Source organism: Phycicoccus sp. Soil748, assembly GCF_001428025.1.
GTDB lineage: Bacteria > Actinomycetota > Actinomycetes > Actinomycetales > Dermatophilaceae > Pedococcus.
In genome coordinates, this window is the sequence record NZ_LMSC01000012.1 from 226,071 (window position 1) to 281,609 (window position 55,539).

Consider the following 55,539-nt stretch of genomic DNA (forward strand, 5'->3'; position numbering starts at 1 on the left):
GGCAAGATGCGCAAGCTCAACAAGGACGAGGTCGGCAAGCTCTACACCGCAGCCGGACTCTAGAGCGGCGGGTCACGGCGCGTCGGTAGCCTTCGCCTCGTGACCCCACGCGTCAGGATCGTCGGCACCGGCCTCATCGGCACGAGCCTGGGCATCGCCCTGTCCCGCGCCGGGTATGCCGTGGTGCTCACCGACCCGTCGCCCACCGCGACCGCGCTGGCGCGGGACCTCGGGGCCGGGGCGGTCGCCTCCCCGGACGACGCGGCACCAGACGTCGTCGTGGTCGCCGCACCGCCCGACGTGGCGGGGCAGGTGGTCGCCGACGAGCTCGAGCGGTGGTCCTCGGCGGTGGTCACCGACGTCGCCTCCGTCAAGGTGGCCGTCCTCGACCAGGTGCGGGCCCTGGGGGGCGACCTCACGCGGTACGTAGGGTCGCACCCCATGGCCGGCCGCGAGCGGTCCGGCGCTGTCGCGGCCAGGGGAGACCTGTTCGACGGCCGGGCCTGGGTCGTGGTGCCGGGCGACGCGTCCTCGCCGTTTGCCGTCGAGACCGTCCGCGCACTCGCCCTGGCCGCTGGCGGCACGGTGAGCGTGATGAGCCCGGCAGACCACGACGCCGCGGTGGCGGCGGTGTCCCACGTGCCCCAGCTCGCTGCCTCACTGGTCGCCGGTCGCCTGCGTGACCTGTCCGACCCAGCCGTGGCGCTGTCCGGGCAGGGCATCCGTGACGTCACCCGCATCGCGGCCAGCGACCCGCAGCTGTGGACCCAGATCCTGGCCGGCAACGCCGGGGCGGTCCGGGAGGTCCTCGCGCACGTGCACGACGAGCTCGGCGAGGTCATCGCCGCGCTGGACACCCTGACCGGCGGCGACGGGGTGGGCGCCCGGGAGGTGCTGGCGAGGGTCGTCGCCCAGGGGAACGCCGGCCACGCGAGGATCCCGGGCAAGCACGGTGCCGCGCCCACGGCGTACTCGACCGTGGTGGTGCTCGTGCCCGACCAGCCGGGACAGCTGGCCCGGCTGCTGCACGACGTGGGCGACGCCGGGGTCAACCTCGAGGACCTGCACCTCGAGCACGGGCTGGGGCAGCCGTTCGGCCTCGCGGAGGTCTCGGTGCTTCCCGCGGTGGCCTCCCGGCTCGCCGACGAGCTGCAGGCCCGCGGCTGGCGCCTGCACGCCTGACCGGCCGCCGGCCGAGGCGCGTCGCGGGGCAGGGCGGTCCCCGCGGACGGGCGTCGCGCCGGTCGCACGCCTGCCCATAGGCTTGTCGGCCATGAGCAGTGAGCACCTCGTCGTGGCGATCGACGGCCCCTCCGGGTCCGGCAAGTCCAGCGTCTCGCGGGCGGTGGCCCGCGAGCTCGGCATCGGCTACCTCGACACCGGCGCCATGTACCGCGCGGTCACCTGGTGGTGCCTCGAGGAGGGGGTCGACCTCGACGACGCCGCTGCCGTGGAGCAGGCCTCGCGCGACATCCCGCTGGAGATGGGCACCGACCCGGCCCACGCCAGCGTGCGGGTCAGTGGCCGCGAGATCGAGGACGACATCCGCACGACGCGCGTGAGCGAGGTCGTGTCGAAGGTCGCCACCAACACCGGGGTCCGCCCGGTGCTGCAGCAGCTCCAGCGCGACCTCATCGACCAGGTCGCCACGCAGACCGGGGGAGTGGTCGCGGAGGGGCGCGACATCACCACGGTCGTGGCCCCCGACGCCGACGTCCGGGTGCTCCTCACGGCCAGCGTCGAGGCGCGGTTGCGCCGACGGTCCAAGGACCTGCACGGCCACGACGCCGACCACGCCGTCGAGGCCACCCGCGACCAGATCGTGCGCCGGGACGCCGACGACTCCACCGTCTCCGAGTTCACCGAGGCCGCCGAGGGCGTGCACCTCGTCGACACCTCCGACCTGGACTTCGAGCAGAGCGTCGCGGCGGTCATCGACGTCGTCCGCCGGGAGGCCCCGGCCAAGGCCGGCGTGTGACCGCCGCGCCCCCGGCCCCTGCGGTCACCCCCCGGTGGCGGGTGATGATCAACATCGTCGTCGGCCGGGTGCTGTTCGGCACGCTCTACCGGGTGACCACGGTGGGTCGTGACCGCGTGCCGAAGGGCGGACCGGTCCTCTTCGTCGGCAACCACGTGGGTGTCCTCGACGGCCCGATGCTGCCCGCGCTCGCGCCGCGCCCGACCTGCGTGCTCGTCAAGCGCGAGCTGTTCAAGGGCCTGCTCGGGTGGTTCCTGCGGTTCATCGGCCACATCCCCGTGACCCGCAACTCCGGGGACCGCAGCGCCCTGACCTCTGCGGTGGCCGTCCTCAGGTCGGGCGGCGCCGTGGGCATCTTCCCCGAGGGGACCAGGGGTCGCGGTGACGTCTCCGCCGTGCAGCAGGGCGCTGCCTGGCTGGCTCTCCAGGGTGGCGCGACGGTCGTGCCGGTGGCGTTCCTCGGCACCAGGGCGACAGGCGCCTCGACGGGCTCGCTGCCGAGGCTCGGCAGCCGCATGGTCGTCGAGTTCGGCCACCCCGTGGAGCTGGCTGCCGACACCGGGCTCAAGGGCCGCGCCCGCCTGGCGGCCGCCACGACCCAGCTGCGCGACGTCCTCGCCGACCACGTGTCCGAGGCCTCCGTGCGTCACCAGGTCGCGCTGCCCGACGACGACGGGGCGCGCGCGAAGGCGTGAACCGCGGGCGGCCCCCGGGGTCCTGAGGCGGGAGAGGCGAGGGAGAGGAGGGTGCCGCGCAGCGGCGCGTGTCCTGGCCGCACCCGAAAGTGCGCGACAATGTGGGGCGGCCCTGCGCGATACCGCGCGCGTGGCCGGACCACAGACCGACGCAAGGACCTTTCGTGAGTGAGCACCTGACCGACGACTCGACTGTCGAGCGCGCCCTGCGCGTGGGACTTGAGGACTTCGACCTCACCGACGAGGACCGTTCGCTCATCGACGGCGAGCTCGACGAGGACGGCTTCGTCGTCGGCAGCGGGCCGCTGCCGGTCGTCGCGGTCGTCGGCCGTCCCAACGTCGGCAAGTCGACCCTCGTCAACCGCATCCTCGGCCGCCGCGAGGCCGTCGTCGAGGACGTGCCCGGGGTGACCCGTGACCGTGTCGCCTACGACGCCGACTGGGCCGGGCGCCGGTTCACCCTCGTCGACACCGGCGGCTGGGAGATCGACGCCACCGGCATCCACCTGCGCGTCGCCGAGCAGGCCGAGGTCGCCGTCGACCTCGCGGACGTGGTCATGTTCGTCGTCGACGCGACGGTCGGGGCCACCGACGACGACGAGGCGGTCGTGAAGCTGCTGCGCCGCTCCGGCAAGCCGGTCGTGCTCGTGGCCAACAAGGTCGACGACCAGCGCACCGAGGCCGACGCCGCCGCCCTGTGGAACCTCGGTCTCGGCCAGCCCTGGCCCGTCTCGGCGCTGCACGGCCGGGGGAGCGGCGACGTCCTCGACGCCGTCCTCGAGGTGCTGCCGTCGGTCGCCGCCAACTCCGAGGCCTACCAGCGGGGTGGCCCGCGCCGGGTGGCGCTCATCGGGCGTCCCAACGTCGGCAAGTCCTCGCTGCTCAACAAGCTCGCCGGTGAGGACCGCGTCGTCGTCGACAACGTCGCCGGCACCACCCGCGACCCCGTCGACGAGTTCATCGAGCTCGGAGGCAAGACCTGGCGCTTCGTCGACACCGCCGGCATCCGTCGCCGCGTGCACCAGACCCGCGGCGCCGACTTCTACGCCTCGCTGCGCACGCAGACCGCGCTCGAGAAGGCCGAGGTCGCCGTCGTCCTCATCGACGCCGAGCAGTCGATCGCCGAGCAGGACATCCGCGTGGTGCAGCAGGTCATCGACGCCGGTCGCGCACTGGTCGTCGCCTACAACAAGTGGGACCTGCTCGACGAGGAGCGCCGCTACTACCTCGAGCGCGAGATCGAGCGCGAGCTCGTGCAGATCCCGTGGGCGCCGCGCGTCAACATCTCGGCCAAGACGGGTCGCGCCGTCGAGAAGCTCGTGCCCGCACTCGAGAAGTCGCTCGACTCGTGGGACTTCCGCGTGCCGACCGGCCGCCTGAACGCGTTCTTCGGCGAGATCGTCGCGTCCAACCCCCACCCGGTGCGCGGTGGCAAGCAGCCGCGCATCCTGTTCGCGACCCAGGCCTCGACCCGCCCCCCGCGGTTCGTGGTCTTCGCCTCGGGCTTCCTCGAGGCCGGCTACCGCCGGTTCCTCGAGCGTCGCCTGCGTGAGGAGTTCGGCTTCGAGGGGACGCCGATCGAGGTCTCGGTGCGCGTCCGCGAGAAGCGCCGCCGCAAGTAGGCGACCGTCGGAAGCCGGTGCACGCCATACCGATTTCAAGCAGCGGTATGGCGTGCGCTAGGGTTTCGTTCGCTCCCGCGGACCTGCCTCGGCACGGTTCCGGCGCGGGGTGACAACTCAAGAACGGGCTGTGGCGCAGCTTGGTAGCGCACTTGACTGGGGGTCAAGGGGTCGCAGGTTCAAATCCTGTCAGCCCGACGTTCGTGAGGGTCCGGTCTGCTTCGGCAGGCCGGGCCCTTCTGCGTTCCCGGTGGACCCCGGGGTGTACTCCGCGTGGACCGCCTCCCACACCTGGTCCGCGCGGGCGTGGCCACCCAGCCCGCGGGTGAGGTAGGCGGCGCCGTACCCCGCGGCGGGCTCGGCCCACGCGGCGCACCCACCGGCGCCGCCCATCCCCAGGTCGACGCGGCCGTCCTCGTCGTCGAGCTGGAACCCCAGCGTCCACGTGACGTCCCGACCGATGACCCCGTCGTAGCCGCTCGCCGCGGGGGAGGTGTAGGCCCGCCACAGGTCGCGCCCGAGCAGCCCCGCGACATACCCGTCCGGCCGGAGCACGTCGTCGTAGAACCGGGCGAGAGACAGGGCGTTGGCGTGCAGGGACACGGCCGGGAAGGCGGTGCGCCGGAAGTGGTCGGAGTTCAGCACCTCGGGGTCGAGCAGGCCCGCGGGCCGACCGAGCGCCGGCCCCCACCGGGGGTCCGCGAGGTACGCAGCTGCCCAGTCGTCAGTGGGTTCCACCAGACGGGCGACCCGAGCGAGGTCGGGCTCCTCGAGTCGCAGGTGCAGGTCCCACCCGGCGGCCCGGGCGATGCCCGCGAACCGCTCCGCCAGCGGCACGCCGGTGGCCCGACGCAGCACCTCGTCGAGGAGGTGGCCGTAGGTGAGGGCGTGCTCGGCGACTCCCGCGCCCGGTGCGTGGACGGGCGCAGCGCCGGCCAGCAACTCCACGAGCGCGTCCCGGTCGTCGTACTCGAGGCGCGCCGCCTCCTCCGGGAAGGCAGGCAGTCCGGCCTGGTGCGAGAGCAGTTGTAGCAGGGTCGTCGCCTGCTTGCCCCGGCACCCGTACTCCGGCCACGCAGAGGCGACGGGCTGGTCCAGGTCGAGGGTTCCCTCGCCCACGGCGCTCAGGAGGGTCAGGGCGGCGAACGGCTTGGCGACCGAGAAGGTCATCACCAGGGTGTCGGGCGTCCACGGTGCGGTGTCGTCGCGGGTGCCGCCGGCGTGGTCGACCTCCACCAGCCCGTCCCGCACGACGGCGACGGCCGCGCCGGGCTCCTGCCCGGAGGCGACCAGACCGTCCAGCACCTCGCCGGGCCTGGGACTCACGCGACCCACCATAGGACCCCGTGCCCTGCCGTGGACCGGTCGTCGTGCGGTCGGTCGAGGTGCGGTCGGTCGAGGTGCGGGACCGAAGGCCCCTGTCCTGCCGCTGCATGGCTGCCACGCTGGAGGTGGACAGGGAGGTGTGTGATGGCAACCACCAACCGCGCTCCGCACGTCGGAGCCCATCGCACCAGCAGCAGCGGAAGCAACTTCACCCGGGCGTGGATCGCCGTGGGATCCATCCCGCTGTTCTTCATCGTGGCGTTCGCCGTGGGGCAGGGCCTCTACGCGCTCCTCGGCTACAAGCCCGAGGAGGCCAACGTCCCCCTGTGGGTCGGCCTCGTCGCCGGGGTACCCGCCATCGTCCTGTTCCTCCTGCCCTGCGCCGCGGCAGTCTGGTTCGGCAACAAGGCCCGCGTGGCGGGGCGGCAAGCCGCGCTGCTGCCGATGCTCATCGGTGCTGTCCTCGGGCTGTGGATGGTGGTCATGAACGTCGTCTCGGTGGTGGCGGGATAGCTCTCGCGGCCGGTCCCCACGTGGTGCTGACGGTGGCGAGACGGCCGCGTCCGGTGCGAGGGTGTCCGCATGGAGGCGCGGTCCGAGGCATCGGTCAGCTGGCCACGGGCGCTGGCGTGGCGGCTGGGGCGCCAGCTGCTCGACCCGGTCGGTGACGAGTCGGTCGGGGGAGTCGTGCAGCGACTCGGCGCGGTGCCGGCCATGGACGACTCGCTGGCCGAGCTGGCCGTGCGCACGCGGCGTACGCGCTCACGCCCCGGCGAGCTGGCCGAGGCGCTGGCCGACGGTGAGGTGGTCAAGGCCTTCGCCTTCCGGGGTGCCGTGCACTACCTGTCGCCGGAGGACGGCGGGGCCTACCTCGCGCTGCGCGCAGCGGGGCGGCAGTGGGAGCGCACGAGCTGGGTCGACTTCTACGGGCTCACACCACAGGCCTGGCCGGCGTTCCGCACTGCGGTGCGCGAGGCGCTGTCCGGCGGCCCGCTCACCGTGGCCGAGCTGGGTGCCGCGGTGACCCGGCACCGTGACTACCGGCACCTGCGTGCGGTGTTCGACGACGGCGCGGGCACCTTGGTCAAACCGCTGACCTGGCAGGGCGACATGGGCTTCGGTCCACCGCGGGGCGGCCGGGCCACCTTCCAGCGGCTCGACACCACCCCGCGCTGGCAGGGCATCCCCGACCTCGACGAGGCAGGGCACCACGCGGTCGAGTCCTACTTCCGCAGCTACGGCCCGGCGACGCGCGACCACGTGCACTACTGGCTGGGCAACGGGCTCAGTGCCGGCCGCCGACGCATCGACGGCTGGCTCGCCTCGCTGTCGGAGCGGCTCGTGCCCCTCGACGTCGACGGCACGACCGCCTACGTCCTGCACGAGGACGTCGAGGCGCTGCTGGCGGCGGAGCCCTCGAACGAGGTGCGGTTCCTGCCCGGCCACGACCAGTGGGTCATGGGGCCGGGTACGAAGGACGAGAGTGTCACCCCCGCGTCGCGGCGCGACGCCGTGACCCGCAAAGCGAACCTCGTCATCGTCGGCGGGGTGGTCAGTGGCACGTGGAAGGTGCGTGCCGACCACGTCGAGGTCACTGGGTTCGACGACGACCGACCGGTGCCACGGCAGGGCCTCGAGGACGAGACGCGTCGCCTCGGTTCCATCCTGGGCCGGCCGGTGCGGCTCGCCCTGGCTGGGAGCGCCTGAGTGGACGAGGTCCGACGCCTGCACGACCCCGGCGTGGGTGACTGGCTGCAGCCCCGTCTGGTCGAGTGGCGCGCCGCAGGTGCTCGCGGGGTCCCGGTGGGGGCCGTGGTGCCGACTGGCTACGAGGCGGTGGTGCGCGTCCTGCACCCGCCGGGCGACGGCCGGACCTGGGCGCAGGTGGCGGCGGCGTCCGGGTGCCTCATCCATCCGCTCGCCCAGTGGTGCTGCATCGCGGCCGACTTCCGCGGCGACGGCCGGCACAGCGACATCGACCCGGACGAGGGCTCCGTCCCTGCCTCCACCCTCGGGGCGGTCCTCGACCACTGCCCCGGTGAGGGGCGCCTCTACCAGGCGGTGTGGGACGGCTTCGGGTCCTGGACGGAGGGTCGCCACGAGCTGGGAGAGCTGGTGCGCGGCCGGGGAAGGGACTACCTGGTCTTCGAGACACCGAGGGCGCCGGTGACGCGGTGGCCGGGTATGCAGCCCCACTGGCCCCAGTCGGCCAACCTCGTCTGGCCGCCCGACCGTGCCTGGTGCATCGCCACGGAGATCGACTGGGACAGCACCCTCGTCGCAGGCTCGGCGGCGATGTGCAGGGCGCTGCTGGGGGACGCCAGGCTGGAGGCGTTCGAGGTGCACTACGACGACGACCTCAGCTGGTGCGGCGACACCCTCAACCCTCGTCCCGGGTGGCTCACCGGCTGCCCCTGAGCGTGGTTCAATCACCGCGTGGACCTGACGAAGGCGTTCAGCGCCGAGGAGTACGCCGGCGCTCTCGAGTCCTGGGACTGGCTCGACCTGTCGGCCGCGACGCCGGTCATGGCGACGCTGTTCGGCGACGTCATCCTCGAGGTGCCGGGAGGGTTCGCGTTCCTCGACACGGTGGAGGGCGCCCTGTCCACGCCCTGGGGTGACCGGGACGCGGTCGAGGCGAGCCTGCTCAGCCAGGACGGCCAGGACCGCTACCTCATGGGCGAGCTCGCGGTCGCGGCTGCCGAGCAGGGCATCGTGCCGGGCGAGGCGCAGGTGCTCAGCTTCGTCCACCCTCCGGTGCTCGGGGGACCGCTCACGGTCGACAACCTTGAGGTGCAGGACTTCGTGGTGGCGACCAACATCTGCGGGCAGATCCACCAGCAGGTGCTGGACCTCCCGCCGGGGACGCCGATCGCCGGTGTGGCCGTCGAGGGTCTTGCAGTCGACGGTGCCGTGGCCGAGGGCTGAGGCCGCCAGCCAGCAGGCGGCCGGCTGCAACGCGGAGGGGAGCCGGACCTGCCGGTCCGGAGGGTTCGAGCCCGACGGGTCGGTCCGTAGAGAGAGGTCAGGCCGGCTGCACCGTGGCCCTGACGCACCATGAGGACGCGGCCACCTCGAACGGCCCGTCCGGCACGCTGCGCCGGCACGCGGCCACCAGGGCGTCGCGGCGATCCTCGTCGAGACCGGCCACGTACACCCCTGCCGGTCCGACCCCGAGCAGGTAGGGCTCCCACCACTGCTCGAACGACTCGAAGGGGACGTGGACGGTGATGACCGACTCCTCCGCTCCAGCCAGCCCAGCCGCGTCGAAGAGCCTGGCCAGGTCGCCCTCGCGCACGCCCGCGTAGTCGCTCTCGCCCTCCTCCTGCGGGTCGACCGCGCGCACCGCCTCCCAGAAGAGTGACAGCGGCCCGTTGCCGGACGCGTGGTTCCACACGGCGGCTGCGACCGTGCCACCCGGACGCGTGACGCGTGCCATCTCCGCCAGGCCGGCCACCGGGTCGGCCATGAAGTGCACGACGAGCTGGGCCAGGCTGGCGTCGAACGTCCCGTCCGCGAACGGCAGGTCCTCCGCGGTGGCGACCCTCACCTCGAGCCCGGGGAACCGAGCCCGCGTCGCCTCGACGAACGGCTCCGACGGGTCGACCGCAGCCACGCCCGCAACCCCGAGGGCGTCGACGAGGCGGGCGGTGAGTGCGCCGGGTCCGCAGCCCACGTCGAGCGCCCGCTGCCCGGGCCGCAGCTCGGCGACCTGGACGAACTGGTCGGCGAGCGGCTCGGAGAACCGGCCCATGAACCTGCCGTACGCCTGCGCTGGGACGAGGAAGCTCATCCCCGGACTGTAGGACGCACCCGGCAGTTCCGACAGTGGCTCGAGCCGCCGCCGGGAAGCCCAACGTCACTCGACGGCGACGTGCTCCAGCACCCACTCGGTGAGCGGGCGCACACGACGCCAGGCAGCGCGTACCTCGTCCGCGGCACGCGGCGTCGACAGCCACGCTGGGGTGCCCACGCGGCGCAGGGCCATGAGCTCCTTGCGGCGCAGCAGCTCCAGTCTCGGGTGGTCGGCGTCGTACCCCTTGGGCCGGGTCTTCAGCGCTGCGCCCTCGAGGGTGAAGCCGGCCGACCCGAGCTCGGCGACGATGCGCTCGAGCGCCGGCCCGGCGGCGCTGGAGTCCACGGCCGCGCGGTACCTGGCCGTCTCGGCAGGGGAGTGGGCGCGGAAGCCCCCGCCGACCACGAGGCCGTCGCCGCCGAGCTGGAGGTACCACCCGGCACCCTTCTCCCGACCGGTCAGCGCCGCCTGGTGGGTCTTGTACGGCGACTTGTCGGCGCTGAAGCGCAGGTTGCGGTTGGGGCGGAACAGCTTGCCCGGGCCGAACTCGTCGGCGAGCTCGGCGACCAGCGCGCGCATCGGGTCGCGGACCTCGCGCTGCCACTGCTCCTTGTGCTCGGCCCAGAACTCGCGGGTGTTGTCCTCCTCGAGGTCCTGGTAGAACTCCACGCCCCACGTGGGGAAGCCTGCGAACGCACGGTCGGCCATCGGGCCACTGTGCCACGCCGGCTGGACTGCCACCGACGGAGCTCAGGAGCCGACAGCCGCGGCGATGCGGCCCACCGCCTCGCGGAGGATGGCCGGCGACGTGCCGAAGTTGAGCCGGGCGTGCCCCGTGCCCCCGTGACCGAAGCCCGGGCCCGGGTGCAGGGCCACCTTCGCGCGGTCCAGCAGGGTCGCGGCCGGGTCGGGCCCCAGGTCGTAGGCGGAGAAGTCGAGCCACGCCAGGAACGTCCCCTGCGGCTCGCGGTAGCGCACGAGCGGAAGCTGCTCGGCCAGCAGGTCGCCGAGCAGGAGGCGGTTGGCCTCGAGCCCCTCGAGCAGCGCATCGAGCCAGGGACCGCCCTCGAGGTAGGCGGCGCGGTGGGCGATGACGCCGAGGTGGGAGGCGCCGTGCGACACCTCCTCGGGGACCCGGGCGAGGTCGTCGACAGCCTCCGGTCCCGGGACCGCCACGGCCGCCTTGAGCCCGGCGAGGTTGAAGGCCTTCGACGCCGACATCAGCGACACCGCGCGCGCCCCGGCCGGCAGCGACGCCACCGGGGTGAACCGCACGCCCGGGTGGGCTAACGGGGCGTGGATCTCGTCGGCGACCACGCGGACGCCGAAGGCCGCCGCGATCTCGAGGACCGCGGTGAGCTCGGCCGGGGTGTGGACGGCGCCGGTCGGGTTCTGGGGGTTGCACAACAGGTATGCCGCCCGGGCGCCCTCGCGGGTCGCCGATGCGCACGCGTCCTCGACCGTCACCGGGTCGAGGCGGCCGTCGGCACCGAGTGGTGCCTCCACCACGCGCCGCCCGAGGCTGTGCACGAACTGGAAGAACGGCGGGTAGACCGGCGAGTTCACGACGACGGCGTCGCCGGGGGAGGTGAACAGCCGGAGCACCTCGACGACGCCCAGCATCACGTCCGGCACCAGCGACATGGTCGCCGGTTCGGGCCGCCAGCCCCACCGGTCGCCGGCGAAGGAGGCCAGCGCCTCGGTGTAGTCCGGGGCCCACGGGTAGCCGGTGTCACCGCGGCGCACCGCGTCGACCACCGCGCGCTGCACCGGCTCCGCCGGGACGACGTCCATCTCGGCGACCCAGAGGGGCAGGACGTCAGGGCCGTAGAGCCGCCACTTCACGCTGCGGCGCGCGTGCAGCGCCTCCAGCCCCGGTCCGTCCAGCGGGTTGTCCATGCCTGCGAACTCTACGGCTGCACCGCCCGTTAGGCTGCGGGCGTGGCAGCCGAGGGTGACCGGGGGACGGGTACGGGGGTGGCCGTGGTCTCCGACCGCGTGCTCACCGTCCCCAACGTGCTGTCCCTGCTGCGCCTGCTCGGCGTCCCGGTCTTCCTGTGGGCGATCCTGGCCGAGCACGACGCCATCGCCCTGGTCACCCTGATGCTCTCCGGGATCAGTGACTACCTCGACGGCAAGATCGCCCGGCACTACGGACTGGAGTCCCGGCTCGGCCAGCTGCTCGACCCGTTCGCCGACCGCCTCTACATCGCCACGACGCTCTTCGGCCTGGCCTGGCGCGACATCATCCCGTGGTGGCTGGTCTGGGCGCTCGTCGGCCGCGAGGTCCTGCTCGCCGGCGTGCTGTGGTGGGTCAAGCGCCACGGCCAGGTCGGCCTGCCCGTCCACTTCGTCGGCAAGGCCGCCACCTTCAACCTCCTCTACGCGTTCCCGCTCCTTCTGCTCGGCCAGGGCACCAGCGGCTTCGCCGAGTGGGCGCTGCCGATCGGGTGGGCCTTCGCGTGGTGGGGCACCGCCCTGTACTGGGTCGCCGGCGTCATGTACATCGTCCAGGCCCGGCAGGTGGTGGCCGTGCGCACGGCTGCCGCCTCCTGAGGTGCCCATGGTCCCCACCTCGCACCGCGACCACCCCCAGACCACGCCCCCGGGGCGCCGTCCGGACGAGTCGATGACGCTGCTCACCTCGATGATGGAGCGGCCCCTCGACCCCGGGTACGCCGCCGCCGCCGAGCGCCGTGTCGCCGAGGGGCTCCCTGCGAGCACCGGCACGCGGACCGCGACGGTCGCCGTGGCGGCGGTGGTGGCGGGCCTGTTGCTGACGCTGGGGGCGGTCGCCCTGCGCGCGCCGTCCACGTCGGCGGCCAAGGCCAAGGCACAGCTCGTCGACCAGGTCGAGTCGCGCCGCAAGGCCGTCGACAGGCAGGAGGCGTCGCTGCGCACCCTGCAGGCGCAGGTCGAGCAGCTGCGTGGCCAGGCCCTGGCCCAGAGCTCGAGCTCGCTGCAGAGCCGGCTCGAGGCGCTCGACGCGGCGTCCGGCGCCCAGGCCCTCACCGGCAAGGGCATCGTCGTCGTCCTCGACAACGCCCCCGGCGTCGACAAGAACAGCGCCGACGGCAACCCCCGCACCGACGCCGGCAGCCAGGAGGGCAAGGTCTTCTCCAAGGACATGCAGGTCGTGGTCAACGGCCTGTGGCAGGCGGGTGCCGAGGCGATCTCCGTCAACGGACAGCGGCTCACCTCGCGGTCCGCCATCCGCTTCGCCGGCGAGGCGATCCTCGTCAACTACCGGCCGCTGGCCCGGCCCTACACGATCACCGTCCTGGGCGACCCCGACAACCTGCAGGTGGAGTTCGCCGACAGTGCGGGTGGCGCCTATGCGCGCGCCCTCAAGGACAACTACGGCATCCGTGTTTCCATTGACGCCGCCGACAAGCTCACCGTCCCGGCCGCCACGTCGCTCACCGTGCGCGAGGCGGCCGTGCCCCGACCCGACCGCACCCCGCCCGGGACCCAGACCGGCAGCCCGACCAGCACCCCATCGTCGCCAACCTCGGAGAACACACCGTGATACCCCTGCTTGGCCTCATCGGCGGAGTGCTCATCGGGCTCCTGTGGGGGCCGGACGTGCCGCTCGTCCTCCAGCCCTACCTGCCCATCGCCGTGATCGCCGCGCTCGACGCGGTCTTCGGTGCGGTGCGGGCGGTCCTCGACGGGATCTTCAACGACAAGGTCTTCGTCGTCTCCTTCCTCGCCAACGTCGTCGTCGCCGCGTTCATCGTCTTCCTCGGTGACCAGCTCGGGGTCGGCTCGCAGCTGTCCACCGGCGTCGTCGTCGTGCTCGGCGTCCGCATCTTCTCCAACGTCGCCTCGATCCGCCGGCACCTGTTCCGGGCATGAGCACCGCCCCTCCCACCCCTCCCAGCCCCCCGACCCGGACCGGTCCGGGCTACGGCCCCGACGACGGCGAGGGCCCGAGCTCGTGGAAGCGGCTGCTGCGCATGGCGCGTCCGCGGGCCACGCGCGCCAACGCGTTCGCCGCCCTGCTCGCCATCGCCCTCGGGTTCGCCATCGCCACGCAGGTCCAGCAGACCGACCAGAGCGGGCTGGAGCAGCTGCGTGAGGACGAGCTGGTCCGCATCCTCGACGACGTCAACCAGGAGCAGGGGCGCCTGGCCAACGACACCCGTGAGCTGGAGAGCAGCCGCGACGCGCTGCTGTCGGGCGCGAGCTCGAGCTCCGAGGCGCTGAAGTCCGCCCAGGACCGCCTCGACACCCTCGGCATCCTCACCGGGACGTCGCCGGCCACCGGACCCGGGATCGTGGTGACCATCAACGACCCCGACCACAAGGTGACCTCCGCGCGCCTCCTCGACGCCCTGCAGGAGCTGCGCGACGCCGGAGCCGAGGCCGTGCAGATCGGCGACGTCCGCGTCGTGGCCAGCACCTGGTTCGCCGACGTCGACGGCGCGATCGAGGTCAGCGGCCAGCGAGTGGCCCAGCCCTACTCCATCAAGGCCATCGGTGACCCGGCCACGATGGCCTCCGCGATGGACATCCCCGGAGGGGTCACCGAGTCCGTCCGCGGCGACGGCGCGACGCCCACGGTGCGGCAGGCCGAGTCGATCGACATCACCGCGTTGCACTCGCTTCAGGCGCCTCGTTACGCTCGGCCCGTCCCGGCGCCGTCGAAGTAGCGAGAGCCGGACCCCACGCCACCTGCACCACCCGCCACCCCGCGCACCGAGGAGCACCATGAGCGAGCTGGAGTACCCCCAGGACCTGCGTTACACCGCCGAGCACGAGTGGGTGCGCTCCGGCGAGGACGGCACGGTCCGCATCGGGATCACCGCCTTCGCCCAGGACGCCCTCGGCGACGTCGTCTACGTCAGCCTCCCGACCGTCGGCGACACCGTGGCCACCGGCGACGCCTGTGGCGAGGTCGAGTCCACCAAGTCCGTCAGCGACCTCTATGCGCCGCTCGACGGTGAGGTCACCGCCATCAACCAGGCGCTGGACGCCACCCCCGAGCTCGTCAACACCGACCCCTACGGTGAGGGCTGGATGTACGAGCTGCGCCCGTCGGACGAGGCTGCCGTCGCGGCCCTGATGGACCCCGCGGCGTACCAGGCCCAGCTCGGCTGAGCCGCGTTCGGCCCCTTGGCAGATTCCGCTGCGCTCGCGCGGCGGCGTCGCCTAGGGTGTGTGCTTTGCTAGAGGGGACTGACGACGACAGAGGAGCGCAGCATCCATGAACGGCAGCGAGATGGACGAGCAGGCGTCGCACGCTCACGAGCCGACGACCATGCGGCTCCCCGGTATCTCCGATCTCGAGCAGGTCGACACCAGCGCCGAGGTCGAGGTCTCCCTGAGCAAGGCCGACCAGGCCACCGTCGACGCGCTGCGCCCGGGCACCGCCCTGCTGGTCGTGCTCCGCGGCCCCAACACCGGTGCGCGCTTCCTTCTCGACGACGACGAGGTCAACTCCGGCCGTCACCCTGACAGCGACATCTTCCTCGACGACGTGACGGTGTCCCGCAAGCACGCCAACTTCCGCCGCGAGGGCGACACCTTCGTCGTGCGCGACGTGGGCTCGCTCAACGGCACCTACGTCAACCGTGAGCGGATCGACGAGGCGACGCTGCACACCGGCGACGAGGTGCAGATCGGCAAGTTCCGCCTCGTGTTCTACGCCGGCAGGGCCTGACCAAGGCCGCTGTGACTCCTCGCGGCCCACGTCAGTCCATGACGATCGGGGCGGTGCTCGCGGCCCTGCGCGAGGACTTCCCGGACGTCACGATCTCCAAGATCCGCTTCCTCGAGACCGAGGGCCTGGTCACCCCGGCGCGCACGGGCTCCGGCTACCGCACCTACTCGGCCACCGACGTCGAGCGGCTCCGCTACATCCTCACGGCCCAGCGCGACCACTTCTGGCCGCTCAAGGTCATCCGTGACGCCCTCGACGCCCTCGACCGCGGCCTGACGCCCGAGCGGGCGGGGTCGGCCGGTATGCCGCGACCGTCGGTGCCGCAGCCGGCCGCCGACCCCGACGTGCCGACTTCCGAGTCCCTGACGTCCACCGGTTCGCTGCGCCTCACGAGGGCCGAGCTGGTCGCGGCCGCAAGGCTGGAGGAGGCCACGATGGACTCGCTCGAGACCTTCGGCCTCGTGCGGCCCGACGACACCGGTCACTACGGCGACGCCGCGCTCGGCATCGCCCACACCGCGGCGGCGCTGGCTGCGTACGGCGTGGAGCCCCGCCACCTGCGCCCGTTCCGGACCGCCGCCGACCGGGAGATCGGGCTGGTCCAGCAGGTCGTGACGCCCCACCGGGCAGCGTCCGGGAAGGCCGGACGGGGAGGCGCGCAGACGGACCCCACTCCCGAGGTCCTGCGGCTGTGCATCGCCCTGCACACCGCGCTCGTGAGGGACGGGCTGCACCGCGGCTGAACCGGGGTACGGTGGAACGGTGAAGGAGCTCGAGGTCCTCGGAGTCCGGGTCGAGATGCCCACCAACCACCCCATCGTCCTGTTGCGCGAGCGTGACGGAGACCGCTACCTGCCGATCTGGATCGGGGCGGCCGAGGCGACGGCCATCGCCTACGCCCAGCAGGGCATCGAACCGCCGCGCCCGCTGACCCACGACCTGATGAAGAACGTCATCGAGGGCCTCGGCCACCGGCTCACGGAGGTACGCATCGTCGAGCTGCGCGACGGTGTCTTCCACGCCGCCCTGGTTCTCGACGGCACGACCGAGATCTCCTCCCGGTCCTCCGACGCCATCGCCCTGGCGCTGCGCACCGGCACGACGATCGTCGCGGGGGAGTCCCTGCTCGACGAGGCCGGCGTGGCGATGACGGGGGAGGAGGACAAGGACGACGAGGTCGAGCGGTTCCGCGAGTTCCTCGACCACGTGTCGGCCGAGGACTTCGAGACCAAACCGGGCGAAACCGGTCCCGAGGCGTAGCTCTCCACGCTCAACACCTCGACCTTGACCTGAGGTTGACGGTTCGGTGAACCGGCGCGACACGCCGGGGCGCGAGGGTGCAGTGGTGGTTGACGTGGTGTTTTCCCGGTCGTACCGTCAGCGGAAGACCGAATTCGACCCGTGTAGTTACACCAGGAGGTGAGCGTCGTGAACACGACCAGTGAGGCTGGCCACGGCCACACGAGCGTGCCCGCCGCGGCACAGGGGCTGCTGTTCACCGACGACCTCCCGGAGCTGCGTGAGGACACCGGCTACCGCGGGCCCACCGCGTGCAAGGCCGCCGGCATCACCTACCGCCAGCTCGACTACTGGGCCCGCACCGGCCTGGTCGAGCCGTCGGTCCGTGGCGCCACCGGCTCCGGCACCCAGCGGCTCTACGGCTTCCGCGACATCCTCGTGCTCAAGGTCGTCAAGCGGTTGCTCGACACCGGCGTCTCCCTCCAGCAGATCCGCGTGGCCATCACCCACCTGCGTGAGCGCGGGGTCGAGGACCTGGCGCAGATCACCCTCATGAGCGACGGCGCCTCGGTCTACGAGTGCACCTCCGCCGACGAGGTCATCGACCTCGTCCAGGGTGGCCAGGGAGTCTTCGGCATCGCGGTCGGCCGCGTCTGGCGCGAGGTCGAGGGCGAGCTCGCCGAGCTGCCCAGCGAGCGCACTGAGGACGAGGCACCGGCCGAGCACCCCGGCGACGAGCTGCGGATGCGGCGCCAGGCCCGGCTGGCCTGACCCACCCGGCGTCCACCGAGGACGCCCGAGACCGTCCGGCACGGGCCGTCGTTCCTTCGGGAGCGGCGGCCCGTGCTGTAGGTTGGACCTGCTGAACATCCCGTGCGGGAGAGTCCCCGCGTGCGTCCACCGTGACGCGTGGCGGGGCGCCGAAGGGGCAAACTCCCCGGAACCTCTCAGGCGCCAGGACTGCGCGGGACAGGCACCTCTGGAGCGGCCACGCCGTGACAGATGGGGAGGCGATCCGAGCATTCCGACGTTCAGGAGCCTCATGTCCGCCCAGCACGCCACCACGCCGTCCACCGCCACCGGGTCTTCGGGTACCGGGTCCTCGGGGGAGTGGTCCTCGGACCTGCCGGAGTTCACCGGTCGCCACATCGGCCCGTCCCACGACGACGTCCAGGCCATGCTCGAGGCCGTCGGGCACAGCAGCCTCGAGTCCCTCGTCGACGCGGCCCTGCCCGGCGCCATCCGCTCCGAGGGGCCGCTGCGGGTGGACCCGGCCGCCTCGGAGTCGGCCGTGGTCGAGGAGCTGCGCGGGCTCGCGCGACGCAACCAGGTCATGACCTCGATGATCGGCCTGGGCTACTACGGCACCATCACCCCGGCCGTGATCCAGCGCAACGTGCTGGAGAACCCCGCCTGGTACACCGCGTACACGCCCTACCAGCCCGAGATCTCCCAGGGTCGCCTCGAGGCCCTCATCAACTTCCAGACCGTCGTGAGCGACCTGACCGGTCTGGCAACCTCCGGTGCGTCGCTCCTCGACGAGGGCACTGCTGCAGCCGAGGCGATGACGCTGATGCGCCGCGCCAGCAAGGTCGCCACCGGCGCGGTGCTCCTGGTCGACGAGCACCTCTTCCCCCAGACGAAGGCGGTCATGCAGACCCGCGCGCTGCCGCTCGGCATCGACGTCGTGGTTGCCGACATGACCGCCGTCGACTCCGCCGAGGCGCTGCGCGCGGCTGCCGGCGACCGTGACGTCTTCGGCGTCATCGTGCAGTACCCGGGCGCCGACGGTGAGGTGCGCGACTGGCGCGCCGTGGCTGCCGCCGCCCACGAGGTGGGTGCGCTGGTCACCGCCGCCGCCGACCTGCTCGCCCTGACCCTGGCCACAGCGCCGGGGGAGTGGGGCGCCGACGTGGCGGTGGGCACCACCCAGCGCTTCGGCGTGCCGATGGGCTTCGGTGGCCCGCACGCCGGGTACATGAGCGTCCGCACCGGCCTGGAGCGTTCGCTGCCCGGTCGCCTCGTCGGCGTGAGCGTCGACACCGAGGGGACGCCTGCCTACCGGCTCGCCCTGCAGACGCGCGAGCAGCACATCCGGCGCGAGAAGGCCACGTCCAACATCTGCACCGCCCAGGTGCTGCTCGCCGTGATGGCGTCGATGTACGCCGTCTACCACGGTCCGGACGGCCTCACCGCGATCGCGCGGCGCGTGCACGGGCACGCCCGCGCCCTGGCCGAGGGACTGGTTGCCGGCGGTGTCGAGGTCGTCAACGAGAGCTGGTTCGACACCCTCACCGTGCGGGTGCCGGGCCGCGCCGACGAGGTCGTCGCCGAAGCCGTCCACCGCGGGGTCAACATCTGGCGCGTCGACGCCGACCGCGTGTCGGTCAGCGTCGACGAGACCACCGATCTGCGCCACCTCGACGCCGTGTGGGCTGCCTTCGGCGTCACCGGGCTCAGCTCGGTGACGGTCGGGGACGTGCAGTGGCCGGCCGAGCTCGTGCGCACGAGCGAGTTCCTGACCCACCCGGTGTTCCACAGCCACCGCAGCGAGACCTCCATGCTGCGCTACCTGCGCCGGCTCTCGGACCGCGACTTCGCCCTCGACCGCGGCATGATCCCGCTCGGCTCGTGCACCATGAAGCTCAACGCGACGACCGAGATGGTCGCGGTCACCTGGCCGGAGTTCGCCCACCTGCACCCGTTCGCCCCGGCGTCCCAGACCGAGGGCATCCGGTCGCTCATCAGCGACCTGTCGGCCTGGCTCTGCGAGATCACCGGGTACGACGCGGTGTCGCTGCAGCCGAACGCCGGCTCTCAGGGCGAGTTCGCCGGCCTGCTCGCGATCCACGCCTACCACGAGGCGAACGGCCAGTCGCAGCGCCGGATCTGCCTGATCCCCGCCAGCGCCCACGGCACCAACGCCGCGAGCGCGGTGATGGCCGGCATGAAGGTCGTCGTCGTCAAGACGGCTGCCGGCGGCGACATCGACATGGACGACCTGCGGACCAAGGTCGAGGAGCACCGCGACGACCTCGCCGCGATCATGGTGACCTACCCCTCGACCCACGGGGTGTTCGAGGACACCATCACCGAGCTGTGCGGCCTCGTCCACGACGCCGGCGGCCAGGTCTACGTCGACGGCGCCAACCTCAACGCCCTGGTCGGACTGGCCCGCCCGGGCAAGTTCGGCGCGGACGTCTCCCACCTCAACCTGCACAAGACGTTCTGCATCCCGCACGGCGGTGGTGGACCCGGCGTCGGTCCGGTCGCCGTGCGCGAGCACCTCGCCCCGCACCTGCCCAACCACCCGCTGTCCGCGGAGGCCGGGCCGGAGACCGGGGTCGGGCCGATCTCGGCGGCGCCGTTCGGGTCGGCGAGCATCCTGCCGATCTCGTGGGCCTACGTGCGGCTGATGGGTGGCGCCGGCCTCACCCGCGCCACGCAGGTCGCGATCCTCAACGCCAACTACATCGCCACCCGGCTGCGTGAGCACTACCCGGTGCTGTACTCCGGCCACGACGGCATCGTGGCGCACGAGTGCATCCTCGACCTGCGCGAGCTCACCAAGCGCAGCGGTGTCAGCGTCGACGACGTGGCCAAGCGGCTCATCGACTACGGCTTCCACGCACCCACGATGTCGTTCCCGGTGGCTGGCACGCTCATGGTCGAGCCGACCGAGAGCGAGGACCGCTACGAGATCGACCGCTTCTGCGACGCGATGATCGCCATCCGCCACGAGATCGCCGCCGTCGAGGCCGGGGACGTGGCCGTGGCCGACAGCATGCTGCGCAACGCCCCGCACACCGCCAAGGCGCTGGCCGGCAAGTGGGAGTACCCGTACGAGCGGACCGAGGCCGCCTTCCCGGTCGGGGTGCACGCCGCCGACAAGTACTGGCCGCCGGTTGCCCGCATCGACGGCGCGTACGGCGACCGGCACCTGGTCTGCAGCTGCCCGCCGCCCGAGGCGTTCGAGAGCTGAGGCTTTTCGAGGTCCGGGCGCCCTGAAGGCTCCGACCCGGCCCCCGCCCCTGGAAGGCTCAGGCGGCGGGGGCCGCTTCGTCGGTGGCGGTGGTGCTGACGGTGGAGCCCTGCTCGGTCTTGGTGACGACGACCTGGCTCGAGATGCGGGTGCGCAGCTCGGCCACGTGGCTGACCACACCGACGGCGCGGCCGCCTTCGCGCAGGCCGTCGAGGACGGTCATGACCTGCTCGAGGCTCTCGTCGTCGAGCGTGCCGAAGCCCTCGTCGACGAACAGCGTCTGCAGGTCGAACCCACCGGACTCCTCCCTCACCGCATCGGCGAGCCCCAGGGCCAGGGCCAGGGACGCCATGAACGACTCACCGCCGGACAGCGAGCTGGTGTCACGGGCCTGGCCGGTCCACAGGTCGAGGACCTCCAGCCCGAGCCCGCTCCGGGCTCCGCGCGCGGCGAGGTCGTCGGTGTGGCGCAGCTGGTAGCGGCCCTCGCCCATGGTGACGAGGCGCTCGTTGGCCAGCGCCGCGACCTTCTCGAGCCGCGCCGCCAGGACGAATGCGGAAAGCCTCATCCGCAGGGTGTTGGACGCAGAGGTGCCGGTGACCGCGTCGGCGACCTCGCGCAGTACCTCGTGCTCGGCCGCTGCGGTGGCCAGTGCGGCGCACCGCTCGCCGACGGCGGTGCGCACCCGCTCGACGCCACCGAGGGTGCGCCGGACCAGGGTCTCGGCCGCGAGGGCCGAGGTGTAGGCCGTCCGCGCGGCCTCGGCGCCGTGCTGGAGCGTGTCGAGGTCAGGCGCCTCGCCGACGAGGGCCGCAGCCACGTCCGGGTCCTCGACGATGGTGGCGGCCTGCAGAAGGGCCGTGTCGCGAGCGGTGGTGCGGGCCCTGAGGGCGGTGACGTCGGCGGGACTGAGCAGTGCCGAGCGTGCCGCCGGGACGTCGGCGAAGCCGGCCTCGGTGAGCGCCGCCGTGGTCGCGGCGTCGACCACGGCCAGGGCTTCCAGAGCCCCTTCGAGCGCCTGGGCAGCGTGCAGGTGGTCCTGGAGCTGGCGGACCGTGGTGTCGTGGCGCCGGCGGACCCGCGGCAGTACCTCGAGCAGGTCGGAGACGTCGCCGGTTGCCGTCTCGCCGTCATGGACGTGGTGGTGCTGGTCACCGGCGCAGGGGCAGGTGGTGCCGTGCTGCAGGAGTGCCTCGCGCACGGCCTCGCCGTCGGTCGTGAGGTCCTGCTCGAGGGCGGCCAGGGTGGTCCGCGCGGCGGTGAGGCCGTCACGCAGCGCAGCGGCCTGGTCGGTCAGGGTGGCGATCTCGGCTTCGGCGGACTCCACGAGCTCGCGGGCACGGTCCAGCGCTGCCGAGCGCTCGACCGCCGATGCGTGCTCGGCACGGGCGTGGACCACGGCCTCGGCAAGCGCCTGCGCGTCACGCAGCTCCTCGCCGAGCTGGGCTGCACGCTCCGCCTGCGCGGCCTCGATGGAGGCGACCACTGACTGTGCGTCGGCGTGCGCGGCGGCCGCGACCTGCCAGGCGTGCTCTGCAGCCTCGACCACCTCGGCGGCCACCACGTCGCCACCGGTGGCCGGTGCCGGGTGCTCGGGGGAACCACACACCGGGCAGGGGTGCTGGTCCTCCAGGCGTGCCGCGAGCTCGGCGGCCATGCCGTCGAGCCGGGCCTGTCGAAGGTCCTGGTAGACGTCGCGCAGGTCGGCTGCCCGGGAACGGGCCGCCTGCGCGAGGGACGTGGCCTGTGCCAGCTCAACGGCTCCGTGGTCGAGCGCCGTCCTCGTCCGGTGCAGGACGGACAGCTCCTTGACGCGCGCAGCGGCGGGGGCCACGGCGCCGGCCGCCTCCGTGGTCGCGGCGAGCCCTCGCTGGGCCGCCAGGGACGCCTCTCGACTGCGGATGACCCTCTGGCCGAGCTGGGTGTGGGCGCGCTCGGCGGCGTGGGTCTGCTCCACCAGGGCCGTGTGCTCGCGGGTGCGCTCGAGCCAGGACCGTCCGCGCCGTTCGGCCTCGTCGAGGGCCGCCGCTGCGCCGGTCGCCCGCTCCACCGCGGGCTCCAGGGCGTCGACGGGCACCCCGAGGGCAGTCACGGTGCAGGTCGTCGCCTCGACGCGCTCCCGGGCCTGCTCGACGGCGTCGGCCGCCCGGGCGTGGGCCGCGAGGTCACCCGCGACCGAGCGGGCCCTCTGCGCGGCGTCGAGCGTGGACACGGCCGCGTCGTGCTCGGCCTGTCCGGAGGTGAGCCGCTCGATCGTCAGGGTCGCCTGCCGACCCCGCTCCCGCCGGGCCTGGACCTCGCGGGCCTGGTGCAGCGCGGTGGTGGCCAGGGCGTCGGCGGACTTCGCGCGCTCGACCGCCGCGAGCCCCTGCACCGAGGCGGACTCGAGCGCTGCCCGCACGGCGTCGAGTGCCGCGGGGAGGTCCTCGAGCGGCAACGCCGACCAGTCCGGCGCCGCAGCCGGGCCGCCGTCACCTGAGTCGCTCGCGCCGTCCGCGCCCGGCTCGCCGAGCGCCTCGGCGACCAGGCCGGCCGGTGCGTCGGCCAGGACGTCGGCGAGCACCGCCAGGTCGGAGCGCAGGGCCGCGTGCTCCGACTCCAGGCGAGCCGCCGACTCCTTGCGTCGCGTGGCGAACCACTCCTCGACGGCGGCATAGGTGCTGACGTCGAACAGCCGCTCGAGCAGGCCGCGTCGCTCCTCGGGCGTCGCCCGCAGGAACGCCGCGAAGTCACCCTGGGGGAGCAGCACCACCTTGCTGAACTGCTCCAACCCCATGCCGAGGACGTCCTTGACGACGTCGGCGATCTCGTCGTGACGGGTGCTCAGGGCGTCCCACCCACCGCCCCGGTGCTCCCACAGCACTGCCTTCGCAGGCACCTTGGTCTCGCCGGTGCCGCGCGCCTTGGGCCGCATGAACTCCGGGGAGCGCTCGAGGCGGAACCGTCGGCCACCGGCCGTGAGCTCGAGGGTGACCTGGGGGACGGCGCCGCGCTCGGCGTGGTCGCTGTGCAGGCCCTTCTTCGAGCGGGAGCCGGGCACGTCGGCGTACAGGGCGAAGGCGATCGCATCGAGGAGGCTCGTCTTGCCGGCCCCGGTGGCCCCACGGATGAGGAACAGGCCGCCGGCGGCTGCGGCGTCGAGGTCGACGTCGACCGTGCCGGCGAACGGCCCGAACGCGGTCACTGTGAGGCGGTGCAGCCTCATGCTGCCCCCTCCGCCCGTCGCGGCGCCCGGAGCTGTCCCTCGTCGTCGTGCCCCGCCCTCTCGACCCTGACGGCCTCCACGGCCCGGGCGACGACGGCGCGCTCCTCGTCGGTGGACGCGTGGCCGCGGACGTGGTCGAGGAAGGTGCAGCAGACGTCGAGCGGGTCCTGCTGCTGCGCGCGCTGGGCGTAGGACCGCACCGGCACCGGGGCGCCCTGCGGGTCGAACTGCAGCACCAGTGTGTGGGGGAACCGGCGACGCAGCCGCTCCATGGCACCTGGTGGCCGCGTGGCATCGGTGAGGGTGACCTGGCACCAGGCGCGCTCCGCCTCCGCGTGGCTCGGGTCGGCGAGCAGCGCCTCGAGGTCGCCTCGCAGCACCGCCAGCGGGCGTGCGACCGGGGCGTCGACCGGCTCGACGTGGACACCGTGCTCGTCGAGGTCGACCAGCCACGAACCCTTGGTCTGCCGGTGCTCGCTGAACGACAGGGCGATCGGCGAGCCGCTGTAGCGGACGGTTTCGCTGACCCGCTGGCGGCCGTGGAGGTGACCCAGGGCGACGTAGTCGTGCCCGGCGAACGTGCGCGGGTGCACCGCGCCGACGCCGCCGACGGCGATGTCGCGCTCGGAGTCGCTGGTGGCGCCGCCGGTGACGAACGCGTGGCCCATGACGACCGACCGGCCCCCGCGGGCCAGCCGGTCGGCGTTGACCCGGGCCATGGCCGCACCGAGCACTCCTGCGTGGGTGCGCTCGGTGGTGCCGAGGGTGCCGGCCGCCACGGACGGCTCCAGGTAGGGCAGGGCGTGCACGGCCACGTCGCCCACCATCACCGGTGTGCCGACGGTGTCGAGGGAGGAGCGGATGTGCAGCCCGGTGCGGGCCAGCAGCTCGCTCGCGAACCCCAGCCTGATCGCGGAGTCGTGGTTGCCGCTGGACAGGACCACGGTGGCGCCCTCGGCCACCAAGCGGGTCACCGTCTCGCTGAGCAGCTGGACGGTGTCGGGGGCCGGCATCGCCCGGTCGTAGACGTCGCCGGAGACCAGGACCGCGTCGACGGACTCGGTGCGCACCGTCTCGACGAGGTGGTCCACGAACTGCGCCTGGGCGTCCAGCAGCCCCACCTGGTGGAAGGACCGCCCCAGGTGCCAGTCGGAGGTGTGGAGGAAGCGCACGTCAGCAGGCTAGGAGAGCCCGGTGACAGCCGTTGGCAGGCGCGCCCGGCGTGTGGTTGGGTCGTCACACCGAGGGCTTTCCCGTGACCCCCGGCCGCCGGCACCAGCCACCAGTCGAGGGAGGGTCCCGTGGGGGAGGAAGTCACCGCCCAGAGCTACACCCGCGAGCAGCGGCAGCAGTACCGCGAGAAGGTGCGCCAGAACCTCGACGTGTTCGAGCGGATGCTGTCCCAGAGCGTCTTCGAGTTCGACCGGCCGATGACCGGCCTGGAGATCGAGCTCAACCTCGTCGACGACGACTACCAGCCCAAGTTCGCCAACGCCGAGGTCCTCGAGGCCATCGCCGACCCCGGCTACCAGACCGAGCTGGCGCAGTACAACATCGAGCTCAACGTGCCCCCTCGCCCGCTGCCGGGCGACTCGGCCATCCAGCTCGAGGACGAGCTGCGGGCCTCGCTCAACGCCGCGTCCACGGCGGCCGAGAAGCGCGGGGCGCACATCGTGGCGGTCGGCATCCTGCCGACGATCATGCCCAAGCACTTCGAGGGCGAGTGGATCAGCGCCAACAACCGCTACACGGCGCTCAACGACTCGATCTTCTACGCCCGTGGCGAGGACATCTACCTCGACATCGAGGGCCCCACGGGGGAGCGGGTCGCCACCTACTGCAACTCCATCGCGCCCGAGTCGGCCTGCACGAGCGTGCAGCTGCACCTGCAGGTCGCACCCCAGGACTTCGCCGCCCACTGGAACGCCGCGCAGGCGCTGGTGGCCCCGCAGATCGCGCTCGCGGCCAACTCGCCGTTCTTCTTCGGGCAGCGCCTGCACGCCGAGACGCGGATCGAGCTGTTCAGCCAGGCCACCGACACCCGCAGCATCGAGCTGAAGAACCAGGGCGTGCGACCCCGCGTCTTCTTCGGGGAGCGCTGGATCACCTCGATCTTCGACCTCTTCGAGGAGAACGTCCGCTACTTCCCGGCCCTGCTCGCGGAGGTGTCCGACGAGGACCCCGTGGCCAAGCTCGAGGCCGGCGAGGCCCCGTCGCTGTCTGAGCTGCGCCTGCACAACGGCACGGTCTACCGCTGGAACCGTCCGATCTACGACATCGTCAACGGCACACCGCACCTGCGGGTCGAGAACCGTGTCCTGCCAGCCGGTCCCACCCTGGTCGACACCCTCGCCAACGCCGCGTTCTACTACGGCGTCATCCGCAAGCTCGCGTCTGACGACCGGCCGATCTGGAGCAAGATGAGCTTCGCCGCGGCCGAGCAGAACTTCCGCGACGCGGCGCGCGACGGCATCGAGTCCCGGCTCTACTGGCCGGGCTTCGGTGAGGTGCGGGCCGAGGAGCTGGTCCTGCGCCACCTGCTGCCCATGGCCCACGAGGGGCTTGCCGAATGGGGCGTGTCCGCGGCCGTGCGCGACCGCTACCTGTCGGTCATCGAGGGCCGGTGCACGACGAGCACGAACGGTGCCACGTGGCAGACCGACGCGGTGGCGAGGCTGCAGGCCTCGGGCATGGACCGGCAGAGCGCCCTGGCGGAGATGCTGCGTCACTACGCGAAGAACATGCACAGCAACGAGCCGGTCCACACGTGGCCGCTCCCGTAGGCGTGTCGTGACCCACCCGAGCCGGCCGGCGGGCCCGCACGACCACCACCACGACCCGCGACCCGAGGGCCACCGCACCGGGCTCGGTGGGGGCGACGGGAGCTGGGACGAGCGGTACGGCGCGGCCGAGCAGGTGTGGAGCGGTCGGCCCAACGGCGCCCTGGTGACCGAGGTGGCCGCGCTGGCGCCCGGTCGCGCGCTCGACGTGGGGTGCGGCGAGGGTGCGGACGCGGCGTGGCTGGCCGGCCGCGGGTGGGACGTGACCGCACTCGACGTCTCACGGGTCGCCCTCGAACGCGCCTCCAGGCATGCCCGCGAGGCGGGGGTGGAGGTCCGCTGGCTGCACAGCGGGCTCGTCGAGGCGGCCCTTCCGGAGGGGAGCTTCGACCTGGTGTCGGCGCAGTACCCGGCGCTGCCCCGCACCGAGGCGCAGGAGGCCGAACGAGCCCTGCTGTGCGCAGTCGCCCCGGGCGGCACGCTCCTCGTCGTGCACCACGTGCACGACGCCGGCGTCGCCCACGAGCACGACTTCGACCCCGAGGACTTCGTGGCACCGGCGGACGTCGCGGCCCTGCTCGACGACGGCTGGGTCGTGGAGGTCGACGAGGTGCGGCCGCGCGTCGTCCCCGTCGGCGGGGCCGGAGCCCACCACGTCGACGACGTGGTCCTGCGCGCCCGGCGCCTGCCCTGACCGCGCCGGCTGTCGGTGGCACGCCCTAGGGTGGCACCATTGACCTTGACGCCCTTGACGGGGCACGGACTCGATGGAGGTCGACGAGGATGACGCCCCGCACCCGTACCACCACGCCGGTCGACGCCCTGACCGACGCGCTGCGCGAGCGGATCGCGGCGCGGGTCGAGGACCTGCGCGCCTCGGGACGCAGCCTCGAGCTCGGTGACGTCGACGACCTCGCCGACCGCATGGTCGCCGCGATGCCGACGGTGCACCCGCTCGACCAGCCGCTCGGGCCGTTCTACGACACGGCCGGCCTCGTGGCGTGGCTGGGCATCAGCCGACAGGCGCTGTTCGACCGCGTGCGACGCGGCACCGTGCTGGCCTGCCGCACGGCGGACGGCCACCTCCTCTACCCGTCGCTGCAGTTCGGCCGCAACGGCGCCGTGCGGCCGGGGGTCGTGGAGTCCGTCGGGGCGTTCACCCGGCGCGGGGTCGACGGCTGGTCGGTCGGCGCCTGGCTGACGACACCCACCGACGTGTTCGAGGGCCACAGCGCCATCGACTACCTCGTGGTCCACCGGTCCTCGTCGACGGCGGTCCGCAGGGTCGCCGAGGCGGCAGCAGCCGACGCCGGCACCTGGGCGGCATGAGCGCTCGCGAGCAGGTCGCCCAGGGCGGTCCTCCCGCCTCGCTGCAGGGGTTTCCCACCCGAGCCCTCCGCCGCGACACCGCGCTGTACCGCGCGCACCGTGCCGACCGCGGGCCGTGGTGGTTCGGCAGCGACGGCTCGGGTCGGTTCGACCTCCCCGCGCCCCGGGGCACCTGCTACGCCGCCCTCGACCCCGCCAGCGCCCTGCGCGAACGGGTCGGGCCGGTCCTCGCCGCCGCCCGTGCCGTCCCCGAGAGCCTGCTGGAGGACGTCGTCGTGTCGCGGCTGGCGGTGCCCGACGACCGGGAGGTCGCGGACCTGCAGTCCCGGGCGGCGGGAGACCACGGCGTCACCCGCGAGCTCGAGACGATGGTCCCGTACGCCGTGCCGCAGGCGTGGGCCCGGGCGCTGGACGGCGCCGGTCACCAGGGGGTGCGCTACGGCCCCAGGTTCACCCCCGGCGACTGCAGCGCCGTGGCCCTGTTCGAGGAGGCGGGTGAGCAGGACTGGCCGGTCGACCCCGCGCCGCAACCGGCGACACAGGTGCCCGGGGGCCCCGCGGTGGTGTCGACCCCGCGACGGTCCGACCTCACGGTGGTGCGACCCCCGCGCACGCGCGTCCCCCGCGGGTAGCCCCTCAGGCGCCGGGCTGCCGCAGGTTCACGCCTCGGCACCCTCCGGCAGGGTGGGTCCGTGGTTCCAGACGCGGATCGCCGGCTGTTCGCGGTCGTGCTGCAGCACGCACACCGAGCCCGCGTCGAGGAGGAGCTGGGCGCCCAGGCGCGGCTCCTGACGCAGGAAGACCGAGGCGAGGACCCGGAGCGCGTGGCCGTGGCCGACGAGCACAACGTCCCCGTCGGCGAGGGCCGGGAGCACGCGTCGTACGACCCGGGAGGCCCGGGCCGCCACCTCCTCGACGGTCTCCCCAGGGGTCTCACCGGCGGGCACGCCGTGGGCGAACACCGTCCAGTCCCAACCCAGCCCGTCACGGATCTGCGACGTCGTCAGGCCCTCGTAGGCGCCGTAGTCCCACTCCACCAGGTCGTCGTCGAGCTCGGGAGCGAGACCGGCCAGCTCGGCTGTGCGACGCGTGCGCTGCAACGGGGAGCAGAGCGACAGGACGAAGTGGTAGTCGGCGAGCAGTGCGCCCGCGGCCATCGCCAGCTCCTCGCCGTGCGCCGTGAGGGGCAGGTCGGTCCGGCCGGTGTGCCTTCCCGAGAGCGACCACTCGGTCTCGCCGTGTCGCAGCAGGACCAGCCGCCCCGAAGGGGGGTCCACGGGCGTGGGGGGTGAGACGGGCGGGGTCGGCACGGTGCTCGGCACGCGGTCAGTCTGACAGAGTGAGCCCATGCGCCTGACCTACCGGTTGCTCAACGTCTTCGCCCAGCCGGGGGACCCGTTCTCGGGCAACCCGCTCGCCGTCGTCCAGGACGCGGCGGACCTCTCCGAGGACCAGATGCAGGGCATCGCCCGCCAGTTCAACCTGTCGGAGACGACATTCCTCGTGCCGCCCGTCGACGGCGCCGACGCGGGCGTCCGGATCTTCACCCCGCACTACGAGATGGCCTTCGCCGGCCACCCCACACTCGGCACGGCACACGTCGTCCGCGCCCTCGGACTCGCCGGTGACGCGCTCGCCCTCTCGATGCCCGCCGGCATCATCCCGGTGGAGGCCGGCGGCGACACGTGGACCCTCACCGCCAACCCCGGTTCGGTGCAGGCCGACTACCAGGTCGACGAGATCGCCGGCTGCGTCGGGCTGGCGGCCGGGGACCTCGTGGGCCCGGTGCAGCAGGTCAGCACCGGCAGTGCGCAGGTGATCGCGCGCGCGACCGATGTCGAGGCCGTACGCCGCGCGGTGGGCGACGCCGCGGCCATGCGCCGCTTTGCCGGCATGGGCACCCGAGGAGGCGAGACGCTGGTCTACCTGTGGTGCGAGACCGGCGAGGGCCAGATCGAGGCGCGCGCCCTGTTCACGCAGGGGACGGCTGCCATCGAGGACCCGGCCACCGGTTCGGCGTGCTCCAACCTGGGCACCTGGCTGGCTGCCCAGGGGCGGTCCGGCCACTGGACGGTGAGCCAGGGCGAGCAGGTGGGCCGCCCGTCGACGCTCGTGCTGACCGTCGGCGAGGACGGCACCGTGCAGGTCGGCGGCCTCGTGCGCGACCTCGGGGAAGGCGTCCTCGACCTGTGAGCGCGGCGTCGCCACCGGAGGTCGTCGCACGGCTGGCGACCAGCCCGACCGTGGCCTGGGGCATCCAGCTCGTCGACACCGCGACCGGGCAGGTGCTGGCAGCGCACCGCCCCGACCAGGTCCAGCGCACCGCCAGCCTCGGCAAGGTGCTGCTGCTCCTGGAGGTCGCGAGGTTGCTCGAGAGCGGCGACCTCGACGGCAGCCAGCAGCTCGTTCCGCGGCCGGACGACCTCGTCGGCGACTCCGGCCTGTGGCGCCACCTCGCGACCGCCGAGATGCAGGTCGTGGACTGTGCGGCGCTGGTCGGGGCGTTCAGCGACAACCTCGCCACCAACGTCCTGCTGCGCCGGGTCGGAGGCGCTCGGGCCGTCGAGGAGACCGCGGTGGCCGCGGGGATCGACGACGTGGCGCTGCACGGGCCGGTCCGTGACGTGCGCGGCCCGTCCGACCCGCCCACCCTGTCGACGGGGAGCGTAGCGGGCCTGGCCGCCTTCGCCGCGCGTCTGCACCGGCGCGAGCTCGTCTCGCCGGGTGCCAGCGAGAGGGTTGCCGGCTGGCTCTCCCTCAACGCCGACCTGTCGATGGTGGCCTCGGCGTTCGGCCTCGACCCGCTGTGCCACGACGACGCCGACCGCGGCCTGTCGCTGTGGAACAAGACCGGCACCATCACCGGAGTGCGTGGCGACGTCGGGGTGCTGTCCGGTCCTGCCGGCGCGGTCGCGTACGCGGTGCTGGCCGAGTGGGACGACCGCGCCGAGCCGCTGACGCGGGAGGAGGCCCTCGGGGGCATGGCACTGGTGGGCGCCGCTGTGCGCCGCGTCGTGGAAGGAGCGTGAGATGGGGAGGTACGTGGTCTTCCTGCGCGCAGTGAACGTCGGGGGTCGCACCCTGAAGATGGCGGACGCCCGGAAGGTCCTGCAGGACAACGACTTCGGCGACGTCGAGTCCCACATCCAGACCGGCAACTTCCTCGTGGAGACAGCCATGCGCAGCGTGACCAAGGTGGAGCAGGCGGTGGGCCGCCTCCTCGGCGAGCACGCCGGGTACGACATCGTTGCCATCGCTCGGCGTCCCGCCGAGCTGCCCGCCCTCGTGGCGGAGGTCGACGCGATACCCGTTGCCCTGCAGGGGGAGACGTCGCGCTACGTCAGCTTCTGCGCCACGGCGCCGCCGGCCGCGCGGGCAGCCGGCCTGGAGGAGTGGGACTCCGCCGGTGAGCGCGCGAGGGTGATCGGCAAGGATGTGCTCATGGAGTACGCGGTGCCGTTCCACGAGGCGAAGCTCACGGGGCCCCGGATCGAGAAGGTCCTCGGGGTGCCGGGGACGGCACGCAACATGACCGTCGTCCGCGCGCTGGCGCAGAAATGGGGATCGTGATGGCCGAGGAGACCGGCGGCACCGGGCTGGGACACCGTGCGATCAGCATGGAGCGGGTCGAGAAGGGTGTCTTCGAGGTGACCAACGCCCGGGGCGGCACCATGCGCATCGGGGGAGGAGACAGTGCCGACTTCACCCCGGTCGAGCTGCTGTTGACGGCCATCGCCGGCTGCAGCGCCGTCGACGTCGACTTCATCACCGTCAAGCGCGCCGAGCCCGAGACGTTCCGCGTCGAGGCGACGGGGAAGAAGGTCCGTGACGACGACGGCAACCACCTGCAGGACCTGCACGTCCGGTTCTCCGTGACGTTTCCCGAGGGGGAGGGCGGCGACCGGGCCCGGGAGATGCTGCCCAAGGCCATCGCCATGTCGCACGACCGGCTGTGCACGGTGAGCCGGACGGTGGAGCTGGGCACCCCGATCGACGCGGCGGCCGCCGAGGGCTGAGGCCGCGCCGGTCAGGAGACGGCATAGCGCACGAACACGACCCCGTCGCCGAACACGTGGTGCTCGACGAGCGTGAGGTCGGTCCGGACGTCGTGGGGGAGCGCAGGGGTGCCGCCGCCGACTGCCACCGGGTTGAGGTAGAGGGACACCTCGTCGACCAGGCCGGCCTTCAGGGCGCTGACCGCGATCGTCGCGCCACCGATGGCGAGGTCCGCCGTCGCGGACTCCTTGAGGTGGCGGACCGCCTCGACGTCGAACGTGGGCGACAACGTCGTGCGGGGAGTCTGCACCGACGACAGGGACGCGGAGTAGACGACCTTGTCGGCGGCCTGCCAGATGCTGCGGTACTCCGCGGAGACCGGCGACCGGTCCGCGTCGGGGTCGTCCGACGCCCAGTAGGTCATCACCTCGTACAACCGGCGCCCGTACAGGTAGGTGCCGACCGGTCGCTCACGGTCGTTGACGAACTGGTGCACCTCCTCGCCGGGTACAGCCCAGTCGAACCGCCCCGCCGCGTCCACGACGTAGCCGTCGAGCGAGCAGATCGCGCTGTAGAGGAGCCGTGCCATGACGAGGCCGCTCAGGCGATCTTGTCTCGGGCCGCCACGAACGCGGCGACGCAGGCACGCACGTCGTCCTCGGAGTGCCCGGCGGACAGCTGCACCCGGATCCGCGCCTTGCCCTGGGGGACCACGGGGTAGGAGAACGCGATGACGTAGACGCCCTCGTCGAGCATGACGTCGGCGATCTGGGCCGCCTTCCGGGCGCCGTCCTCACCGGGGAACATCACCGGGGTGATGGGGTGCTCGCCAGCCAGCAGGTCGAACCCCGCCTCGGTCATGAGCGACCGGAACAGCTGGGTGTTGCTCGTCAGCCGCCCCCTCGCCTCGGCCGACTCTGCCGCGATCTCCAGGGCCTTCAGGGAACCGGCGGCCACGGTCGGCGCGACCGCGTTGGAGAACAAGTACGGCCGCGACCGCTGGCGCAGCAGGTCGACGATCTCCTGGTGTGCGGCGACGTAGCCGCCGGACGCGCCGCCCAGGGCCTTGCCCAGGGTGCCGGTGAGGATGTCGACCCGGTCCATCACGCCGAAGCGCTCGGGGGTCCCGCGTCCACCCTCGCCGACGAAGCCGACTGCGTGGCTGTCGTCGACGAGCACCAACGCGCCGAACTCGTCGGCCAGGTCGCAGATCCGGTCCAGCGGTGCCAGGTAGCCGTCCATGGAGAACACCCCGTCGGTGACCACGACCGTACGGCGCGCGCCGGCGGCCGCTGCCGCCTCGAGCTGCGTGCGCAGGTCCTCCATGTCGGCGTTCTTGTAGCGGAACCGCTTGGCCTTCGACAGCCGGATGCCGTCGATGATCGAGGCGTGGTTGAGCTCGTCGCTGATGATCGCGTCCTCGGCGCCGAACAGCACCTCGAAGACGCCGCCGTTCGCGTCGAAGCAGGACGAGTAGAGGATCGTGTCGTCCGTCTGCAGGAAGTCCGAGATGGCGCGCTCCAGCTGCTTGTGCAGCTCCTGCGTCCCGCAGATGAAGCGGACGCTGGCCATGCCGAAACCCCACTCCTGCAACGCCTTTGCTGCGGCGGCCTCCACGTCGGGGTGGTCTGCGAGTCCCAGGTAGTTGTTGGCGCAGAAGTTCAGGGCCTCGGCCTTGCGCGTCGTGATGTGGGCCGACTGCGGCGAGGTCAGCTCGCGCTCACGCTTGTAGAGCCCGGCCTCCTCGATCTCGCGCAGGGTGGCGGCCAGCTGGTCCTTGACGGTGCCGTACATCGCTCAGCTCCAATCCATGATGACTTTGCCGCACTGGCCCGAGCGGGCGGCGGCGAACGCGTCCTGCCACTTCTCCGCGGGGAAGCGGTGGGTGATCACCGAGGCGATGCGCGCCCGCAGCACCTCGGAGGTGCCGAGCATCGAGCTCATGGCGTACCAGGTGTCGTACATCTCGCGGCCGTAGATGCCCTTGATGGTGATCATGTGCGTGATGACCCGGCCCCAGTCGATGGCGAACGGGTCCTTGGGCAGGCCCAGCATCGCGACCCGGCCACCGTGGTTCATGTTGGCCAGCATGTCCTCGACGGCACTGGGGACGCCCGACATCTCCAGGCCGACGTCGAAGCCCTCCTTCATGCCGAGCTCGTCCATCGCCTCGCGCAGGTTGGACGTGGCGGCGTTGACCACGAGGTCGGCGCCCGCGTCCTTGGCCAGCCCCAGCCGGTAGTCGCTGACGTCGGTGACCACGACGTGGCGGGCTCCCACGTGGCGCGCCAGCGCGGCGGCCATGACCCCGATCGGCCCGGCGCCGGTGATGACGACGTCCTCACCGGCCATGGGGAACGACAGGGCGGTGTGGGTGGCGTTGCCCAGCGGGTCGAAGACGGCGGCCAGGTCCGGGTCGAGGTCGTCGGGCTGCACCCAGACGTTCGTGGCAGGGAGCACGACGTAGTCGGCGAACGCCCCGTCCCGGTTGACGCCGATCCCCTTGGTGTGGATGCACATGTGGCGCCGGCCGGCGCGGCAGTTGCGACAGGTGCCGCACACGATGTGCCCCTCGCCGGAGGCGCGCTGGCCGACGCTGACGCTGGTCACGTCCTCGCCCACCTCGACGACCTCGCCGTAGAACTCGTGGCCGATCGTCATCGGCGGCACGACGGTCGACGCCGCCCAGTCGTCCCACTGCTCGAGGTGCAGGTCGGTGCCGCACAGGCCCGCCCGGAGCACCCGGATCTTCACGTCGGTGGGGCCGGTCTCCGGCTCGGGGACGTCCAGCAGCTCCAGGCCCGGACCGGCAGTGGTCTTCACGAGTGCGCGCACGGGCCCAACATATCGGGCGCGGGGGAGTGCGATGCCCGCCCGTGGTGCCGCCGCGGCATACAGTCCTCACATGGCTAGGTATCTGGACGTGCACCCGGTGGACCCACAGCCCCGGGCGATCAGCCAGGCGGTGCAGATGCTCCGTGACGGGGGGCTGCTGGCGTACCCCACGGACTCCGGGTACGCCCTCGGGTGCGCGCTGGGCAACCAGGAGGGCAAGGACCGCATCGTCCGTATCCGCCACCTCACGGACAAGCACCACTTCACCCTGGTGTGCGCGGACTTCGCCCAGCTCGGCCAGCTGGTGCACATCGACAACTCGGTGTTCCGGGCCATCAAGGCGGCCACGCCGGGCAGCTACACGTTCATCCTGCCGGCCACCAAGGAGGTGCCGCGCCGGCTGCTGCACCCCAAGAAGAAGACGGTCGGCGTGCGCATCCCGGACAACCGGGTGGTGCAGGCGCTGCTCGCCGAGCTGGGGGAGCCCATGCTGTCGAGCACGCTGATCCTGCCCGGGGAGACCGACCCGATGACCGAGGGCTGGTTGGTCAAGGAGGAGCTCGACCACCAGGTCGACGCCGTCATCGACTCGGGGGAGTGCGGCACCGAGCCCACGACCGTCGTCGACTTCTCCGACGGCGCGCCCGAGGTCGTCCGCGTCGGCGCGGGCGACCCAGCTCCGTTCCAGTAGGGGAGCCAGCCGACCCTGCACCCTCCCAGTAGGGGACCCAGCCGACCCAGCACCGTCCCAGTAGGGCGATCCGGCACCGTCCCGGTCGCGGCGCCTACATCTCCTCGTGCGTGTCGGGGTCGCCGCCGAACAGCCGGCCGTCGACCCGTCCGAGTCCGGTGATGGCCGCCATCTCCTCGTCCGTCAGCTCGAACGCGAACACGTCGAGGTTGGCGCGCTGGCGCTCGGGCGTCGCCGACTTGGGCAGCGGCATCGACCCCAGCTGCACGTGCCAGCGCAGCACCACCTGGCCCGGTGTCACGTCGTGCGCGGAGGCTGCGTCGGCCACCGCCGGCTCCGCGAAGGGCGCGTTGCGCTTGCCCATGGGGCTCCAAGCCTGGGTGAGGATGCCGAGCTCACGGTGGACCTGGCGCACCTGCTCCTGGGGGAAGTAGGGGTGAAGCTCGACCTGGTTGACGGCCGGCGTCACCCCCGTCTCGTCGATGATGCGGTGCAGGTGCGCGTCGGTGAAGTTGCTGACGCCGATGCTGCGGACCAGTCCCTCCTGCTGCGCCTGCACCAGGGCCTGCCACGCCTGCCCGTAGAGGTCGCGGCTCGGGTTGGGCCAGTGGATCAGGGCGAGGTCGATCTGCTCCAGTCCGAGACGCACCGCCGAGTCACGTAGCGACTGCAGCGCCAGCCCCTTCTCGTGGAACCGGCCCGGGACCTTTGTCGCCACGACCACCTCTGCGCGAGGAATCCCACTGCGGCGCAACGCCTCACCGACCTCGGCCTCGTTCTCGTAGTTCACCGCTGAGTCGAGGTGTCGGTAGCCGATCTCGAGGGCGCTCACCATGGCCTCGATGCCGTCCTCGCCCTTGAGCGGGTAGGTGCCGAAGCCGATGCGGGGGAGCGTCGTGCCGTCGTTGAGGGTCAGGGGTGCGTCGTCGCGCTGGTCGTCGGCCATCCGCCCACGGTAGCCCGGCGACGCGGGTGCGGCAGGGTCAGGACAGGATCAGGGGAGTGGCGCCAGCAGCGCCTGGGTCGCCGTCGCGAGGTCGCTCGCACGGGTGACGGTGACCCACCGGTTCGACAGCGGCGGCTCCTGCGGCCATCCCGGACCGCCGAGGACCACGAGCAGCGGCCAGTGCACGTCCGTGAGCACCGACCACAGCTGCTCGTCGACGGCGCGGCTGATGGAGGCCCACAGGAACAGCCGTGAGGGACGCCGCGACAGCAGCAGGCTCTGCAGGGCCTGCGTGGGCACCCTGGCGCCGAGGCCGAGGGCGCTGACGCCGTGACGAGCCAGCTCGGCCTCGAGGGCGAGCAGGGGGATGTAGTGCTGCTCGTCGTCGGCGCAGGCCAGGATGGCCTCGGAGGCGGCGTTGCGCGGGCGGTTGGCCCGGATGACGGTCCGCAGCTCGCTGACGAGGATCTCGCTGGCGAGGTGCTCTGACTCCACGCCTAGGGAGCCGGCGCCCCACTGGTCGCCGATGGCCCGCAGGGCGGGGGCGAACACCTGGGTCCAGGCGGTCACGAGGTCCCGCTCGCGCAGGGTGCGCTGGTAGATCTTGGACAGCATGCCGGGGTCGAGCGACAGAGCCGCGGAGCAGATCGCCTCCACGGTGCCGACGTCGTCGCCCACCGGCAGCTCGGCGGCCTCCTCCTCGCCGGTCTCGATGAGCAGGCGGTCGGTGTCCATCGACAGCGCGACACGTGCGGCGCTCTGGGCGGGCACACCGCGCGCGGTGAAGCGGGCCATGACCCGGACCCGGCGGATGTCCTCCTCGCTGTACCGACGGTGGCCGCCCTCGGTGCGCTGGGACGGGCCGATGCCGTAGCGGCGGTCCCACGTGCGCAGTGTCGCGGGGGAGAGCCCCAGCCGGTCGGAGACGGCTCCCACGGCCCACTCGACGGCGGAGACGGAGGAGCCGCTGGACGCGTCGAGACCGGGGGAGCCCTGTACCGAGCTCCAACCCTGTGCCGATCCCTGCATCGGGTCCTCGAAGACCTGACCCGAGCGTTCGCTGTCCATGACCTCTCGTCTCCTGGTTGACGTTTGGTGCCCGTTGGCCTCGTCGATGGGTGATGCACCACCGGCGACCCCTGCCCGGGCACTACTGACTATAGAACTTCTTCAGATGGCTTGCACTATGAACAAGTTCTGCATAGGTTGTGAATCACTTCGGTTCGCGCCTCGAGGAGAAGGATTCCCCCACATGAGCAGCATCAAGAGACTTCCCAAGCCGCTGTTGAGCTCCTACGAGTGGCAGACAGACGGTGCGTGCCGCACGACGGACCCCGACGAGTTCTTCCCGCACGAGGCCGAGCGCGGCAACCGCCGGCTCAGCCGGGAGCAGCGCGCGAAGGCGCTGTGTGCCACCTGCCCGGTGATCCAGCAGTGCTTCGAGCACGCGATGGCGGTGCGTNAGTCGCTGTCTGAGCGTTGTCCGTGTCCGTGCACCCGTCCATGATGGCGTAGGCGCCCGCCGGTCGCGTGCATCTCACGAGTTCGTGTCACCAGGACCCCGTCCACGAGGACGGGGTCCTGTCATGTCTGGCAGCCGGCAGCGTGGTCCGCCACCAGCCGGGATCAGTCGGCGGCATCTCGGTCCGCCATGGCGACGAGGCTCTGGGCGATGGACGCCAGGGCGAGCGCCTGGACGGATTCCCACGTCCCGGGCTTGAGCTTCTCGGCGGTTGCGGTGGCCTGGTTGGCGAGCTCTTTGGCGGTCATGGGCGCAGAACCTACCCATGTCGAACCTACCCATGTCGTCGGTGCTCAACACCGGCTCGCCGCGCCTGCAGGACACTGTGGGGCAGGGGTTGGAGTCCAGTTACATGACATAATGTGGATTATCGGCGTTCTACCGTGTGCTCAGGAGGTCTGGAACAGGGCCGATCCCGGCCGGCGCACGCTCTCCTCGAACGCGCCCTGGATGAGCACTGGGACGACTGTCGACGCGTCGAGGTCGGCCGCGAGAGCCACGTCAGCTGCGAATCCCTTGGCCGCCAGCTCTCGGCCACCGACACAGGTCTGTACATGACTCACCAGTCGGCCACGGCTCGCCTCGAACAGGTCGGCCGCCACTGACGCCTCAGGACTGAAGCCGTCGCCACCGGCCAGGGTCGCCAGGGCCGAGAGGATCGCTCCGGCACCCAGGTGGTCCTCGAGGGACGGCCGCAACGAGCTGTCACGGCTCCACCGCTCGCCGGCGGCGACCACGGCGACCCGATGACCGTCCGCGACGCCGGCAGCAAGCCAGGACGCGACGGCGGAGGCGTTGCGCAGGCAGCCCACGGCGACCCTCGCGCCGGCGGCCTGCAGCGCCGCCGCGATGGTCGACCCGTTCGTGACAGCAGTACCAGCCGCGGCCACACCGGCCCGTCGAGCAGCCCGGACGGTGACAGCGTCGGCGCCTGGGACCGGTCGCCCCTGGTGGCCTCGAGCCGCCCGACGGCCAGGACCGCGTCGTGTGCGGTGGCGAACTCCCCCGCCCGGGAGTCGTTCCACCGGAACGGGAACACACGCATGCCGCGCTCCACGGCCACGGTGACCGTGATCGAGAAGCTGAGGACGTCGACCACCACGGCCAGGTCGGCGCAGATTGCTTGCGCGCCCGTCAGCCCCCAGTCGAGCCGGATGCCGTACTCGTCCTGTCCGAAGAGGTCACCCATGGTCGGAGAACCTAGCGGCCGAGTCGCTCGATACGGCGCCTGACTTCCTCGGGCCAGGCGACGAACCGCGCAGGTCCTGGGTTTTGGCGCGACGGGCTCAGCCCGCGGCGGCTCGGACGGACCTGACGGCGGCGACGCGTGAGGCCTCCACCTCGTACCGGCTCACGGTGGCAGGGCCGGCCCTGAAGAACCGCCGACGCAGGGCGCCGGTTACCTCGACCGTCGCGCCGTCGGCGAGCCGGAGTGCCGACCTGCGGGTCCGCGCCGTCCAGCAGGCCACGTCGATCGTGTCCACCCGCGCGCCCCCGCCGGTACCAGCAGCCGCGCCGGCTCGGGCCGGCCGTGGCACGACGACCCGGAGCTGCACGACGGTGTCGCCGCTGGGCAGCTCGCGCTCCTCCCCCGCGCCGCTGACGCGTCCGACCAGCCGTACCTCGTTGACCCACTCCCCCATGTCATCCATGACCCGAGGCTCCCCTGCTCCGTGGGCGGCGTCGACGACCTTGGCGGCCGCTGTGGACGAGCCGGCCGGCGACCCTGGCTTGTGGACGACGACGGCGCCGCCCCGGTCGGACCGGGACTGCGCCGTCGCGTGTGCAGTCGAGCGTGCCGAAAAGTGTTGCTACGGCAGGTAGTACGTCGGGTTGGGCAGCTTGATGGCCCGATCCGCGTGCCCACCGATGAGGTCGCTGTACTGGTCGCCGAAGTTGGCGATGATGTCGAAGCCCTGCGACTCGACGTGGGCCCGCGTCTGCGACTTGTACTCGATCGTGGTGCACCGCGGGGCGAGCACGCAGCTCGCGTAGGACGGGATCGGCTCGGTGGAGGTCCACTTGGTGTAGTAGTTCTCCGGGGTGAAGCCGGTGTAGCCGACCTTGGCGAGGTTGCCGAGGGTCGCCTCGCGCTGAGTCGTGTTGCGACCCGTGAGGCCGACCAGCGTGCATCCCGCGCCGGCGGCGGCGTTGGCGAAGGACACCATGCCTGGCGTGGCCGGGAACCGCTGCGGCTGCACCCAGTCGCGGTCCTGGACGACCGGGTCGAAGACGAAGTGCATCGCCGAGACCTCCATGTCGTAGGTCCACAGCGTGGTGTCGTCGGCGTCGAGGACGATGGCCGGCTTGTCGCCGCGCCGGGCGCCGGTGGCGCACTGCTGCAGGATGCCGCGGCTGCGCTGGTCGATGAGCTTGGTCATCTCGGCGATGTACGGCGAGGAGACCTTGTCCGAGATCCCGGTGCCCGGGTCCCCGTAGTAGACGGCGATCGTCTTCTTGACGACGTCGATGTTCGGGATGCCCTCACCACCCTGCGTCAGGCCGCTGGAGCCGTCCGGCTTCATCGTGAACTGGGTGCGCGGTGCGAGGCGGGGCTGCTTGACGCCGGGCAGGTTGGGCGACGGGAGGTAGTAGGTGGGGTTGGGCAGCTTCAGGTAGTGGTCGGCGTACCCGCCCTGGAGGTCGGAGAACTGGTCGCCCACGTTGAGGACCACGTCGTAGCCAAGGTCCTTCTCGAGGTGGCGGCGCGTGCCGGCCTTGTACTCGACGGTGGTGCACTTCGGGTAGGCCGAGCACCACGTCGGTGACAGGTAGGACGGCGGGGTCGCGCCGGAGTCGAACTTGGTGAAGAACCGGTCTGCGGGGAAGGCGGTGTAGCCGACCTTGGCGAGGTTGCTGACGGTGTGCGCCTTCTGGCTGTCGGGGCGACCGGTCAGGCCGAAGACGGTGAAGCCCATCGCCTGGGCGTCGTTGACGAAGTCGACCATGCCCGGCACCGCCGGGAACCGCTCGCCGTCGACCCACGGCTGCTGGGCGGCGGGGGTGAACACGAACTTCATGTCACCCACCTCCATCTGGTAGGTCCACAGGGTGGTGTCGTCGGCGTCGAAGACGATGGCCGGCTTCTCGTGGTGCCGCTTCGCGTCGGCGAGCAGCCGTGGCAGGCGGCGACGCTGCTGCGAGAGCAGCGAGGACATCTCCGCGACGTACGGCGAGCTGGTCGGGTTGGCGTTGCCGTCGCCCTTGGGATCGCCGTAGTAGGCGTAGATCGTCTTCTTGACCGAGTCGATGTTGGGGATGCCCTCTCCCCCGGCGGTCAGGCCGCTCGAGCCGTCGTCGGCCATCGTGAAGTGGGTCCGCGGGGCCAGCCGGGTGTCGGAGCCGTGTGCGCTGGCGCTGGCGGCGCCACCGGTGGTGGCGGCAGCCAGGGCGAGCAGGGCCGCGCCCGCCGTCACCGCCGTCCTGGTGCTCGTGACGACCTTGCGGCCGCCGGGGATGCTGTGGACGGGGTGGGGCATGCGCACACTCCTGATGAGGGGACAGCCGGGGCCGGATCTCGGCCTGACCGCCGGAGGCTATGCAGCGTGTGACCTGCGCGGAAGTGACATTTGTCATGGGTGGCAGACTGCGTGCCATGAGCCCGGCCGACGTCCTGCGACCCATGACCGACGACGACGTGCCGAGGGTCCTCGAGCTCAACCACCGCCACGTCGAGCTGCTGTCACCGCTGGACGCCGAGCGGCTCGCCCGGATGCGGGGCTCGGCCTCACGTTCCGACGTCATCGTGTGCGACGGCGAGGTCGCCGGCTTCGTCCTCGTCTTCTCCCCCGGCTCCGACTACGACTCGGTCAACTACCGCTGGTTCGCGGCGCGGTACGGCGATGCGTTCGACTACCTCGACCGCATCGTCGTCGACGACGCCTACCGGCGCCGGGGCCTGGCCTCCGCGGTCTACGACGTCGTGGAGGCCTCCGCGGCTGCGCGCGGACGCCTGGTCCTCGAGGTCAACATCGAGCCGCCGAACGAGCCGTCGCTCGCCTTCCACCGCGCCCGGGGCTATGTCGAGGTGCACCAACTCGCCGCATCCGGACACACCGTCAGCCTCATGGAGCGAACGGGTCGGACGAACGGCCGAGAGTCTCGACAGAACGTCTGAGGTGCCGGTCCCCGCCCCCCGGCTAGCGTGCCGGGAGGACATGTGCGGGGCCGCCCAGGGGGTGGCGGACAGGGAGTGGGACATCGTGGTGAGGGTCGGCATGCGCGCCGCGCTATCCGTGGCCGCAGTGGTCGTCGGCGTACTCGTCGGGTCGACCCCGGCGCTCGCCTCCACGCCCGCGATCCCGGCGGTCACCTCGCACCCAGCGACCTCGCGCCCTGCGGCAGTGGGCGCCGACAAGCCCGCCCCGACCAGCAGGAGCAAGGCCGCGAAGGCCAAGGCTGCGAAGGCGAAGGCCGCCAAGGCCGCCGCCGAGAAGCGCGCCGCAGCGGCCGACCAGGCCCTCAGCGCGGGTCAGCTCGCTGCCCAGATCGCCCAGGCGGAGGCGCTGACCGCCGACCTGACCCGCTCCAACGCCGCCATCGCTGCCGCCGCGACCCGCCTCGACCGGCTGGCCAAGCAGGCCAACACCCTCCTGGAGGAGTACGCCGCCGCGCGCGACGCCGAGCGGACCGCGAGGCAGGAGGCCGACCGCAATGTCGCCGCGTACCAGACCCTCTCGGCCCAGCTGGGCGAGGACCGCAAGGCGCTCGGGCAGCTGGCCTACCAGGCCTATGCCGGCGGTGGCGGTGACCTGGCCGACATGAGCACCCTGCTCGACGCGCTCAGCCGGCCGGCGGCCGAGGCGAGCGACACCAGCGCCCAGCTGACCTACCTCAACAACCAGAAGGCGTCGGCGTTCGAGCGCGTCCAGGACCGCACCGTGCTGCAGCAGCAGGTCGCCGTGCAGGCGGTCGAGGCCAGCACCCGGGCGGCGGACGCCGCCACGGCCGCCGCGAAGGCGAAGGCCAGCCTGGAGACCGTGATCGCCGAGCAGAAGTCCCAGCTCGAGGCCACGCGCGCCCTGCACGCCGCCCAGGTGAAGAAGGCCGGGCCCATCGCGGGGCTGCTCCTCGGCAGCGAGGACGCCAGCGCCCTCGCGACGACCCGGCGGCTGCGGGACGCGCTCGTCGTCCCGGGCGTCGAGGCCGACGGGTCGGTCAAGGCGTGCAGCACCGACGAGGCCGACTACCCCAACGGTGCGGTCCCTGCAGCCGGGCTGTGCCCGCTGTACGGGGCCCCGGCCCAGAGCCTGCGCCCCGGGGCGGCCGCGGCGTTCAACGCCATGAGCCTCGCCTACGAGAAGGACACCGGTTCCCCCATCTGCGTCACCGACTCCTACCGGTCGCTGGCCGAGCAGGTGTCGGTCAAGGCCGAGCGCGGCAAGTGGGCAGCCACCCCGGGCACGAGCGAGCACGGGCGAGGGATGGCCGTCGACCTCTGCGGGGGGATCAACAGCTTCGGCTCCGCCGCCCACCTGTGGATGAAGCAGAACGCCCCGCTCTACGGCTGGTTCCACCCAGCGTGGGCCGAGGCGACCGGGTCGCTCCCTGAGCCGTGGCACTGGGAGTACGCCGGCTGACACGCGCCGCAGCTGGGTACCAATACGCATCTGCGCCCGGGGCTGCTGTGCCACCCTTCACGCATGACGACTGAGGCGACCACGCCAACGGCGACGTGGCAGGGCAACGAGCACTACCGCAGGTCCTGGTACTGGTACGACTGGGCCAACTCCGCCTACGTCACGACCACCGCGACGGTGCTGTTCACCCCCTACCTCACCGCCATCGCCGAGGCCGCTGCCTGCCCCGACCTGGCGGACGGCGAGACCTGCCGCACCAACCTCGAGGTCCTGGGCGTCGGGATCTCTCCGGGGTCGGTGGCGCCGTTCACGGTCACCCTCGCCACCATCGTCTCCGCGGTCGCCCTGATCTTCGTGGGGGCGATCGCCGACCGCTCCCCCAGGCCGGCGCGGCTGCTCGGTGTCTTCGCCCTGGTCGGATCCGTCGCCGCCTGCCTCATGGCGCTCGTCCGCGGCACCAACTGGCAGCTGGGTGTGGTGCTGCTCATCGTGGCCAACCTCAGCCTCGGCGCCTCCCTGGTGGTCTACGACTCGATCCTGTGCCGGATCGCCAGCCCCGACGACCGCGACAAGGTCTCCTCGCGCGGCTGGGCCCTGGGCTACCTCGGCGGCGGCCTGCTGCTCGCCATCAACTTCCTCATGCTGAGCAAGCCCGACGCCCTGGGCCTCGACAAGGGCGGCGCCGTACGGCTGAGCATGCTGATGGCGGGCCTGTGGTGGGCCGGCTTCTCGCTCGTCCCCGTCATCGGGATGTGGCGGCTGCGTGGCGTCGAGCGGCCGGAGGTGGCCCGGACGGCGGGCATCGTCGGCGGCAGCCTGCGCCAGCTCGCCTCGACCTTCCGCGAGCTGCGGCTGTTCCCCCAGACGATGCTCTTCCTGATCGCCTACCTGTTCTTCAACGACGGCATCCAGACCGTCATCGGCCAGTCGAGCCTCTACGGCCAGCGCGAGCTCGGGTTCCCCGAGACGACGATGCTGACGCTGTTCCTGATGGTCCAGTTCGTCGGCTTCGGCGGCGCCCTGCTCTTCGGCTCCCTGGCCAGGCGGTACGGCGCGTGGCGCACCGTGCTCTGGGGCCTGGTCCTGTGGACCGGCGTCGTGGTCTTCGCCTACTTCGTGCCCGACAAGCAGGTGGCGCCGCTGTTCGTCCTCGGCGTTGCCATCGGGCTGGTGCTCGGCGGCACCCAGGCCCTGAGCCGCTCGCTCTACAGCCAGCTGGTGCCGAAGGACCGGGAGGCGGAGTTCTTCAGCCTCTACCAGGCCATGGAGCGCGGGACGAGCTGGTTCGGGACGCTGACGTTCGGGCTCGTCTACCAGTGGACCGGCTCCTATCGTCCCGCCATCGTCGCCCTCGCCGTGTTCTTCATCCTCGGCGGTGCGCTGCTGGCCAGGGTGGACATGCGCCGTGGCATCCTCGAGGCGGGCAACACCCTCCCCCACGTGGTCTGACCTGCGCCTTCCCGAGTGAGCGATGTGATCCGCGTCACAGGCGGCCAACGGGCGCGCCACGCCGGACGTCGGAACATTGCACGGGTCGATGGCGTTATGCCTAGCGAATCCGAGCCCCCACCCGAGCGGGCTGGGAAACCACGCACGTTGGGAGAACCACCATGGCAGAACGCACCCTTCGCGGTAGCCGAATGGTTTCGCACAGCCTCGAGACCGACGACCACGTCGTCCCGAGCGAACGACAGATCACCGCGTACGTGTGCCCACTGGGGCACCGTACGGAACTGCCCTTCTCGATCGAGGCGGAGATCCCTCCCACCTGGGAGTGCCGCTGCGGCGAGGAGGCCCGGCTGGTCGACGGCCCGGAGCCCGAGGCCAAGCAGGTCAAGCACGTCCGCACGCACTGGGACATGCTGCTCGAGCGGCGCTCCATCCCCGAGCTCGAGGAGCTCCTGGAGGAGCGGCTGACGCTCCTGCGCGAGTCGCGTGGCGAGAAGCCGCGGCGCAAGCGCACCGCCTGACCACGGCACCACCGCGAGACGGCCACCTCCTGCTGGAGGTGGCCGTCTCGTCGCGTGCGCCAGGCTAGAGGACCTCGCCCTCGATGATGTCGGGTCCGCCCGGGCCACCTGGGCCGCCGGGCCCACGACCCCTCCCGCCCGGGCCACCCCGACGGCCGCCGAACACACCCCCCAGCAGCCGCCGCGCGACCACCGTCTCGAGCAGGGTCCGCGCGATGGGCCGGGTCACGGGCAGGATGAAGAAGAAGCCGACGACGTCGGTGAGGAAGCCCGGGGCGAGCAGCAGGGTCCCGCCGACCAGCACCAGGGCAGCGTCGGCGAGCTCACGGCTCGGCATCCGTCCGGTGTTGAGGGCGGAGGTGAGCGCAGACCAGGCGCGCGCCCCTTCTCGGCGGACCAGCCAGGCGCCCAGCGCAGACTCCAGCAGGAGGAGTGCGAGGGTCTGCCAGCCGCCGATGACCTTGCCGACGGCGATGATGGTGGCGATCTCCAGGACCGGCACGACCAGCAGCAGCACGAACACCACGGCCAGCCAGTGCGGCCGGCGGCGCCGTGCGGGAGGAGGCCCTCCTACAGCTCGTGCCACGTCGGTTCCCGGCGCTGCGACAGGCCACGGAGCTGGTCGGCACGGTGGTGCACACCCCAGACGGTGATGCGCTGCAGGGACTCGCGCATGATGTCGCCGCTCATCTTGGAGTCGCCGATCACACGCTCGACGAACGTGATGGGCACCTCGACGACGCGCAGGCCCAGCCGGACCGCGCGCCGGGTCAGGTCGACCTGGAAGCAGTACCCCTGCGAGGCGACCTGCTCCAGTCCCATGGTCCGCAGGGCCTCGGCGCGGTAGGCGCGGAAGCCGGCGGTCGCGTCGTGGACGGGCATCCCGAGGAGGGCCCGGGTGTAGAGGTTGCCCCCGACGCTGAGCGCCTTGCGGTGCAGCGGCCAGTTGACCACCGAGCCGCCACGGACCCACCGGGAGCCGATGACGAGGTCGGCACCGGCCAGGGCGTCCAGGAGGCGGTGCAGCTGCTCGGGCTGGTGGGAACCGTCGGCGTCCATCTCGACGAGGGCGTCGTAGCCGCGGTCGAGACCCCAGCGGAACCCCGCCAGGTAGGCCATGCCGAGGCCCTGCTTCGCGGGGCGGTGCAGCACGTGGACCTGGGGGTCGCCGGCGGCGAGCTCGTCGGCGACGTCACCGGTGCCGTCCGGTGAGCTGTCGTCGAGGACGAGGATGTCGGCGCCAGGGACGGCGGCACGGATGCGGCGCACGACCAGCGGGAGGTTCTCCCGCTCGTTGTACGTCGGGATGCACACGAGCACCCGCTCGATCTGGTCAGACAACGACGCCTTCCCTTCGTGTCTTCGCCGGCCCCGTCGGGCCGGTGGCGGCGGCCTCGACCCTAGCGGTCCGCCGACGGGACCACTGACCCACCGCCAGCAGCAGCACGGCGGCCAGCCCGGCGACGTACTCGGGCAGGTTGCCGAGCCGGTCGGCGACGGTGACCTCGGTCCGGACCACCGGCGACCCGTACCGGGCCGCTGGGGTGAACAACGAGGTCTTGTCGACGTACGTTCCGTCGGGGTTGATGAAGCCGCTCACCCCGACCGTCGAGACGTGCACGACCGACCGGCCGTGCTCGATGGCGCGGATCCGGCTGATGGCGAACTGCTGCTCGGACTCCGCGGTGTAGCCGAACGTCGCGTTGTTGGTCTGCACGGCGAGGATGCTCGCGCCGAGCCCGGGCTGCAGCGTGGAGTCGCGCATGAGCCCGTCGTAGGCGACCTCGAAGCAGATGGTGGGGATCACCCAGTACGGGTCCTGGCCTGCGACGGGCACCTCGAACCCGCCCGGCCGGTCGCCCCTGGTGAAGTCACGCGCCACCAGGTCGACCTTGTCGCTGAAGTTGCGGAAGAAGCTGCGGAAGGGGATGTACTCCGCGAAGGGCACCGGGTGCTGCTTGACGTAGCGGCCCGGCTCGCCGCCCCCCGGGGTGTAGAGGAGGCTGGCGTTGGAGACGAAGGGCGCGGGGCCGTCGAGCACGGCCCCGAGCAGGATGGGCGCCTTGATGGTCTCCACGGCGAGCCGGATGTCCGCGGCCGCGTCGAGGTTGTCGAACGGGTCGATGTCGGAGGAGTTCTCGGGCCAGACGACCAGGGTCGGCGGCGCGCCGTTACGGGCCGCCGCAGCCAGGGTGCCCTGCACGTGGTTGTCGAGGACCTTGCGCCGCTCGGCGTTGAAGTCCAGGCCGGCCTTGGGCACGTTGCCCTGCACGAACAGGACCGAGACCTTGCGGCCACCGGTGGGGGGTGTCGTGGTCACGGCCAGCACGAGCGGCGCGAGGGCCAGGACGACCAGGACCGGGGCAAGGACCCGGGGCGCGGCGGGCAGCGTGGTCGCCGGCACCCGACGCAGGCGCCCCACCGCCCCCCGGGCCGCCGCGCGGAAGGCGACGTGCACGAGCACGCCGAGGCATGCCACGGCGAACGTCAGGCCGGGTGCTCCCCCGAACCGGGCGAACGGCGCCAGCGGGCTGTCGGCCTGGCTGAACGCCAGGCGCACCCACGGGAAACCCCCGAAGGGCGTGGCGCCGCGGGCGGCCTCCTGCAGCACCCACCCCAGGGGCACGGCGGCGTACGCGAGGGGACGCAGCCGGGTGGCGAGCAGGGGTCGCTGCAGCCAGGCCACCACCAGGCACATGGCCGCGACGTAGAGCGACTCCAGGACGGCCAGGGCCACCCAGGGCAGGGCGCCCACGTAGATGCCGGTCCAGGACAGGGTCGGCAGGAAGAAGCCGAGGCCGTGCGCGAGGCCGCCCAGGGCGGCCAGTCGCGGCCTGGCGCCGAAGGTGGCGGCCGACAGCAGGGCCACGCCGAGCGGCGCCGTCCACCAGATGTCCTGCGTCGGGAAGGCGAGGGCGGTGAGGAGCCCGGAGACCAGGGCCGGGAGGAGGACGGCGCCGGACCGCAGGCCCGGTCGCGGCGGGCGGGATGGCGTCGTCACGCAACCACGGTAGGACACGCCGCGGCCCGCGCCGCCGTTGGGACCAGCAGGAGGTCGACCGGGTGTCGACATCCCGCTGTTGTCTACTGAGCGCGCGGGCCGGACGCCGTCCACCACCGCCTCGGGCGGGAGGCACCAGTAGGGATCGACGTCGCTGCTGGTCAACGGTGGCTGCGCGCGCTAGTCACCGGCAGTACGTCGTGTCCGGTCTGGGTCCCCTCCCCGGGCGGCCACTCGGTGTGACGGCCGTGGGCCAACTTACCGTCGCCGCGGAGCGCCCTGTCAAGGCGTCGTCCATGACGGTTTCACGCCATCGGCCCGGGCGCGCGAGAGGTATGGGGCCAAGTTCGTGCTCCGGCGAATTCCGTTGCAGCGGTTGGCGATCGTCACGGCCTCCGGCGTGTCGCGAACGACACGCCGAGGGACGTGTCAGCTCTCGACGGCAGGAGCGGGGACCACGACGACGCCCCGTGCGGTGGTGGCCACCAGCGCCGGCTCCAGCACGTCGGCGCTGGACTCTCCGCGCTCGGGCGCACCGCGCCCCACGACCCGGACCTCGAAGTCCATCTCGCGGCTGCGGCTACCGACCCGGACCAGCGTGGCACTGATCTCGATCACGTCGCCGGCGCGGACCGGCGCCTTGAACTGGACGTCGGAGTAGGACGCGAACAGGCCTTCGTCACCGTCGGTGAGGATGCACATCTCGGTGGCGACGTCGCCGAACGCCGCCAGGGAGTAGGCGCCGTCGACGAGGTTGCCCGCGTAGTGCGCGTGGCTGTAGGGGACGTAGCGCCGGTGGGTGACGGTGCGCCCGACCGTGGCGGTGGTGGTCATGCCTTCTCCTTCGTCGAGGGCGTGGTGACCCGCGGCGGGGCCAGGGCGTGGACGAGGTAGCTGGCCACCTCGCCCGGGGTGGTGCCGCGGCCGAAGATCCGGTCCACGCCGAGCCTGTCGGCGGAGCCCTCCTCGAAGCGGGGGCCGCCGACGACGAGCAGCGGCACCTGCCCGGCCGGGTACGCCTCGCGGAAGGCGGCGCTCATCGTCGTGGTGTTGTGGATGTGGGCGTCGCGCTGGGTCACGACCTGGCTCACCATCACGGCGTCGGCCTTCTCGGCCCGCGCCCGCTCCACGAGCTCGGGCACGAGGACCTGCGCGCCGAGGTTCACGACCTTGACCTCGCGGTAGTACTCCAGGCCCTTCTCCCCCGCGAACCCCTTGATGTTGAGGATGGCGTCGATGCCGACGGTGTGGGCGTCGGTGCCGATGCAGGCGCCGACGACGACGAGCTTGCGGCGCAGGCGGGACTTGATGGCCTTGTTGACCTCGGTCGGGGTGAGCAGCGGGAACTCGCGTTCGACGACGGTGACCTCGCGCAGGTCGACGAGGTGCTTGACGCTGCCGTAGACCACGAAGAAGGTGAAGTCGGGGCCCATCGCCTTGGCGTGCACCAGCAGCGCCGGCTCCAGGCCCATCTTCGCCGCGAGCTGCAGGGCGGCCCCCTCGGCGCGCTTGTCGTGCGGGACCGGGAGGGTGAAGGAGACCTGCACCATGCCGTCGCCGGTGGTGTCGCCGTAGGGGCGGACGATGTCGGGCGTGGCCCTGCCGGACCTGGCTCCGGGGCCGGGCACCGGCTCGAGCGGCATCGCGCTGTCGGTGGTGGACGCGCTCATCGGTCGCTCCCCTCCTCGAGCATCGTCGTGGCCGGGTTGTCGTAGCCGTCGGCACGGACCACCACCCCGTCCAGGCCCTTGCCGCGGTCGGCGGGCCGCTTCATCAGCCCGAAGGTGCCGTCGGCGATCGCCGCGAGCAGCGGCGGGTCACCGGCGGTGTCGCTGTCGTGGACGATCGCGTCGAGCAGGTCGACCGCCTCGCCGAGCACCTGGCGGGCGCGGGTCTGGATGAACCCGTCGCGCGGTGGGTGGAAGTCCTCGGTCAGGCCGCCGGCCGCGTTGAGGACGTAGCGGACGTTCTGCAGCGCCAGGTCGCGGTCGGACAGGAACGGCGTCACGACGGCCTCGGTCATCATGCCGACCAGCAGGATGCCCTGGCCGGTCATGGCGCCGACGAGGTTGAAGAACCCGTCGAGCAGGTAGCCGCGGAACACGTCGCCCGTCATGTGCTTGGTCGGCGGCATCCACTTCAGCGGCGCCTTGGGGAAGAGCTGGCGCGCCAGCAGCGCGTGCGCGAGCTCCATCCGGAAGCTGTCGGGCAGGTCGGGGTTGATCTCGAACGCGTGCCCGAGGCCGAGCTGCCAGTCCTCGAGGCCGGCCTCCTTGGCGAAGTACTCGTTGAGCAGCTGGCTCACGGTGACCGTGTGCGCGGCCTCGACGGCGTCGGCGGTGGTGAGGTAGTTGTCCTCGCCGGTGTTGATGATGATCCCGGCCCGGGCGTGGATCTGGCGGCTGAACCGCTGGTCGACGAAGGTGCGGATCGGGTTGATGTCGCGGAAGAGGATGCCGTACATCGAGTCGTTGAGCATCATGTCGAGCCGCTCGAGCCCGGCCAGCGTCGCGATCTCCGGCATGCAGAGGCCGGAGGCGTAGTTGGTGAGCCGGATGTAGCGGCCGAGCTCCTTGGACGTCTCGTCCAGGGCCGCGCGCATGAGCCGGAAGTTCTCCTGCGTGGCGTACGTGCCGGCGTACCCCTCGCGGGTGGCGCCCTCGGGTACGTAGTCGAGCAGCGACTGCCCCGTGGAGCGGATCACCGCGATGATGTCGGCGCCCTCCCGGGCGGCGTTCTGGGCCTGCGGGATGTCCTCGTAGATGTCGCCGGTGGCCACGATGAGATAGATCCAGGGCCGCTGCTCGGGGTCGCCGTGGCGCTTGACGAGCCGGTCGCGGTTGGCCCGCTGCTTGTCGATGGTGCGTATGCCGCGGCTCACCTCGCGCCGCGCGAGCGACTGGGCGCGGGTGGCCTCACGGCCCACGGGCAGGCGGAACTGCACCGAGCCGCTGGCAGCCTTCTGCGCGAGGGTCAGCAGGTCGGGGGCCTCTCCCCTGCGCAGCGCGTCGTAGACCGGCGTCGTGACCCCGTGCTCGAGACCGACCTCCGCGCGGACCGCGTCGACGAGGTGGTTGACCCACGGCACGCGCTCGTGGTCGGCGCCGGCGAGACCGGCCAGGCGCAGGGTGGCCCGCTCCACCGAGACGGTCGTGTGGCTCTGGGCCAGCTTGACGACGGGGCGGCCCGCCTTGCGCGCGAGGGCGCGGGCTTGGCGGACGGTGGCCGGATCGAGGTCCAGCAGGGGCTTGGCACGGGAGGACACGGCGCAAATCTAGCAGCGGGACACAGAATTTCCGGCCAACCCCCCAGTTGGCCGGAAATCCTGTGGGTCCATGAGTCGGGCTCCCGCCAGGTTCTCGTCAGGGGCTCTCGTCAGGGGCTCTCGACCGAGTCGGGCGCGTCCTCGTTCACCTGGGTCTTCGCCCTGGCGCGCACCACCGCGGGGACGGAATCGACCACGGTCGGCTGCACGGTCACCTCGGTCCGGTTCCCGGAGTCCGTCTCCCCCAGGTAGCGGGCGGTGGCGGCGTCGAAGTAGACGGCATCGACGTAGGCGCCGCGGTACTCCAGCTCCACCGCGTCGTGGCCCGCGAACTGGACCCTCGAGGTCGTGACCTGCGGCAGGCTCCCGAGGAGCCGGATCATGGCGGCGTTGAGGGCCGGCGGGGTCATGCCCTGGGCGAACCGGTCGCTGCAGTCCTCGAAGATCGCCTGGCTCGGGTCGAGGGAGTTGGGGCCGTCGCTGCGGAGGTGGGCGTCGAAGAAGGCCCGCAGCCCGGCGGGGTCGGAGGGCCACTGCTGGTAGTCGGCGGGCTGGGTGCCCATGAAGGGGTCGTCGCCGAGGTCGCTCGCCGGGATGCGCTCGTAGGTGGTGCCCACCGGCTCGACCCGGGAGGTGTCGCGCCGCCACGCGGTCCCGTCGGCGTCGACCCAGCTCTCCGACGTGGAGTCGACGGCCGGGGTCTGGGCGTCGCGGTGCGCCTGGGTGAAGGTGACCACCTGGTGGAGGTACTGTCCCGGCCCGACCACCAGGGTGGGAGCCACGGCTGCGGTGCTGGCGAGCTGCTCCACGGCGTCAGCGCGGGGCAGCGCCGTACCGGGCGCGAGCACGGCGGTGCCGCCGGCGACCGCAAGCGTGGCGACGGCGGCCGCGGCACCCAGGGCGACCCACCGGCGGCGGGACCGGCGGGGTACGAGGGCGACGGTGCGCCCTGCCGAGGTGTGCTGCGGGTCCGCGCGGCGGCGGGTGGAGGCCAGGGTGTCCTCGACGTCTGCAGGGCCCCAGTCGTCGGTGAGGTCGTCGTCGGTGGGACGGGCGGCCACGAGCAGCGCGAACGGGTCACGCGGGTCGAGGGTCCGGTCGGGCAGCTGGTCGAGCGTCTTCATGAGACCTCCTGGGCGAGTGCGGCACGGGTGAGGTGCGGGGTACGCGCCGGCTCCCCCGCCGGCGAAGGGGTGGAGGGTGCCGAGCCCGGCGCGGCCTCGGCGGCGTGCGCGGCACGCAGCCGGGCGCGGGCCCGGTGGAGCCGGACGGTGAAGGCCCGCACCGAGCAGCCGGCGACGGCAGCTGCCTCGGCGGGCGGCAGCCCGTCCCACGCGGTGAGCAGGAGCGCCTCACGCTCCGCGCGGGTGCACTGCTCGAGGGCCCGCAGGACGCTGTCGCGCTCGTGGACGGCCTCGTCCGCGGACGGGGCGGTGGACGTCCAGCCCTGCCGCACCGCGGCGAACCAGACCTGGTCGGCGCGACGGGCCGTACGGCGCTGGTTGGCGATGACGTTGCGGGCCACCACCAGCAGCCAAGGCAGGGGTTCGTCGGGCACCTGCTCGGGCCGGCGCCACGCGACGAGGAAGGTCTCGGAGACGACGTCGTCGCACTGGCTGGGCTCCACGTGGCGCCGGGCGTAGGCGCGGACGCGGGGCGCGTGCTGCCGGAACAGGGCGCTGAGCTGCTCGTCGAGCTGGCGGCGGTGTGGGCTGTCGTCGGGGGCGGCGGGTGGGTGACCGTCGAGGTCACTGTCTGGGTGTCTGCTCACACCCTCCTGTGTCCGCTGCTCCCCCCGGATCACGCGCATGGCCCGAATTGTGTCGCTTCGCGCCCCGCGGAGCGGTAGGGATCGCCGGTGTCAGGCGGCTAGGGCGCCCGCGTCGAAGACGGTGCGGCCGCGGACCACGTTGCGCAGGCACTCGGGGGCGGGGGCACCGGGCGACAGGTCGGGCAGTCCCGGAGTGCCCGACCGCGGGTCGGTGCTCCACGTCTGGATGCGGTCGTCCGGGGCCTGCACGACGAGGTCGCCGACCTTCCAGACCGCGAACGTGGCAGGCAGGCCGAGGTCGAGGTAGCCGCGGTCGTCGAGCCCCGCAGCGCGCCAGCCGCCCCGGGTGTGGGCGAGGAACGCCGAGCGGGCGGAGATCCGCTGGCGCTCGTCGTGGTGCTCGATGCAGGCGCGCACGGCCTCCCACGGTGCGAACGGCGTCACGGGGGTGTCGGAGCCCAGCGCGACGGTCATCCCGGCGGCGAGCATGGAGGCGAACGGGTTCATCGGCGCCTCCCCGACGACGCGCTCGGCGCCCAGCCGCGCGGCGTACATCGCGTCGGACCCGCCCCACAGGGCGTCGAAGGCAGGCTGGACGCTGGCCCCGACACCGAGGGCGACCAGGCGCTCGATGGCGCGGCGGTCGACCATCTCGAGGTGCTCGAGGCGGTGCCGGGACCGGGCGACGACGGGCGCGCCGACCAGCTCGGCTGCGGCCTCGAACCCCTCGACCACGGTGTCCACGCCGGCGTCGCCGATGACGTGGAACCCGGCCTGCAGCCCCGCGAGCGAGCAGGCCGCCACGTGGTCGCGGACCTCGGCGACGGACAGGTAGGGGTTGCCCGTGTGACCGGGCGCGTCGGCGTACCCGGACCGCAGGTGGGCGGTCCGCGAGCCGATGGAGCCGTCGACGTTGAGGTCGCCCGCCAGGCCGCGAGCGCCGTGCAGAGTCGCGACATCACGGGCCTGCTGCTCGTCGGCGACGAGCTCGGCCCAGTAGCCCATGGCCTGCGGGACGTCACCGCCCCCCCCTGCCGCCAGGACGTCGGCGAAGTCGTCGGCGCTGGAGACGACGGGGCCGCCGTTCTCGTGGACGAGGCCGATGCCCGCTGCCGCCGCGGTGCGCAGCGCGAGGTCGATGTCGGCGCGGCGCTGGGCGGGCGTCACCGCCTGGTTGAACGCCTCGCGCGCCGCGTGGTGGGCCTCGCGGGTGACCAGCCCCTCCCCCTCCCAGCCGGGGAGGTCACGGGCACCGCACGCGGCCGCGAGCGCCGAGGAGATGACGGCGGAGTGGCCGTCGACGCGGGGCGAGTAGACGACACCACCGTAGGTCGCCCGGTCGAGCTCGGCCGCGGTCATCGCGCGTCGCTCGGCCCACAGGCCCTCGTCCCAGTTGGGGGCGTAGACCGGGCGTCCCTGCTGGCGACGTCCGGCGTCCTCGATGCGCGACAGCGCCTCGGCGGCGCTGCGCGTGGTGGCGACGTCGACGCCGCGCAGACCCGCGCCCGTCTGCGACAGGTGGGCGTGGGCGTCGACGAAGGCCGGCGTCACCAGGGCCCCGTCGAGCTCGACGACGCGGTCCACCGCGTCGCCGTGGACCGCGGCCGCGTCGTCGCCACCGATCCAGGCGATCGTGCCCGTCGCGTCGTCGACGACCATCGCGTTGGCGAAGGGGTCGATGGGTGAGTAGACGAAGCCGCCGCGGTAGAGAGTGCTCACGCGAGCACCCTATGCGTCGGCCTGTGCCCTCTCGTCGCCGAGGACGGACAGGCACGCGCGGGCGATCTCCAGCTCCTCACGGGTCGGCACCACCCACGCGGGCACCCGGGTGGTCACGGCGGTCACCCTCCGCTCAGGCTCGCCGTCCTCGTTCGCCTCAGGGTCCAGCTCCACCCCGAGGGCGCCGAGGCCGTCGAGCACCGCGGCGCGCACCGGCGCGCTGTTCTCCCCGATCCCACCCGTGAACGCGATGGCGTCCGCGCCTCCGAGCGCCACGGCGTACGCGCCGACGTACTTGCGCAGCCGGTAGGTCATGACGTCGAAGGCGAGCGCAGCGGCGTCGTCGCCGCTGGCCCGCCGCTGCTCGAGCTCCCGCAGGTCGGACACACCCGCCAGGCCGAGGAGGCCGCTGCGGAAGTTGAGGGCCTCGTCGTAGGACCTCGCGTCCAGGTCGGCGACCCGCGCCAGGTACGCGCCCAGGGCAGGATCGACGTCCCCGGACCGGGTGCCCATGACCAGGCCCTCGAGTGGGGACAGCCCCATCGAGGTGTCGATGCTGCGGCCGGCCTTCACCGCGCAGGCGCTGGCGCCGTTGCCGAGGTGGAGCACGATGACCGCGCAGTCCTC

General features: G+C 72.5%; 59 protein-coding genes, 1 tRNA gene and 1 riboswitch (2 of these 61 running past the window's edge). Of the genes, 34 read left to right on the plus strand and 26 right to left on the minus strand.

Features of this window, described 5'->3' with window-relative positions; all coding sequences use genetic code 11:
• The 6 genes from ASG70_RS17315 to ASG70_RS17340 form a co-directional block, all read left to right on the plus strand.
• A protein-coding gene (locus ASG70_RS17315; protein ID WP_056885074.1) for a pseudouridine synthase crosses the window boundary here: on the plus strand, nt 1-63 show its 3' end. 981 nt of this gene lie to the left of the window's left edge; only the last 63 of its 1,044 coding nucleotides appear in the window; the start codon falls outside the window, past its left edge; its stop codon occupies nt 61-63.
• 36 nt (nt 64-99) lie between these two features.
• Complete coding sequence (locus ASG70_RS17320; RefSeq protein ID WP_056885075.1) at nt 100-1,182, plus strand: prephenate dehydrogenase; 1,083 nt, start codon at nt 100-102, stop codon at nt 1,180-1,182.
• 91 nt (nt 1,183-1,273) lie between these two features.
• The gene (gene cmk / locus ASG70_RS17325) at nt 1,274-1,978 is read left to right on the plus strand and encodes a (d)CMP kinase (protein ID WP_056885076.1); all 705 of its coding nucleotides are present in this window, start codon (nt 1,274-1,276) and stop codon (nt 1,976-1,978) included.
• On the plus strand, nt 1,975-2,673 hold the full coding sequence (locus ASG70_RS17330) for a 1-acyl-sn-glycerol-3-phosphate acyltransferase (protein WP_235531563.1): 699 nt from the start codon (nt 1,975-1,977) through the stop codon (nt 2,671-2,673). Before cmk ends, ASG70_RS17330 begins: the two co-directional genes overlap by 4 nt.
• A 164-nt stretch (nt 2,674-2,837) precedes the next feature.
• Entirely contained in the window at nt 2,838-4,295 is a 1,458-nt protein-coding gene (der, locus tag ASG70_RS17335; protein ID WP_056885078.1) for a ribosome biogenesis GTPase Der, read from the plus strand.
• Nucleotides 4,296-4,419: 124 nt separating this feature from the next.
• A tRNA-Pro gene (locus ASG70_RS17340) sits at nt 4,420-4,493 on the plus strand.
• Here the strand turns inward: ASG70_RS17340 and ASG70_RS19075 are convergent.
• Nucleotides 4,485-5,621 carry a serine hydrolase domain-containing protein gene (locus ASG70_RS19075; RefSeq protein WP_162253938.1) on the minus strand — a complete coding sequence of 379 codons (1,137 nt, stop codon included), beginning with the start codon at nt 5,619-5,621 and terminating at the stop codon, nt 4,485-4,487. The genes ASG70_RS17340 and ASG70_RS19075 overlap by 9 nt on opposite strands.
• 144 nt (nt 5,622-5,765) lie before the next feature.
• Between ASG70_RS19075 and ASG70_RS17350 the strand changes: the two genes are divergently transcribed.
• The 4 genes from ASG70_RS17350 to ASG70_RS17365 all read left to right on the plus strand — a co-directional run bounded on the left by ASG70_RS17350 (nt 5,766) and on the right by ASG70_RS17365 (nt 8,549).
• Nucleotides 5,766-6,134, plus strand: a complete 369-nt coding sequence (locus ASG70_RS17350; RefSeq protein ID WP_056885080.1) for a hypothetical protein — start codon at nt 5,766-5,768, stop codon at nt 6,132-6,134.
• A gap of 69 nt (nt 6,135-6,203) precedes the next feature.
• Entirely contained in the window at nt 6,204-7,328 is a 1,125-nt protein-coding gene (locus ASG70_RS17355; RefSeq protein ID WP_056885081.1) for a DNA glycosylase AlkZ-like family protein, read from the plus strand.
• Nucleotides 7,329-8,039 carry a hypothetical protein gene (locus tag ASG70_RS17360; protein ID WP_056885082.1) on the plus strand — a complete coding sequence of 237 codons (711 nt, stop codon included), beginning with the start codon at nt 7,329-7,331 and terminating at the stop codon, nt 8,037-8,039. It begins immediately after the preceding gene.
• 18 nt (nt 8,040-8,057) lie between these two features.
• Nucleotides 8,058-8,549, plus strand: a complete 492-nt coding sequence (locus ASG70_RS17365) for a hypothetical protein (protein ID WP_056885083.1) — start codon at nt 8,058-8,060, stop codon at nt 8,547-8,549.
• Nucleotides 8,550-8,646: 97 nt separating this feature from the next.
• On the opposite strand, the gene ASG70_RS17370 is transcribed toward ASG70_RS17365, so the two are convergent.
• The 3 genes from ASG70_RS17370 to ASG70_RS17380 form a co-directional block, all read right to left on the minus strand.
• A complete protein-coding gene (locus tag ASG70_RS17370) occupies nt 8,647-9,414 on the minus strand; it encodes a class I SAM-dependent methyltransferase (RefSeq protein ID WP_056885084.1) in 768 nt (255 codons plus the stop codon).
• A gap of 66 nt (nt 9,415-9,480) precedes the next feature.
• A complete protein-coding gene (locus ASG70_RS17375) occupies nt 9,481-10,125 on the minus strand; it encodes a DUF2461 domain-containing protein (protein ID WP_056885085.1) in 645 nt (214 codons plus the stop codon).
• 42 nt (nt 10,126-10,167) lie between these two features.
• Nucleotides 10,168-11,316, minus strand: a complete 1,149-nt coding sequence (locus tag ASG70_RS17380) for a MalY/PatB family protein (RefSeq protein ID WP_056885086.1) — start codon at nt 11,314-11,316, stop codon at nt 10,168-10,170.
• 42 nt (nt 11,317-11,358) lie between these two features.
• On the opposite strand from ASG70_RS17380, the gene ASG70_RS17385 reads away from it, so the two are divergent.
• The 10 genes from ASG70_RS17385 (at nt 11,359) to gcvP (ending at nt 20,303) form a co-directional block, all read left to right on the plus strand.
• Nucleotides 11,359-11,973 (plus strand): CDP-alcohol phosphatidyltransferase family protein, encoded by a 615-nt coding sequence (locus ASG70_RS17385; protein WP_056885087.1) that lies wholly within the window; start codon nt 11,359-11,361, stop codon nt 11,971-11,973.
• Nucleotides 11,974-11,980: 7 nt separating this feature from the next.
• A complete protein-coding gene (locus ASG70_RS17390; RefSeq protein ID WP_056885088.1) occupies nt 11,981-12,946 on the plus strand; it encodes a DUF881 domain-containing protein in 966 nt (321 codons plus the stop codon).
• Nucleotides 12,943-13,275 (plus strand): small basic family protein, encoded by a 333-nt coding sequence (locus tag ASG70_RS17395; protein WP_056885089.1) that lies wholly within the window; start codon nt 12,943-12,945, stop codon nt 13,273-13,275. Before ASG70_RS17390 ends, ASG70_RS17395 begins: the two co-directional genes overlap by 4 nt.
• On the plus strand, nt 13,272-14,072 hold the full coding sequence (locus tag ASG70_RS17400) for a DUF881 domain-containing protein (protein ID WP_082590974.1): 801 nt from the start codon (nt 13,272-13,274) through the stop codon (nt 14,070-14,072). The genes ASG70_RS17395 and ASG70_RS17400 overlap by 4 nt, the downstream gene beginning before the upstream one ends.
• A 58-nt stretch (nt 14,073-14,130) precedes the next feature.
• Nucleotides 14,131-14,520, plus strand: a complete 390-nt coding sequence (gene gcvH / locus ASG70_RS17405; protein ID WP_056885090.1) for a glycine cleavage system protein GcvH — start codon at nt 14,131-14,133, stop codon at nt 14,518-14,520.
• 106 nt (nt 14,521-14,626) lie between these two features.
• A complete protein-coding gene (locus tag ASG70_RS17410; protein WP_056885091.1) occupies nt 14,627-15,082 on the plus strand; it encodes an FHA domain-containing protein in 456 nt (151 codons plus the stop codon).
• Between the two features lie 38 nt (nt 15,083-15,120).
• Nucleotides 15,121-15,825 (plus strand): MerR family transcriptional regulator, encoded by a 705-nt coding sequence (locus ASG70_RS17415; RefSeq protein ID WP_056885092.1) that lies wholly within the window; start codon nt 15,121-15,123, stop codon nt 15,823-15,825.
• 19 nt (nt 15,826-15,844) lie between these two features.
• The gene (locus tag ASG70_RS17420) at nt 15,845-16,342 is read left to right on the plus strand and encodes a bifunctional nuclease family protein (RefSeq protein ID WP_056885093.1); all 498 of its coding nucleotides are present in this window, start codon (nt 15,845-15,847) and stop codon (nt 16,340-16,342) included.
• Between the two features lie 168 nt (nt 16,343-16,510).
• Entirely contained in the window at nt 16,511-17,092 is a 582-nt protein-coding gene (locus ASG70_RS17425; RefSeq protein WP_056885094.1) for a MerR family transcriptional regulator, read from the plus strand.
• Nucleotides 17,093-17,187: 95 nt separating this feature from the next.
• A riboswitch (glycine riboswitch) is annotated at nt 17,188-17,294 on the plus strand.
• A gap of 69 nt (nt 17,295-17,363) precedes the next feature.
• Entirely contained in the window at nt 17,364-20,303 is a 2,940-nt protein-coding gene (gene gcvP, locus ASG70_RS17430; protein ID WP_082590975.1) for an aminomethyl-transferring glycine dehydrogenase, read from the plus strand.
• A 58-nt stretch (nt 20,304-20,361) separates the two neighbouring features.
• Here the strand turns inward: gcvP and ASG70_RS17435 are convergent, their stop codons facing one another.
• Both ASG70_RS17435 and ASG70_RS17440 read right to left on the minus strand, forming a co-directional pair.
• The gene (locus ASG70_RS17435; RefSeq protein WP_056885095.1) at nt 20,362-23,508 is read right to left on the minus strand and encodes an AAA family ATPase; all 3,147 of its coding nucleotides are present in this window, start codon (nt 23,506-23,508) and stop codon (nt 20,362-20,364) included.
• Complete coding sequence (locus ASG70_RS17440; protein WP_056885096.1) at nt 23,505-24,680, minus strand: exonuclease SbcCD subunit D; 1,176 nt, start codon at nt 24,678-24,680, stop codon at nt 23,505-23,507. The genes ASG70_RS17435 and ASG70_RS17440 overlap by 4 nt, the downstream gene beginning before the upstream one ends.
• Before the next feature lie 129 nt (nt 24,681-24,809).
• Between ASG70_RS17440 and ASG70_RS17445 the strand changes: the two genes are divergently transcribed.
• From ASG70_RS17445 to ASG70_RS17460, 4 genes are all read left to right on the plus strand, one after another.
• Nucleotides 24,810-26,291 carry a glutamate-cysteine ligase family protein gene (locus tag ASG70_RS17445; protein WP_056885097.1) on the plus strand — a complete coding sequence of 494 codons (1,482 nt, stop codon included), beginning with the start codon at nt 24,810-24,812 and terminating at the stop codon, nt 26,289-26,291.
• A gap of 7 nt (nt 26,292-26,298) precedes the next feature.
• A complete protein-coding gene (locus tag ASG70_RS17450) occupies nt 26,299-26,982 on the plus strand; it encodes a bifunctional 2-polyprenyl-6-hydroxyphenol methylase/3-demethylubiquinol 3-O-methyltransferase UbiG (protein ID WP_056885098.1) in 684 nt (227 codons plus the stop codon).
• Between the two features lie 89 nt (nt 26,983-27,071).
• On the plus strand, nt 27,072-27,617 hold the full coding sequence (locus tag ASG70_RS17455) for a hypothetical protein (RefSeq protein WP_056885099.1): 546 nt from the start codon (nt 27,072-27,074) through the stop codon (nt 27,615-27,617).
• Entirely contained in the window at nt 27,614-28,249 is a 636-nt protein-coding gene (locus tag ASG70_RS17460; protein WP_056885100.1) for an RES family NAD+ phosphorylase, read from the plus strand. Before ASG70_RS17455 ends, ASG70_RS17460 begins: the two co-directional genes overlap by 4 nt.
• 27 nt (nt 28,250-28,276) lie before the next feature.
• On the opposite strand, the gene ASG70_RS17465 is transcribed toward ASG70_RS17460, so the two are convergent.
• The gene (locus ASG70_RS17465; RefSeq protein WP_235531564.1) at nt 28,277-28,939 is read right to left on the minus strand and encodes a histidine phosphatase family protein; all 663 of its coding nucleotides are present in this window, start codon (nt 28,937-28,939) and stop codon (nt 28,277-28,279) included.
• A 25-nt stretch (nt 28,940-28,964) separates the two neighbouring features.
• Here ASG70_RS17465 and ASG70_RS17470 point away from each other — a divergent pair, with 25 nt between their 5' ends.
• The 4 genes from ASG70_RS17470 to ASG70_RS17485 are packed head-to-tail and all read left to right on the plus strand — an operon-like array spanning nt 28,965 to nt 31,633.
• The gene (locus ASG70_RS17470; protein WP_056885101.1) at nt 28,965-29,810 is read left to right on the plus strand and encodes a PhzF family phenazine biosynthesis protein; all 846 of its coding nucleotides are present in this window, start codon (nt 28,965-28,967) and stop codon (nt 29,808-29,810) included.
• Entirely contained in the window at nt 29,807-30,646 is an 840-nt protein-coding gene (locus tag ASG70_RS17475; protein ID WP_082590977.1) for a serine hydrolase, read from the plus strand. The genes ASG70_RS17470 and ASG70_RS17475 overlap by 4 nt, the downstream gene beginning before the upstream one ends.
• 1 nt (nt 30,647) lies before the next feature.
• Nucleotides 30,648-31,187: a DUF1697 domain-containing protein gene (locus ASG70_RS17480; RefSeq protein ID WP_056885102.1), complete on the plus strand. Its 540-nt coding sequence runs from the start codon at nt 30,648-30,650 to the stop codon at nt 31,185-31,187.
• Nucleotides 31,187-31,633, plus strand: coding sequence for an OsmC family protein (locus tag ASG70_RS17485; RefSeq protein ID WP_056885103.1), 447 nt, complete (start codon nt 31,187-31,189; stop codon nt 31,631-31,633). The genes ASG70_RS17480 and ASG70_RS17485 overlap by 1 nt, the downstream gene beginning before the upstream one ends.
• A gap of 11 nt (nt 31,634-31,644) precedes the next feature.
• On the opposite strand, the gene ASG70_RS17490 is transcribed toward ASG70_RS17485, so the two are convergent.
• Genes ASG70_RS17490 through tdh form a run of 3 tightly spaced genes read right to left on the minus strand, consistent with a single transcriptional unit; the run spans nt 31,645 to nt 34,448 of the window.
• Nucleotides 31,645-32,202 carry a dihydrofolate reductase family protein gene (locus tag ASG70_RS17490; RefSeq protein WP_056885104.1) on the minus strand — a complete coding sequence of 186 codons (558 nt, stop codon included), beginning with the start codon at nt 32,200-32,202 and terminating at the stop codon, nt 31,645-31,647.
• 11 nt (nt 32,203-32,213) lie between these two features.
• Nucleotides 32,214-33,407, minus strand: a complete 1,194-nt coding sequence (locus ASG70_RS17495) for a glycine C-acetyltransferase (protein WP_056885105.1) — start codon at nt 33,405-33,407, stop codon at nt 32,214-32,216.
• Between the two features lie 3 nt (nt 33,408-33,410).
• Complete coding sequence (gene tdh / locus ASG70_RS17500) at nt 33,411-34,448, minus strand: L-threonine 3-dehydrogenase (RefSeq protein ID WP_056885106.1); 1,038 nt, start codon at nt 34,446-34,448, stop codon at nt 33,411-33,413.
• A 70-nt stretch (nt 34,449-34,518) separates the two neighbouring features.
• Here tdh and ASG70_RS17505 point away from each other — a divergent pair, with 70 nt between their 5' ends.
• Nucleotides 34,519-35,139, plus strand: coding sequence for an L-threonylcarbamoyladenylate synthase (locus ASG70_RS17505; RefSeq protein ID WP_056885107.1), 621 nt, complete (start codon nt 34,519-34,521; stop codon nt 35,137-35,139).
• A 94-nt stretch (nt 35,140-35,233) separates the two neighbouring features.
• On the opposite strand, the gene ASG70_RS17510 is transcribed toward ASG70_RS17505, so the two are convergent.
• Together ASG70_RS17510 and ASG70_RS17515 are read right to left on the minus strand one after the other, a co-directional pair.
• Nucleotides 35,234-36,085, minus strand: a complete 852-nt coding sequence (locus tag ASG70_RS17510; protein WP_056885108.1) for an aldo/keto reductase — start codon at nt 36,083-36,085, stop codon at nt 35,234-35,236.
• Nucleotides 36,086-36,133: 48 nt separating this feature from the next.
• Nucleotides 36,134-37,153, minus strand: a complete 1,020-nt coding sequence (locus ASG70_RS17515) for a MerR family transcriptional regulator (protein ID WP_056885109.1) — start codon at nt 37,151-37,153, stop codon at nt 36,134-36,136.
• Nucleotides 37,154-37,337: 184 nt separating this feature from the next.
• Between ASG70_RS17515 and ASG70_RS20170 the strand changes: the two genes are divergently transcribed.
• Nucleotides 37,338-37,547: WhiB family transcriptional regulator (locus ASG70_RS20170; protein ID WP_156400087.1), on the plus strand; the 210-nt coding region annotated here is incomplete at its 3' end.
• Nucleotides 37,548-37,711: 164 nt separating this feature from the next.
• On the opposite strand, the gene ASG70_RS19430 is transcribed toward ASG70_RS20170, so the two are convergent.
• From ASG70_RS19430 to ASG70_RS17535, 4 genes are all read right to left on the minus strand, one after another.
• A complete protein-coding gene (locus ASG70_RS19430) occupies nt 37,712-37,855 on the minus strand; it encodes a hypothetical protein (RefSeq protein WP_156400076.1) in 144 nt (47 codons plus the stop codon).
• Nucleotides 37,856-37,996: 141 nt separating this feature from the next.
• Entirely contained in the window at nt 37,997-38,497 is a 501-nt protein-coding gene (locus ASG70_RS19760; protein ID WP_200949327.1) for a 2-phosphosulfolactate phosphatase, read from the minus strand.
• Nucleotides 38,498-38,893: 396 nt separating this feature from the next.
• The gene (locus tag ASG70_RS17530; RefSeq protein WP_200949328.1) at nt 38,894-39,259 is read right to left on the minus strand and encodes a single-stranded DNA-binding protein; all 366 of its coding nucleotides are present in this window, start codon (nt 39,257-39,259) and stop codon (nt 38,894-38,896) included.
• A gap of 159 nt (nt 39,260-39,418) precedes the next feature.
• On the minus strand, nt 39,419-41,086 hold the full coding sequence (locus ASG70_RS17535) for an HAD family acid phosphatase (RefSeq protein ID WP_056885112.1): 1,668 nt from the start codon (nt 41,084-41,086) through the stop codon (nt 39,419-39,421).
• Nucleotides 41,087-41,202: 116 nt separating this feature from the next.
• Between ASG70_RS17535 and ASG70_RS17540 the strand changes: the two genes are divergently transcribed.
• The 4 genes from ASG70_RS17540 (at nt 41,203) to ASG70_RS17555 (ending at nt 45,156) form a co-directional block, all read left to right on the plus strand.
• On the plus strand, nt 41,203-41,724 hold the full coding sequence (locus tag ASG70_RS17540; protein ID WP_082590978.1) for a GNAT family N-acetyltransferase: 522 nt from the start codon (nt 41,203-41,205) through the stop codon (nt 41,722-41,724).
• Nucleotides 41,725-41,824: 100 nt separating this feature from the next.
• Nucleotides 41,825-43,186: a M15 family metallopeptidase gene (locus ASG70_RS17545; protein ID WP_156400078.1), complete on the plus strand. Its 1,362-nt coding sequence runs from the start codon at nt 41,825-41,827 to the stop codon at nt 43,184-43,186.
• Nucleotides 43,187-43,249: 63 nt separating this feature from the next.
• Nucleotides 43,250-44,635 (plus strand): MFS transporter, encoded by a 1,386-nt coding sequence (locus ASG70_RS17550; RefSeq protein ID WP_056885114.1) that lies wholly within the window; start codon nt 43,250-43,252, stop codon nt 44,633-44,635.
• Nucleotides 44,636-44,796: 161 nt separating this feature from the next.
• Nucleotides 44,797-45,156: an RNA polymerase-binding protein RbpA gene (locus ASG70_RS17555; RefSeq protein ID WP_056885115.1), complete on the plus strand. Its 360-nt coding sequence runs from the start codon at nt 44,797-44,799 to the stop codon at nt 45,154-45,156.
• Nucleotides 45,157-45,220: 64 nt separating this feature from the next.
• Here the strand turns inward: ASG70_RS17555 and ASG70_RS17560 are convergent, their stop codons facing one another.
• The 10 genes from ASG70_RS17560 to ASG70_RS17605 form a co-directional block, all read right to left on the minus strand.
• Nucleotides 45,221-45,682 (minus strand): FxsA family protein, encoded by a 462-nt coding sequence (locus tag ASG70_RS17560; RefSeq protein WP_304437987.1) that lies wholly within the window; start codon nt 45,680-45,682, stop codon nt 45,221-45,223.
• Between the two features lie 44 nt (nt 45,683-45,726).
• Nucleotides 45,727-46,497 (minus strand): polyprenol monophosphomannose synthase, encoded by a 771-nt coding sequence (locus ASG70_RS17565; RefSeq protein WP_056885116.1) that lies wholly within the window; start codon nt 46,495-46,497, stop codon nt 45,727-45,729.
• Nucleotides 46,490-48,157, minus strand: a complete 1,668-nt coding sequence (lnt, locus tag ASG70_RS17570; protein ID WP_235531565.1) for an apolipoprotein N-acyltransferase — start codon at nt 48,155-48,157, stop codon at nt 46,490-46,492. The genes ASG70_RS17565 and lnt overlap by 8 nt, the downstream gene beginning before the upstream one ends.
• Nucleotides 48,158-48,586: 429 nt before the next feature.
• Complete coding sequence (locus tag ASG70_RS17575) at nt 48,587-48,991, minus strand: hotdog domain-containing protein (RefSeq protein ID WP_056885118.1); 405 nt, start codon at nt 48,989-48,991, stop codon at nt 48,587-48,589.
• Nucleotides 48,988-49,827 (minus strand): OAM dimerization domain-containing protein, encoded by an 840-nt coding sequence (locus ASG70_RS17580; protein WP_200949329.1) that lies wholly within the window; start codon nt 49,825-49,827, stop codon nt 48,988-48,990. Before ASG70_RS17580 ends, ASG70_RS17575 begins: the two co-directional genes overlap by 4 nt.
• Nucleotides 49,824-51,422, minus strand: a complete 1,599-nt coding sequence (locus tag ASG70_RS17585; protein WP_056885119.1) for a lysine 5,6-aminomutase subunit alpha — start codon at nt 51,420-51,422, stop codon at nt 49,824-49,826. The genes ASG70_RS17580 and ASG70_RS17585 overlap by 4 nt, the downstream gene beginning before the upstream one ends.
• Nucleotides 51,423-51,532: 110 nt before the next feature.
• Nucleotides 51,533-52,546, minus strand: coding sequence for a hypothetical protein (locus tag ASG70_RS17590; protein WP_056885120.1), 1,014 nt, complete (start codon nt 52,544-52,546; stop codon nt 51,533-51,535).
• A complete protein-coding gene (locus ASG70_RS17595; protein ID WP_235531566.1) occupies nt 52,543-53,193 on the minus strand; it encodes an RNA polymerase sigma factor in 651 nt (216 codons plus the stop codon). The genes ASG70_RS17590 and ASG70_RS17595 overlap by 4 nt, the downstream gene beginning before the upstream one ends.
• 90 nt (nt 53,194-53,283) lie before the next feature.
• On the minus strand, nt 53,284-54,912 hold the full coding sequence (locus ASG70_RS17600) for an amidohydrolase (RefSeq protein WP_056885121.1): 1,629 nt from the start codon (nt 54,910-54,912) through the stop codon (nt 53,284-53,286).
• A gap of 9 nt (nt 54,913-54,921) precedes the next feature.
• On the minus strand, nt 54,922-55,539 hold the 3' portion of the coding sequence (locus ASG70_RS17605; protein WP_056885122.1) for an acetate/propionate family kinase. 594 nt of this gene lie beyond the right edge of the window; 618 of the gene's 1,212 nt are visible here — the last part of the coding sequence; the start codon falls outside the window, past its right edge — the gene reads right to left on this strand; its stop codon occupies nt 54,922-54,924.

Coding starts and splice junctions, on each gene's coding strand:
- cmk (WP_056885076.1), top strand. CDS start 1,274: ATGAGCAGTGAGCACCTCGTCGTGGCGATCGACGGCCCCTCCGGGTCC.
- ASG70_RS17350 (WP_056885080.1), top strand. CDS start 5,766: ATGGCAACCACCAACCGCGCTCCGCACGTCGGAGCCCATCGCACCAGC.
- ASG70_RS17355 (WP_056885081.1), top strand. CDS start 6,204: ATGGAGGCGCGGTCCGAGGCATCGGTCAGCTGGCCACGGGCGCTGGCG.
- ASG70_RS17370 (WP_056885084.1), bottom strand. CDS start 9,414: ATGAGCTTCCTCGTCCCAGCGCAGGCGTACGGCAGGTTCATGGGCCGG.
- ASG70_RS17375 (WP_056885085.1), bottom strand. CDS start 10,125: ATGGCCGACCGTGCGTTCGCAGGCTTCCCCACGTGGGGCGTGGAGTTC.
- ASG70_RS17380 (WP_056885086.1), bottom strand. CDS start 11,316: ATGGACAACCCGCTGGACGGACCGGGGCTGGAGGCGCTGCACGCGCGC.
- ASG70_RS17390 (WP_056885088.1), top strand. CDS start 11,981: ATGGTCCCCACCTCGCACCGCGACCACCCCCAGACCACGCCCCCGGGG.
- ASG70_RS17400 (WP_082590974.1), top strand. CDS start 13,272: ATGAGCACCGCCCCTCCCACCCCTCCCAGCCCCCCGACCCGGACCGGT.
- gcvH (WP_056885090.1), top strand. CDS start 14,131: ATGAGCGAGCTGGAGTACCCCCAGGACCTGCGTTACACCGCCGAGCAC.
- ASG70_RS17410 (WP_056885091.1), top strand. CDS start 14,627: ATGAACGGCAGCGAGATGGACGAGCAGGCGTCGCACGCTCACGAGCCG.
- ASG70_RS17415 (WP_056885092.1), top strand. CDS start 15,121: ATGACGATCGGGGCGGTGCTCGCGGCCCTGCGCGAGGACTTCCCGGAC.
- gcvP (WP_082590975.1), top strand. CDS start 17,364: ATGTCCGCCCAGCACGCCACCACGCCGTCCACCGCCACCGGGTCTTCG.
- ASG70_RS17435 (WP_056885095.1), bottom strand. CDS start 23,508: ATGAGGCTGCACCGCCTCACAGTGACCGCGTTCGGGCCGTTCGCCGGC.
- ASG70_RS17455 (WP_056885099.1), top strand. CDS start 27,072: ATGACGCCCCGCACCCGTACCACCACGCCGGTCGACGCCCTGACCGAC.
- ASG70_RS17460 (WP_056885100.1), top strand. CDS start 27,614: ATGAGCGCTCGCGAGCAGGTCGCCCAGGGCGGTCCTCCCGCCTCGCTG.
- ASG70_RS17470 (WP_056885101.1), top strand. CDS start 28,965: ATGCGCCTGACCTACCGGTTGCTCAACGTCTTCGCCCAGCCGGGGGAC.
- ASG70_RS17480 (WP_056885102.1), top strand. CDS start 30,648: ATGGGGAGGTACGTGGTCTTCCTGCGCGCAGTGAACGTCGGGGGTCGC.
- ASG70_RS17485 (WP_056885103.1), top strand. CDS start 31,187: ATGGCCGAGGAGACCGGCGGCACCGGGCTGGGACACCGTGCGATCAGC.
- ASG70_RS17490 (WP_056885104.1), bottom strand. CDS start 32,202: ATGGCACGGCTCCTCTACAGCGCGATCTGCTCGCTCGACGGCTACGTC.
- ASG70_RS17495 (WP_056885105.1), bottom strand. CDS start 33,407: ATGTACGGCACCGTCAAGGACCAGCTGGCCGCCACCCTGCGCGAGATC.
- ASG70_RS17505 (WP_056885107.1), top strand. CDS start 34,519: ATGGCTAGGTATCTGGACGTGCACCCGGTGGACCCACAGCCCCGGGCG.
- ASG70_RS17510 (WP_056885108.1), bottom strand. CDS start 36,085: ATGGCCGACGACCAGCGCGACGACGCACCCCTGACCCTCAACGACGGC.
- ASG70_RS17515 (WP_056885109.1), bottom strand. CDS start 37,153: ATGGACAGCGAACGCTCGGGTCAGGTCTTCGAGGACCCGATGCAGGGA.
- ASG70_RS19430 (WP_156400076.1), bottom strand. CDS start 37,855: ATGACCGCCAAAGAGCTCGCCAACCAGGCCACCGCAACCGCCGAGAAG.
- ASG70_RS17530 (WP_200949328.1), bottom strand. CDS start 39,259: ATGGATGACATGGGGGAGTGGGTCAACGAGGTACGGCTGGTCGGACGC.
- ASG70_RS17535 (WP_056885112.1), bottom strand. CDS start 41,086: ATGCCCCACCCCGTCCACAGCATCCCCGGCGGCCGCAAGGTCGTCACG.
- ASG70_RS17540 (WP_082590978.1), top strand. CDS start 41,203: ATGAGCCCGGCCGACGTCCTGCGACCCATGACCGACGACGACGTGCCG.
- ASG70_RS17545 (WP_156400078.1), top strand. CDS start 41,825: ATGCGCGCCGCGCTATCCGTGGCCGCAGTGGTCGTCGGCGTACTCGTC.
- ASG70_RS17550 (WP_056885114.1), top strand. CDS start 43,250: ATGACGACTGAGGCGACCACGCCAACGGCGACGTGGCAGGGCAACGAG.
- ASG70_RS17555 (WP_056885115.1), top strand. CDS start 44,797: ATGGCAGAACGCACCCTTCGCGGTAGCCGAATGGTTTCGCACAGCCTC.
- ASG70_RS17575 (WP_056885118.1), bottom strand. CDS start 48,991: ATGACCACCACCGCCACGGTCGGGCGCACCGTCACCCACCGGCGCTAC.
- ASG70_RS17580 (WP_200949329.1), bottom strand. CDS start 49,827: ATGAGCGCGTCCACCACCGACAGCGCGATGCCGCTCGAGCCGGTGCCC.
- ASG70_RS17590 (WP_056885120.1), bottom strand. CDS start 52,546: ATGAAGACGCTCGACCAGCTGCCCGACCGGACCCTCGACCCGCGTGAC.